Source organism: Uliginosibacterium sp. TH139, assembly GCF_002855595.1.
GTDB lineage: Bacteria > Pseudomonadota > Gammaproteobacteria > Burkholderiales > Rhodocyclaceae > Uliginosibacterium > Uliginosibacterium aquaticum.
Genome location: NZ_PKRR01000006.1, coordinates 54,958 through 111,148 on the forward strand (window position 1 = coordinate 54,958; position 56,191 = coordinate 111,148).

The 56,191-nt window shown below is 62.7% G+C and carries 50 protein-coding genes, 3 tRNA genes, 1 pseudogene and 1 riboswitch (2 of these 55 running past the window's edge); of the genes and pseudogenes, 19 read left to right on the forward strand and 35 right to left on the reverse strand.

The window, feature by feature from the left end:
- The 5 genes in view from rlmM to C0V76_RS14250 are tightly spaced (at most 22 nt apart) and all read right to left on the reverse strand, a layout consistent with a single transcriptional unit that may run on beyond the window.
- Positions 1–339: the 5' end (the start) of a 23S rRNA (cytidine(2498)-2'-O)-methyltransferase RlmM gene (rlmM, locus tag C0V76_RS14230; RefSeq protein ID WP_101943281.1), read on the reverse strand. It extends 777 nt beyond the left edge of the window; only the first 339 of its 1,116 coding nucleotides appear in the window; it begins with the start codon at positions 337–339; the stop codon falls past the left edge of the window.
- Between the two features lie 22 nt (positions 340–361).
- Positions 362–1,321 carry a LysR family transcriptional regulator gene (locus C0V76_RS14235; RefSeq protein ID WP_101943282.1) on the reverse strand — a complete coding sequence of 320 codons (960 nt, stop codon included), beginning with the start codon at positions 1,319–1,321 and terminating at the stop codon, positions 362–364.
- Positions 1,318–2,166, reverse strand: a complete 849-nt coding sequence (locus C0V76_RS14240; RefSeq protein ID WP_254048252.1) for a gamma-glutamyl-gamma-aminobutyrate hydrolase family protein — start codon at positions 2,164–2,166, stop codon at positions 1,318–1,320. Before C0V76_RS14240 ends, C0V76_RS14235 begins: the two co-directional genes overlap by 4 nt.
- Positions 2,163–3,281 carry a YbdK family carboxylate-amine ligase gene (locus C0V76_RS14245; protein ID WP_101943283.1) on the reverse strand — a complete coding sequence of 373 codons (1,119 nt, stop codon included), beginning with the start codon at positions 3,279–3,281 and terminating at the stop codon, positions 2,163–2,165. The genes C0V76_RS14240 and C0V76_RS14245 overlap by 4 nt, the downstream gene beginning before the upstream one ends.
- Positions 3,278–4,498 (reverse strand): cation:proton antiporter, encoded by a 1,221-nt coding sequence (locus C0V76_RS14250; protein ID WP_101943284.1) that lies wholly within the window; start codon positions 4,496–4,498, stop codon positions 3,278–3,280. Before C0V76_RS14250 ends, C0V76_RS14245 begins: the two co-directional genes overlap by 4 nt.
- Positions 4,499–4,784: 286 nt before the next feature.
- On the opposite strand from C0V76_RS14250, the gene lysA reads away from it, so the two are divergent.
- Entirely contained in the window at positions 4,785–6,023 is a 1,239-nt protein-coding gene (gene lysA, locus C0V76_RS14255; protein WP_101943285.1) for a diaminopimelate decarboxylase, read from the forward strand.
- Between the two features lie 115 nt (positions 6,024–6,138).
- On the opposite strand, the gene C0V76_RS14260 is transcribed toward lysA, so the two are convergent.
- From C0V76_RS14260 to C0V76_RS14275, 4 genes are read right to left on the reverse strand one after another with little or no spacing between them, the layout of a single operon-like run.
- Positions 6,139–7,098 carry a CapA family protein gene (locus tag C0V76_RS14260; RefSeq protein WP_101943286.1) on the reverse strand — a complete coding sequence of 320 codons (960 nt, stop codon included), beginning with the start codon at positions 7,096–7,098 and terminating at the stop codon, positions 6,139–6,141.
- A complete protein-coding gene (locus C0V76_RS14265; RefSeq protein WP_101943287.1) occupies positions 7,095–7,493 on the reverse strand; it encodes a hypothetical protein in 399 nt (132 codons plus the stop codon). The genes C0V76_RS14260 and C0V76_RS14265 overlap by 4 nt, the downstream gene beginning before the upstream one ends.
- Positions 7,490–7,969: a DUF1854 domain-containing protein gene (locus C0V76_RS14270; protein ID WP_101943288.1), complete on the reverse strand. Its 480-nt coding sequence runs from the start codon at positions 7,967–7,969 to the stop codon at positions 7,490–7,492. Before C0V76_RS14270 ends, C0V76_RS14265 begins: the two co-directional genes overlap by 4 nt.
- Complete coding sequence (locus C0V76_RS14275) at positions 7,966–10,218, reverse strand: ABC transporter ATP-binding protein (RefSeq protein ID WP_101943289.1); 2,253 nt, start codon at positions 10,216–10,218, stop codon at positions 7,966–7,968. The genes C0V76_RS14270 and C0V76_RS14275 overlap by 4 nt, the downstream gene beginning before the upstream one ends.
- A gap of 282 nt (positions 10,219–10,500) precedes the next feature.
- Between C0V76_RS14275 and cphA (C0V76_RS14280) the strand changes: the two genes are divergently transcribed.
- The 3 genes from cphA (C0V76_RS14280) to C0V76_RS14290 all read left to right on the forward strand — a co-directional run bounded on the left by cphA (C0V76_RS14280) (position 10,501) and on the right by C0V76_RS14290 (position 15,769).
- Positions 10,501–12,648 carry a cyanophycin synthetase gene (cphA, locus tag C0V76_RS14280; protein ID WP_101943415.1) on the forward strand — a complete coding sequence of 716 codons (2,148 nt, stop codon included), beginning with the start codon at positions 10,501–10,503 and terminating at the stop codon, positions 12,646–12,648.
- Positions 12,649–12,674: 26 nt separating this feature from the next.
- On the forward strand, positions 12,675–15,245 hold the full coding sequence (gene cphA, locus C0V76_RS14285; protein ID WP_101943290.1) for a cyanophycin synthetase: 2,571 nt from the start codon (positions 12,675–12,677) through the stop codon (positions 15,243–15,245).
- Between the two features lie 65 nt (positions 15,246–15,310).
- On the forward strand, positions 15,311–15,769 hold the full coding sequence (locus C0V76_RS14290) for a DUF2846 domain-containing protein (RefSeq protein WP_101943291.1): 459 nt from the start codon (positions 15,311–15,313) through the stop codon (positions 15,767–15,769).
- 66 nt (positions 15,770–15,835) lie between these two features.
- Here the strand turns inward: C0V76_RS14290 and C0V76_RS14295 are convergent, their stop codons facing one another.
- Positions 15,836–16,423 (reverse strand): hypothetical protein, encoded by a 588-nt coding sequence (locus C0V76_RS14295; protein ID WP_101943292.1) that lies wholly within the window; start codon positions 16,421–16,423, stop codon positions 15,836–15,838.
- A gap of 270 nt (positions 16,424–16,693) precedes the next feature.
- Between C0V76_RS14295 and C0V76_RS14300 the strand changes: the two genes are divergently transcribed.
- The 7 genes from C0V76_RS14300 (at position 16,694) to C0V76_RS14330 (ending at position 24,274) form a co-directional block, all read left to right on the forward strand.
- Positions 16,694–18,238: a phospholipase D family protein gene (locus C0V76_RS14300; protein WP_101943293.1), complete on the forward strand. Its 1,545-nt coding sequence runs from the start codon at positions 16,694–16,696 to the stop codon at positions 18,236–18,238.
- A gap of 175 nt (positions 18,239–18,413) precedes the next feature.
- Entirely contained in the window at positions 18,414–20,642 is a 2,229-nt protein-coding gene (locus tag C0V76_RS14305) for an EAL domain-containing protein (protein WP_101943294.1), read from the forward strand.
- Between the two features lie 69 nt (positions 20,643–20,711).
- A riboswitch (S-adenosyl-L-homocysteine riboswitch) is annotated at positions 20,712–20,816 on the forward strand.
- Between the two features lie 68 nt (positions 20,817–20,884).
- Entirely contained in the window at positions 20,885–22,297 is a 1,413-nt protein-coding gene (gene ahcY, locus C0V76_RS14310; RefSeq protein WP_101943295.1) for an adenosylhomocysteinase, read from the forward strand.
- A gap of 44 nt (positions 22,298–22,341) precedes the next feature.
- Positions 22,342–23,181, forward strand: coding sequence for a TlyA family RNA methyltransferase (locus C0V76_RS14315; RefSeq protein ID WP_101943296.1), 840 nt, complete (start codon positions 22,342–22,344; stop codon positions 23,179–23,181).
- Between the two features lie 9 nt (positions 23,182–23,190).
- The gene (gene metF / locus C0V76_RS14320) at positions 23,191–24,027 is read left to right on the forward strand and encodes a methylenetetrahydrofolate reductase [NAD(P)H] (protein ID WP_101943297.1); all 837 of its coding nucleotides are present in this window, start codon (positions 23,191–23,193) and stop codon (positions 24,025–24,027) included.
- Positions 24,028–24,096: 69 nt separating this feature from the next.
- Positions 24,097–24,172: transfer RNA gene (locus C0V76_RS14325), tRNA-Lys, on the forward strand.
- A gap of 26 nt (positions 24,173–24,198) precedes the next feature.
- A tRNA-Lys gene (locus tag C0V76_RS14330) sits at positions 24,199–24,274 on the forward strand.
- Between the two features lie 110 nt (positions 24,275–24,384).
- On the opposite strand, the gene zapD is transcribed toward C0V76_RS14330, so the two are convergent.
- The 9 genes from zapD to glnA all read right to left on the reverse strand — a co-directional run bounded on the left by zapD (position 24,385) and on the right by glnA (position 32,776).
- On the reverse strand, positions 24,385–25,140 hold the full coding sequence (gene zapD / locus C0V76_RS14335) for a cell division protein ZapD (RefSeq protein ID WP_101943298.1): 756 nt from the start codon (positions 25,138–25,140) through the stop codon (positions 24,385–24,387).
- A gap of 60 nt (positions 25,141–25,200) precedes the next feature.
- Positions 25,201–25,848 (reverse strand): dephospho-CoA kinase, encoded by a 648-nt coding sequence (gene coaE / locus C0V76_RS14340; protein WP_254048253.1) that lies wholly within the window; start codon positions 25,846–25,848, stop codon positions 25,201–25,203.
- Positions 25,826–26,542, reverse strand: a complete 717-nt coding sequence (locus tag C0V76_RS14345; RefSeq protein WP_101943299.1) for an SPOR domain-containing protein — start codon at positions 26,540–26,542, stop codon at positions 25,826–25,828. The genes coaE and C0V76_RS14345 overlap by 23 nt, the downstream gene beginning before the upstream one ends.
- 22 nt (positions 26,543–26,564) lie before the next feature.
- Positions 26,565–27,299, reverse strand: coding sequence for a type III pantothenate kinase (locus C0V76_RS14350; protein ID WP_101943300.1), 735 nt, complete (start codon positions 27,297–27,299; stop codon positions 26,565–26,567).
- 1 nt (position 27,300) lies between these two features.
- The gene (locus tag C0V76_RS14355) at positions 27,301–28,104 is read right to left on the reverse strand and encodes a biotin--[acetyl-CoA-carboxylase] ligase (RefSeq protein ID WP_101943301.1); all 804 of its coding nucleotides are present in this window, start codon (positions 28,102–28,104) and stop codon (positions 27,301–27,303) included.
- 52 nt (positions 28,105–28,156) lie between these two features.
- Positions 28,157–29,575 carry a nitrogen regulation protein NR(I) gene (gene ntrC, locus C0V76_RS14360; RefSeq protein WP_101943302.1) on the reverse strand — a complete coding sequence of 473 codons (1,419 nt, stop codon included), beginning with the start codon at positions 29,573–29,575 and terminating at the stop codon, positions 28,157–28,159.
- A 41-nt stretch (positions 29,576–29,616) separates the two neighbouring features.
- Entirely contained in the window at positions 29,617–30,693 is a 1,077-nt protein-coding gene (gene glnL, locus C0V76_RS14365; RefSeq protein WP_101943303.1) for a nitrogen regulation protein NR(II), read from the reverse strand.
- A 33-nt stretch (positions 30,694–30,726) separates the two neighbouring features.
- The gene (locus tag C0V76_RS14370) at positions 30,727–31,203 is read right to left on the reverse strand and encodes a DUF4124 domain-containing protein (RefSeq protein ID WP_101943304.1); all 477 of its coding nucleotides are present in this window, start codon (positions 31,201–31,203) and stop codon (positions 30,727–30,729) included.
- Positions 31,204–31,366: 163 nt separating this feature from the next.
- Positions 31,367–32,776: a type I glutamate--ammonia ligase gene (gene glnA, locus C0V76_RS14375; protein ID WP_101943305.1), complete on the reverse strand. Its 1,410-nt coding sequence runs from the start codon at positions 32,774–32,776 to the stop codon at positions 31,367–31,369.
- Between the two features lie 319 nt (positions 32,777–33,095).
- Between glnA and C0V76_RS14380 the strand changes: the two genes are divergently transcribed.
- The 4 genes from C0V76_RS14380 (at position 33,096) to clsB (ending at position 36,659) form a co-directional block, all read left to right on the forward strand.
- Entirely contained in the window at positions 33,096–33,551 is a 456-nt protein-coding gene (locus C0V76_RS14380; protein WP_101943306.1) for a rhodanese-like domain-containing protein, read from the forward strand.
- Between the two features lie 85 nt (positions 33,552–33,636).
- The gene (gene nadA, locus C0V76_RS14385) at positions 33,637–34,734 is read left to right on the forward strand and encodes a quinolinate synthase NadA (protein ID WP_101943307.1); all 1,098 of its coding nucleotides are present in this window, start codon (positions 33,637–33,639) and stop codon (positions 34,732–34,734) included.
- A gap of 18 nt (positions 34,735–34,752) precedes the next feature.
- On the forward strand, positions 34,753–35,499 hold the full coding sequence (locus C0V76_RS14390) for an endonuclease/exonuclease/phosphatase family protein (RefSeq protein ID WP_101943308.1): 747 nt from the start codon (positions 34,753–34,755) through the stop codon (positions 35,497–35,499).
- Positions 35,496–36,659 (forward strand): cardiolipin synthase ClsB, encoded by a 1,164-nt coding sequence (gene clsB, locus C0V76_RS14395; RefSeq protein ID WP_101943309.1) that lies wholly within the window; start codon positions 35,496–35,498, stop codon positions 36,657–36,659. The genes C0V76_RS14390 and clsB overlap by 4 nt, the downstream gene beginning before the upstream one ends.
- Positions 36,660–36,689: 30 nt before the next feature.
- Here the strand turns inward: clsB and gluQRS are convergent, their stop codons facing one another.
- From gluQRS to C0V76_RS14445, 10 genes are all read right to left on the reverse strand, one after another.
- Complete coding sequence (gene gluQRS / locus C0V76_RS14400) at positions 36,690–37,610, reverse strand: tRNA glutamyl-Q(34) synthetase GluQRS (protein WP_101943310.1); 921 nt, start codon at positions 37,608–37,610, stop codon at positions 36,690–36,692.
- A 35-nt stretch (positions 37,611–37,645) separates the two neighbouring features.
- A complete protein-coding gene (locus C0V76_RS14405) occupies positions 37,646–38,230 on the reverse strand; it encodes a response regulator (protein WP_158239250.1) in 585 nt (194 codons plus the stop codon).
- 155 nt (positions 38,231–38,385) lie between these two features.
- Positions 38,386–39,477 (reverse strand): redox-regulated ATPase YchF, encoded by a 1,092-nt coding sequence (gene ychF, locus C0V76_RS14410; protein WP_101943312.1) that lies wholly within the window; start codon positions 39,475–39,477, stop codon positions 38,386–38,388.
- 267 nt (positions 39,478–39,744) lie between these two features.
- A complete protein-coding gene (gene pth, locus C0V76_RS14415) occupies positions 39,745–40,335 on the reverse strand; it encodes an aminoacyl-tRNA hydrolase (protein ID WP_101943313.1) in 591 nt (196 codons plus the stop codon).
- Complete coding sequence (locus C0V76_RS14420) at positions 40,335–40,946, reverse strand: 50S ribosomal protein L25/general stress protein Ctc (RefSeq protein WP_101943314.1); 612 nt, start codon at positions 40,944–40,946, stop codon at positions 40,335–40,337. Before C0V76_RS14420 ends, pth begins: the two co-directional genes overlap by 1 nt.
- Before the next feature lie 92 nt (positions 40,947–41,038).
- A complete protein-coding gene (locus tag C0V76_RS14425) occupies positions 41,039–41,995 on the reverse strand; it encodes a ribose-phosphate pyrophosphokinase (protein ID WP_101943315.1) in 957 nt (318 codons plus the stop codon).
- Positions 41,996–42,073: 78 nt separating this feature from the next.
- Positions 42,074–42,147 (reverse strand) — tRNA-Gln (locus C0V76_RS14430).
- Positions 42,148–42,200: 53 nt separating this feature from the next.
- Entirely contained in the window at positions 42,201–43,076 is an 876-nt protein-coding gene (gene ispE, locus C0V76_RS14435; protein ID WP_101943316.1) for a 4-(cytidine 5'-diphospho)-2-C-methyl-D-erythritol kinase, read from the reverse strand.
- Positions 43,064–43,630 carry a lipoprotein insertase outer membrane protein LolB gene (gene lolB, locus C0V76_RS14440; RefSeq protein WP_101943317.1) on the reverse strand — a complete coding sequence of 189 codons (567 nt, stop codon included), beginning with the start codon at positions 43,628–43,630 and terminating at the stop codon, positions 43,064–43,066. The genes ispE and lolB overlap by 13 nt, the downstream gene beginning before the upstream one ends.
- Before the next feature lie 2 nt (positions 43,631–43,632).
- On the reverse strand, positions 43,633–45,252 hold the full coding sequence (locus C0V76_RS14445; RefSeq protein WP_101943318.1) for a tetratricopeptide repeat protein: 1,620 nt from the start codon (positions 45,250–45,252) through the stop codon (positions 43,633–43,635).
- Positions 45,253–45,356: 104 nt separating this feature from the next.
- Between C0V76_RS14445 and mutM the strand changes: the two genes are divergently transcribed.
- Complete coding sequence (mutM, locus tag C0V76_RS14450) at positions 45,357–46,190, forward strand: bifunctional DNA-formamidopyrimidine glycosylase/DNA-(apurinic or apyrimidinic site) lyase (RefSeq protein ID WP_101943319.1); 834 nt, start codon at positions 45,357–45,359, stop codon at positions 46,188–46,190.
- Between the two features lie 123 nt (positions 46,191–46,313).
- Positions 46,314–48,278 (forward strand): dynamin family protein, encoded by a 1,965-nt coding sequence (locus C0V76_RS14455; RefSeq protein WP_101943320.1) that lies wholly within the window; start codon positions 46,314–46,316, stop codon positions 48,276–48,278.
- A 61-nt stretch (positions 48,279–48,339) separates the two neighbouring features.
- Here the strand turns inward: C0V76_RS14455 and C0V76_RS14460 are convergent.
- The 5 genes and pseudogenes from C0V76_RS14460 to C0V76_RS14480 all read right to left on the reverse strand — a co-directional run.
- Positions 48,340–48,639 (reverse strand): annotated as a pseudogene (locus tag C0V76_RS14460) (YfhL family 4Fe-4S dicluster ferredoxin); the annotation flags it as partial.
- 15 nt (positions 48,640–48,654) lie between these two features.
- Positions 48,655–49,143 carry a pantetheine-phosphate adenylyltransferase gene (gene coaD / locus C0V76_RS14465; RefSeq protein WP_101943322.1) on the reverse strand — a complete coding sequence of 163 codons (489 nt, stop codon included), beginning with the start codon at positions 49,141–49,143 and terminating at the stop codon, positions 48,655–48,657.
- Positions 49,140–49,691 carry a 16S rRNA (guanine(966)-N(2))-methyltransferase RsmD gene (gene rsmD, locus C0V76_RS14470; protein ID WP_101943323.1) on the reverse strand — a complete coding sequence of 184 codons (552 nt, stop codon included), beginning with the start codon at positions 49,689–49,691 and terminating at the stop codon, positions 49,140–49,142. The genes coaD and rsmD overlap by 4 nt, the downstream gene beginning before the upstream one ends.
- A 101-nt stretch (positions 49,692–49,792) precedes the next feature.
- Positions 49,793–51,106 (reverse strand): pitrilysin family protein, encoded by a 1,314-nt coding sequence (locus C0V76_RS14475; protein ID WP_216821747.1) that lies wholly within the window; start codon positions 51,104–51,106, stop codon positions 49,793–49,795.
- Positions 51,107–51,186: 80 nt separating this feature from the next.
- A complete protein-coding gene (locus tag C0V76_RS14480; protein ID WP_101943325.1) occupies positions 51,187–52,551 on the reverse strand; it encodes a pitrilysin family protein in 1,365 nt (454 codons plus the stop codon).
- Positions 52,552–52,623: 72 nt separating this feature from the next.
- Between C0V76_RS14480 and ftsY the strand changes: the two genes are divergently transcribed.
- Both ftsY and C0V76_RS14490 read left to right on the forward strand, forming a co-directional pair.
- Positions 52,624–53,616, forward strand: coding sequence for a signal recognition particle-docking protein FtsY (ftsY, locus tag C0V76_RS14485; protein WP_101943326.1), 993 nt, complete (start codon positions 52,624–52,626; stop codon positions 53,614–53,616).
- Positions 53,617–53,644: 28 nt separating this feature from the next.
- Positions 53,645–54,802 (forward strand): dienelactone hydrolase family protein, encoded by a 1,158-nt coding sequence (locus tag C0V76_RS14490; RefSeq protein ID WP_101943327.1) that lies wholly within the window; start codon positions 53,645–53,647, stop codon positions 54,800–54,802.
- A 42-nt stretch (positions 54,803–54,844) separates the two neighbouring features.
- Here C0V76_RS14490 and C0V76_RS14495 read toward each other — a convergent pair whose 3' ends face one another.
- Positions 54,845–56,191, reverse strand: partial view of an AAA family ATPase gene (locus C0V76_RS14495; RefSeq protein WP_101943328.1) — the 3' portion only. 201 nt of this gene lie beyond the right edge of the window; the window shows 1,347 of its 1,548 coding nt (coding positions 202–1,548); its start codon lies off the right edge, out of view — the gene reads right to left on this strand; its stop codon occupies positions 54,845–54,847.

Below are 56,191 nucleotides of genomic sequence, written 5' to 3' on the forward strand. Positions count from 1 at the left end.
GTCGGCCGTTTCGACTTCCAGGCGGCCGAAACGTACGCCCTGGCCGAGGATGGTCTGCACCAGCGGGGTCACGCGGTCGTCTTCCGGCATCTCGGCGACGCGCTCGATCCACACGCTGCGCTGGCGGGTGAAGACAAGGGCGTGGAAAGGAGCCACTTCAAGGGCCTCCTTCCAGTCGATCAGTTCGTCAAACACGTAGTGCACGCTGCCTGCGTTCGGCGCGGTGCGGGCGCGTCCGCTGATACCGGCGTGCTTGGCCAGCAACTCGGCCTCGGCGGCGCATTCATTCTCGAAGCCGGGACGGCACAGCAGGATCAGGCCCTTGGCGGTGGGGGACATCGTGGTGAAACCGGAAATTTTCTCAGCCCGGATGGTAACGGAATGAGGCCGTGGCTGCAGGAGTGAGCGTGCTGGCCAGCGCCAGCTGTTGCCGGATGGCCTCTGCCTGCTGGCGCAGGGCGCTGGCGAAATCCTCGCTCAGCGGGGTCGAAGGGCGGTACTCGGGGCGCACCAGACTGACCCGGAAGGGGATCGAGATCGAGAAGGGGCGCAGGACCAACGCGGCGCTGGCGTATTCGAGGGCACTGAGCGGATTGACGATGGCCAGCCCGAGGCCTTCGCGCACCAGGGCGCAGACTGAAGCGGCGGTTTGGGTTTCGAGCTGCAGCCGGCGCTCCACGCCTAGTTCGCGGAACACGCTGTCGAGCTGGCGGCGGTAGGGGTCGCCAGGGGCGAGGCTCACGAAGGGCTGGCCGGCGAAATCCTGCGGGCTGAGCCGGGCTTTGGCGGCAAGTGGATGCGCGGCGGGCAGTACGCAGACCTCGTCGGCTTCGAGCAGCACTTCGAGGTGGGTGCCGGGCGGTGCCGTGTCCTGCTCGGTGAGGCCCAGATCAAAGCGCTGGGCGCTGAGCCATTCCTCCAGCAGCGGTGATTCCGCCGGGGTGATGGCCAGATTGACGCCCGGATGCAGGGCCAGAAAGTGGCGGCAGGCTGCAGGCAGCAAGGCCTGGGCGAAAGCCGGCACACAGACGATGGCCAGCGAGGCGGCGGAAAATTCACGCAGTCCGCTGGCGGTGGCGACGATGCGCTCGAGGCCGAGCCAGGAACGCTGCACTTCTTCGAACAGGCTCAAGGCGCGGGCGGTGGGCTGGAGGCGGCCACGCACCCGGTCGAAGAGGGCGAAGCCGAGCAATTGTTCGAAGCGGGCGAGATCGCGGCTGACGGTGGGCTGTGAGGTGAACAGGCGTGCGGCAGCGGCGGTGACGCTGCCGGCCAGCATCACGGCCCGGAAAACCTCGATATGGCGATGTTCGATATTCATGTGCGCTCCTGGTCGGCACGTTTGCGCGCAGCGCGCAAAAACTCCTGCAGCAGCGGCCCGCTGTCGAGCAGGCCCTGATCATGGGCGGGATGGAATTCCGGGTGCCACTGTACGCCGTAGACGAAGCTGCTGCCCTCCCAGCGGATGGCTTCCACTACGCCGTCCACGGCGGAGCGGGCTTCAATGTGGAGGCCGTTGCCCAAGCGGTTCACGGCCTGGTGGTGGATGCTGGAGATCCGGGCGCTGAGGGCGTTGTGTGGATAGAGACGGGCGAGCAGGGAGTTTTCGCTGAAGGCGACCGGATGGGTGTGGGCGTCGTAGGCCTCGGCATCCACATGGCGGATGGCGTCGGGCAGTTGGGTGCTGATGTCCTGATACAGGCTGCCGCCGAAGGCCACGTTGAGCAACTGGCAGCCGCGGCAGATGCCCAGCACTGGTTTGCCCTGGAAAATGCATTCCCAGATCAGATCCAGTTCGTAGAGATCGCGCACACGGTCGCCACTCCATTCCGGGCGCAGCGGGAATTCGCCGTAGCTGTTGGGGCTCACGTCCATGCCGCCCTGCAGGAGCAGGGCATCGATGGCATGCACATAGTCGCGCAACTGTATGGCCGAGCGGTGCAGGCTGCTGGCCCCTTCCACGGTCGGAATCATGAAGGCCAGCGCGCCTTCGGACAGTACCCAGTGGGCGATGTTCTGCTCCAGGTATTGCAGGGTCTTGTTGCGAAAGCCCAGCTCGGCCGGCGGCTTGTGCATCAGCCGGGCTGAAATGCCGATGCGCAGGGGCTGTTTGCGCAGCGCCGGCTTGAGGCCGGCTGCCTGGCCCGGCCTGCTTGCCGCAGTCACGGCGTGTCACGCCACTTGCGGGCCTGCTGCCAGACCAGGTCTGGCAGCGAGCCCTGGCGGGCATACACTTCGCGCATCCAGCTGGCATCGTTGCCCGTCTGCAGGGCGCTGCGCAGCGAGGCGAGCAGTTCGCTGGTGCCCAGCTCGGTTGCATGCGGGGCCAGCAGCTCGAAAGTCGCGAGAATGTCCTCGCGCAGCACCAGGCGCTGCTGGCTGACCGGATCGAGCAGGCCCCCATCGAGGCCGAAACGGGCGGCCTGGAAGCGGTTGAAGGTGTACACCGCATACAGCGCTTCGTTGATGACGAAGGGGCGCTCGACCAGCAGATAGCGGCACAGGGTCTGGGCGTAGGCCGTGAGTTCGGTGGCGCGGCGCACGGTGAGCGGGGTGTCACAGATGCGGATTTCGACGGTGCCGAATTCAGGCTTGGGCCGGATGTCCCAGTAGAAGTCCTTCATGCTTTCGACCACACCGGCGGCCTGCATGGTTTCGTAGTAGGTGACGAAATCATCCCAGCGATGCACCAGCGGTGCCCGGCCCGAGAGCGGGAAGGCCGACACGGCGGTCAGGCGCGAGCTGTCGAAGGCCGTGTCCACGCCCTGATAGTAGGGCGAGGCGGCGGACATCACGATGAAGTGCGGCAGATAGCGCGACAGGCTGTGAAGCAGGAACAGCGCTTCGTCTCCGTTCGGGCAGCCGATGTGGATGTGCTGGCCGAACACCGTGAACTGCTTGGCGAGATAGCCATACATTTCGTTGAGCTGGTGAAAGCGCGGCTTGTCGAAGATCTTGCGCTCGGCCCAGTGCTGGAAGGGGTGAGCGCCGCCGCCGCTGATCAGCAGGTTGAGGCGGTCGGCCGCCGCCAGCAGGGTCTGGCGGATGTCATCGAGTTCGGCGCCGAGTTCCGTGCAGCTGTGGTGCACCGAGGTCGATACCTCGATCATGCTCTCGGTCATCTCAGGCTTGAAGTCGCCACGATGCGGCTTGCGCTCCACCAGCCCCAGTAGTTCGCTGGCGCCGCCGGTGAGATCGCCGTCGAGGCGACTGATGATCTGCAGTTCGAGTTCGACGCCGAGGGTCAGTGGCGTGGAGGCGGGAAAATCGAGGCTACTCATGTCGGGTCTCCGGCTTCGTTGGCGCGGCGCAGGGCAAACTGCAGCGCGGGCGGGGCGAGGAATTCCATGATCAGCAAGGCTGTGAGCACCACGGCGGCCAACTGGCCGCCCAGCTCAGGCCATACCAGGGCGGTGCGTTCGGTCCACAGCAGGGCCGCGCCGGACATCGGCAGCATGCCGATCGCCAGCAGCGAAGCCTTGCGCAGCGACAGGCCGCTCGGGCGGGCAAAGGCGAACACGGCTACGCCCTTGGCCAGTGCGCGCGCCGCGAGCAGACCGATGGCCGGCAGGGCCGCGCTGGCGAAGCTGTCCGGGTTCAGCAGCGAACCGGTGGCGACGAACATTACGATCAGTGCGACCCGGCTGAGCAGGCCGAAATCCATCGGCTGCAGGCGATGTTCGCGATCCAGGCTGCGGCTCAGGATGCCTGCCATCAGCATGGCCAGCACCACCGAGAGATCGAGGGTGTGGGCCAGCGCCACACTCACCATGATCACTGCGATGGCGGCCAGGGTCTGGCTGTAATGGCCCACGCGAATCCTTGCCAGCAGGCGCAGCACGGTCCAGGCCGCAAGCGCGCCGAGCAGTGAGGAGCCGGCCACCAGATACAGGGGATGCAGCAGGATGGTGGTGAGTGGTGCGGCCGTCTCGCCATGCAGCACTCCGTAGCACACGCCGAGGATCAGGAAGCTGTAGCAGGTGGATAGCGCCGCGAGCAGGCCCAGGCGATCGGTGACCTGGCCGCGGGCTGCGCAATCCTTGCTCACGGCGAGGATCACGATCGGCCCGGTTGAGCAGGCGATGGCGCCGATCAGCACGGCTAGCATCGGTGGCTGCTGGAACAGCAGCATCAGTGCGGCCACGGCGACAAAGGCCAGTGCGGATTCGGCCAGGCTGGTGACCAGCAGCCAGGGATTGCGCCGCAGCCAGCCCAGATCGATGCGCTGACCCAGCTCGAAGAGCAGCAGCGCGAAAGCGAATTCGAAGATCTGGTGAGCGACCGGACGCAGCCCGGTGAGGCTGGGCTCATCGCGCAGCAGGCTCAGTAGCACGCCGGTGAAAATGTAGGCGCTGATGCGTGGCAAGTGCAGACGGCTGAAGAGCTCGCCCAGGGCGATGGCAAGGAATAGCAACAGGCCGAACAGGAGCAGGGGATGGGCTTCGGGCGGCCAGGCGGGAAGGAATGGCAGGGCTTGCAGGGGCTGCAGAATCTCCATGAGGTGGGTTCCCTTCGTGGATGGCGTGAGCGCGGATGATCGCCGGCGCGGGTGAAAAGCTGGCTGCGCGCGGACTGCGGTTTTATGGCAGTGCTGCCGGAGCGGCACTGGAAGTCTGACGCGGCTGAGGCCCGAGGGTTCCCTGATTGATGGTTTGTATATCAAAAACGGATTGATTGTGTATTTTTAAGTATTTTACTGAATTGAATTTGGGTGACATGCTTCGCCCCTCTTCAGCCGCTGCGGCCATTGCCCGCAACTGCGGCAACTCGACGGAGTTTTCTGCATGCAAAAGCCTTTGGACCAAGCCCGCCTGGGCCGCCTCGCCACCGAATTCGGCACCCCGCTGTGGCTTTACGATGCTGCCGTGATTCGCGCGCGCATCGCCGCGCTGCGCGCCTTCGACCATATCCGTTTCGCGCAGAAGGCCTGCTCGAACACCCACATCCTGCGCCTGATGCGCGAAGAGGGCGTGGTGGTGGATGCGGTGTCGCCGGGCGAGATCGCGCGCGCCTTGGTCGCCGGCTTCAGCTCGAAAAATGGCAAGAGCGAGATCGTGTTCACCGCCGATCTGGCTACCGAAGAGACGCTGGATCTGGTGGTGCGCGAAGAGATCCCGATGAACGCCGGCTCGATCGACATGCTGCGCCAGCTCGGCGCCAAGGCCCGCGGCCACCGCGTGTGGCTGCGCATCAATCCGGGCTTCGGCCACGGCCACAGCAACAAGACCAACACCGGCGGCGAGCACAGCAAGCACGGCATCTGGCATACCGACCTGCCGGCGGCACTCGCCGTGATTGCCGAGTTTGGCCTCAAGCTCGTCGGCCTCCACATGCACATCGGTTCCGGGGTGGATTACGGCCACCTGCAGCGAGTCTGCGGTGCGATGGTGCAGCTGGTGAAAGACGCTGGGCAGGACATCGAGGCCATCTCGGCCGGCGGCGGCCTGTCGATCCCCTATCGCGACACCGATGCGCAGATCGATACCGCTCACTACTTCGGCTTGTGGGACGCAGCGCGCAAGGAAGTCGAGGCTCACCTCGGCCATCCGGTGAAGCTGGAGATCGAGCCGGGCCGCTATCTGGTGGCCGAATCCGGTCTGCTCGTGAGTGAAGTGCGTGCCACCAAGGACGTGGGTTCAAACCACTTCGTACTGGTCGACGCAGGTTTCACCGAACTGGTGAGGCCAAGCATGTATGGCAGCTATCACGCCATCAGCGTGCTGCCGCGCGATGGTAGCGATGTGGCTAAGCGCCCGTTGCGCGAGTCCGTGGTGGCCGGCCCGCTGTGCGAATCCGGTGACGTGTTCACCCAGGCGGAAGGCGGCGTGGTCGAAACGCGCAGCCTGCTGGCCGCTGAGGTGGGCGATCTCTTGGTGCTGCACGACACCGGCGCCTATGGCGCGAGCATGTCCTCGAACTACAACAGCCGCCCGCTGATTGCCGAAGTGCTGCTGGAGGGCGAGGCTGCGAAGCTGATCCGCCGCCGCCAGACGATGGACGAGCTGCTGGCACTGGAGGCTTGATCTTGGCCTGTAGGTGCGGCTTCAGCCGCACACCGGGCTTGGCGGCGGACTGAATCAGCTCTGCATTCGAGGCTGGCTTCAGTCGCACGCCGACCCCGTGCCTGTTGCCCTTCGATCAGCGTGTGCTGCACAGGCGGGGCGTTTTATCCCCGCGCTGACCGCAAGGCGTCTTCGCTTCGGGGTTTGGGTGAGGTGTGCCGTCGTCATCCATGCGTGCTTCCACCGCATCCCAACTCACGACGCCAGCCTTGTCGAGCGTGAGGCGCAGCAGCCAGCCGGTGCGGCCGGGGGCCTCGTCAAAACCGTCAAACACGAAGTTGCCGAGGCTGTAGATGACCGGCTTGCCACGATAGATCTCGGCGCCTTGCGTGACATGCGGATGCCCGCCGACCACCGCATCGGCGCCGGCATTGATCATCAGGCGGGCGAGCTGGCGCTGGCGGGCGTCGGCTTCGCGCACGTTTTCCCAGCCCCAGTGCATGAAGGGGATCACCAGATCGGCCCCGGCCTTGCGCGCGGCGCGGATGTCAGCCACGACGCGGCTATCCTCGCTCCACGCAATGCCGGGCCAGTCGGCACCTGCTTCGAAGCTGCGCGGCTTGTACTCGTTGTAGGCGAGCACGGCGATCTTCAGACCCTTCTGTTTGATCCACAGCGGGCGATGCGCTTCGGCCAGATTGCGGCCGCCGCCGAAATAGCGGATGCCTGCTGCGTCCAGTAGCGTCATGGTTTCGACGAAGGCGGCCTGACCGTAATCGCCAGAATGGTTGTTGGCCAGCGACACCGCATCGAAACGCCCTTGCAGTGACCTCAGTACGGCCGGCGCCGAGCGGAAGGTGACAATCTTGCTGGCGTTGGCCTTGCCGCTTGTGGCGACCGGGGTTTCGAGATTGCCGATGCGGTAGTCCGCCTGCCGCAGGATGCTTTCAAAAGGCTTGAGCGGATCGCCGCCGCGCGCGATGAGGCGCCCGGGGCCGTCGTCGAGCATGAGGTCACCGGCGAAGACCAGACTCAACGTTTCCGCAGCGTGTACGGAGCCGGTAAGCAGTAGCAGACAGGCGAGCAGGCGCTTCATCGGTGAGTCTCCCGGGGGCCTTGAATCTCGCACCAGTAGACCAGCTCGCTGTCGCGGATCGGTTCATACACACGCTGTTCGCCGGTGAAGCCGAACTTGCCTTGCGAACGCGTGGCGGCCGGGTAGGCGTAGCGCGCCACATGCAGCGGCAATGGGCCATCCGGGTGGTCGGTGAGGCTGTAGAGCTTTACTTCCGTGGGCTCGAAAACCGGCCGGAACAGGAAGTAGGAGCCGATGGCGAGCGGCTTCTGCGTATAGGCCGTCTGTGCGCTGGCGAGCTGAGGCTGCCGGACGCTGCGGGTTTCGCCGCCGTAGCTGTAATGGCAGACCAGCTCGGGTGAAGCGGCTATGGTCGTCTGGCAAGCGACAGCCAGCAGCAGGGCTGCGCACCTCACAGGAAGCGATCCAGCAGCTTGCGCGAGTGGCGATCCAGATCACCCAGTTTGCGGATCATGAATTGAATGCCATGCGCATCGGCAATCAGCAGGATGCCGCCGGGCAGGCGGCGGATGTCTTCTTCGCCCTTGAGCACGAAGCTAGCCGTGCCGCGATCCGTTTCCACTTCCCAGGTGCTGGGCGTGGCGAAGCTGGAGACTGTGTTCAAGCGCTGGATCTCGGGCATGAACTCGCGCGTGCTGAGTTCTTCCTCGATCAGCGCGCGTAACTCAGCCGGCACCCAGGCGAGCAGTTCGATCCAGGCGACTTCGTGGCCTTCCGTGCTCATCAGCGCAATGCCTTCGAGTGGCGCAGAGATCGGGTTGGCGCGCACGGGCGTCACGCCTTCATGGCGTACGCCATTGGCATCGGTGAGTACGAGCTGGCCGAAGGCGTTGCGTTCAAGCTTGAAACTGACATTCAGCGGGGCGCTCATGCTTCGCCTCCTTCGAGAAGATTCTGTTCGGCATTGCGCAGCTGGGCCTGATACAGGCGCCAGTAAGCGCCCTCGGCGGCCATCAGTTCATCGTGGTTGCCGACTTCGACAATCTGGCCACGGTCCATCACCACCAGGCGATCCGCCTTGCGCAGGGTGGACAGGCGGTGGGCAATCGCGATGGTGGTGCGGCCTTGTACGAGGTTATCCAGCGCGCGCTGGATTTCCTTCTCGGTCTCGGTATCCACGGCCGAGGTGGCTTCGTCCATGATCAGGATCGCCGGGTCGATCAGCAGCGCCCGGGCAATCGACACCCGCTGGCGCTCGCCGCCGGAGAGGCCCTGGCCGCGCTCGCCGACGATGGAATCGTAGCCTTGCGGCAGCCGCAAGATGAACTCGTGAGCGTGGGCGGCGCGCGCGGCGGCGATGATTTCGGCGCGGGTGGCTTCGGGTTTGCCGTAGGCGATGTTCTCGGCGATGGTGCCGAAGAACAGGAAGGGCTCCTGCAGCACCAGACCGATATTGCGGCGAAAATCGGCGATGGCGACGCTGCGGATGTCCACGCCGTCGATCATGATCGCGCCTTCCGATACGTCGTAGAAGCGGCAGATCAGGTTGACCAGCGTGCTCTTGCCTGAGCCGGAATGGCCGACCAGACCGATCATTTCGCCAGGCTTGATGTCCAGCGAAAGGTTGCGGATCACTGAGCGGTTGCCGTAGCGGAAACCGATGTCGCGCATCTGGATGCTGCCTTGCACGCTGGGCAGCGGCACCGGTTTCGTTGGCTCGGGCACGCTGGAGACGTGATCGAGAATATCGAAGATGCGCTTGGCACCGGCGGCAGCCTTTTGCGTCACCGAGACGATGCGGCTCATCGAGTCGAGTCGGGTGTAGAAGCGCCCGATATAGGCGAGGAAGGCCACCAGCACGCCGACCGTGATGTCGTTGTGTGAGACCTGCCAGATGCCGAAGGCCCACACCACGAGCAGACCGATTTCGGTGAGCAGGGTGACGCTGGGTGAGAACAGCGACCAGGTTTTGTTGATCTTGTCATTCACCGCCAGGTTGTGGGCATTGGCTTCGCGAAAACGTTGGGTCTCGCGTTTCTCCTGCGCGAAGGCCTTCACCACGCGGATGCCGGGGATGGTGTCGGCGAGGATGTTGGTGACTTCGCCCCACACCCGGTCGATTTTTTCGAAGCCAGTGCGCAGGCGGTCGCGTACGGTGTGGATCATCCACATGATCAGCGGCAGCGGCAGCAGGGTAACGATGGCCAGCCAGTGATTGATCGAGAACAGGATTGCCGTGGTCATGGCGATCATCAGCACATCGGTGATGAAATCCAGCGCATGCAGCGAGAGGAATACGCTGATGCGGTCCGATTCCGAACCGATCCGCGCCATCAGGTCGCCGGTGCGCTTGCCGCCGAAGTATTCGAGCGACAGCTTAATCAGATGCTCGTAGGTGGTGGTGCGCAGATCGGCCGAAATGCGTTCGGACACCAGTGCCAGAATGTAGGTCTTGGCCCAGCCTAGCAGCCAGGAAAGCAGGGCAGCGCCGAAGAGGCCGGCGAGCAGCTTGATCTCGAGCGCGGTATTGATGGGTTGGCCGTTCTGGTAAGGAATCAGCACCTTGTCCATCAGCGGCATGGTCAGATAAGGCGGCACCAGCGTGGCGGCGGTGGCGCCAGTCATCAGCGCGAAACCCGAGATCAGCTGCCAGCGGTAAGGCTTGGCGAAGCGCCACAGGCGGAACAGGGTCCAGGTGGAAGGCGCTTCATGCAGCTCGCGCGCGCAGATCGGGCATTCGTCTTCGCCCGGTGGCAGTGGCGCCTTGCAGGTGGCACAGACTTCTTCTTCCGGCGTGGCCGGCGGCTGGCCGGTGAGGAGCGCTTCGATATGGCGCTCGAATTCGCTGATCAGCCTCAGTGCAGCGAGGTTCTGGCTCAAGGTGTAGCGCCAGTGGGCGAGGCGGCCACTGGCATCGACCAGTTCCAGCGAGCCGACGCCGGCATGATCCGAGTGGCGTAGGGTGAGGCTGGCTGCGAGCGGCCACTCCTGCCAGGATTGGTCCGGGCTGCAGGCCAGCAGGCGGCGGGGCGTGAGCAGCAGCAGGCCACGTGCAAACTGCAGGCGGGCGTCGAGATCCAGTTCAAGTACGGCCAGTACGGTTTCACCGGGCATCAGGCGGGCGAGGGCGTCGGCTTGCCAGATGGCAGGGAGCTTGGGCTCGGAAATCGGCAGCAGCATTGTGTTTGTCAGGTGCAGTGGTGTCAGTTTTTTGTCAGCAGCGGGCCGGATGCGGGGCGCCGGCCGGCACGGAAGTCCGGTAAACTCGCCGCTGGCAAGGCGGGATCGGCCGGGCAGAGGATGATAAACGCTGCAGGCTGGTTCAAGTTTACAGGGATCGTGGCAGGTGTCCGCCTTGTCCGGCCGGGTGTACTTCGTGCCCGTTCGTAAACCTTTCGCTGCCTGCGTCGTTTACCGGACATTGGCGGAAGCCGGCAGGCACCCGCCCACTACATGGCTGACATGAGCAAAGACATCCGCATCCTCGGCGTGCAATATTTGCGCGGCCCCAATATCTGGACCTACCGCCCGGCCGTCGAGGCCCTCGTCGATATTGGCGATCTCGAAGACTGCCCCTCCAACACGATTCCCGGTTTCTACGAGCGCCTGTCGGCCTGGCTGCCTGGGCTGATCGAGCACAAGTGCAGCTACGGCGAGCGCGGCGGCTTCCTGCGCCGCGTGCAGGAGGGCACCTGGCCGGCGCACATCCTTGAACACGTCACGCTTGAATTGCAGACCCAGGCGGGCCAGCGCACCAGCTTTGGCAAGGCGCGGAGCACTTCGCAGCGCGGCGTGTACAAAGTGGTGGTGCGCTCGCGCCAGAAGGATGTGACCATTGCCTGCCTCGAAGCGGCACGCGATCTGGTGATGGCAGCGATCGAGGACAAGCCCTTCGACGTGCCCGGAAACATCGCCCGTCTGCATGATCTGGCCGACTCCCTGTGCCTCGGCCCCTCCACGGCCTGCATTGTGGATGCAGCCACCGATGCCAGCATTCCCTCGATCCGCCTGACTGATGGCAATCTGGTCCAGCTCGGCTGGGGCTGCCGCCAGCGCCGCGTTTGGACGGCCGAAACCGACCGTACCAGCGCGATCGCCGAAAGCATTGCCAGCGACAAGGATCTGACCAAGAGCCTGCTGGTGCCTTGCGGTGTTTCGGTGCCTGAAGGCCAGATCGTGAATAGCCCTGAGGAAGCCTGGGAGGCCGCGCAGGACATCGGCCTGCCGGTGGTCGTGAAGCCTTCCGACGCCAATCATGGGCGCGGCGTATCGCTCGAGCTGATGACTGAGGACGAGGTGAAAGCCGCCTTCCCGGTGGCGGATGCCGAAGGCAGTGACGTGATCGTCGAGCGCTTCATCCGTGGCAATGAACACCGTCTGCTGGTGGTGGGCGGCAAGCTGGTGGCGGCCGGGCGTGGCGAGAATATTTTCGTGACCGGCGATGGCAAGTCGAGCGTGCGCGAGCTGATCGACAGCCAGCTCAATACCGATCCGCGGCGCGGCGAAGCCGAGGAGTTCCCGCTCGAAACCATCAAGATCGATTCCGACCGCACCATGCAGCTCCTGATCGAGCGCCAGGGCTGCACTCCCGAATCGGTGCTGGCAGCCGGGCGCAAACTCACCGTGCAACGCAACGGCAATGTGTCGATTGATTGCACCGACGAAGTTCACCCTGAAGTCGCCGCCGCCGCCTCGCTGGCCGCGCGCATCGTCGGGCTGGATATCGCAGGTATTGATCTGGTGACCGAAGATGTATCGCTGCCGCTGGAGAAAACCGGTGGTGCGATCGTTGAAGTGAATGCAGGCCCCAGCTTGCTGATGCATTTGAAGCCGGCCCAGGGGCAGCCGCGCCCGGTGGGGGAAGCCATCGTGGCCCACCTGTTCCCGGGCGAGGGTAATGATGGCCGCATTCCGGTGGTGGGGGTTGCGGGGTGCGACGACAGTACCCGCATCGCCCGTCTGCTCGGCTGGCTGCTCCATGTGGGGGGCTACCATGCCGGCCTCGCCTGCCGTGAGGGCTTGTTCCTCGATCAGCGTGCCGTCGAGCGTTGCGATAGCGCCAATTTCGCCGCAGGTCAGCGCCTGCTGATGAATCGCCAGGTCGATGCGGCAGTGTTTGAGACGCCTGCGGCCAACATCCTCAGCGAAGGTCTGCCTTACGACCGTTGTGATGTGGGGGTGCTGACCAGCATCCGCGTGCTGCCCGAGCTGGAAGCTTTCGATGTGCGTGAGCTGGAGCAGGTGCGCAATGTGCTGCGCACCCAGGTCGACGTAGTGAGCGAATCTGGCACAGCCGTGCTCAATGCCGATGACCCTGAAGTAGCCGGACTGGCCGAGCTGTGCGATGGCGAGGTGGTGTTCTACGCCAGTAGTGGTTCGGCGCCCGCACTAGCCGCGCATCTGGCCGCAGGTGGCCGCGCGGTGTATGCCGAGGCTGGTCAGCTGGTGCTGGCCAGTGGTGACAAGCGTCAGGTGCAGGCCAGCGATTTGCCGGCCGGCCGAGCGCTTGGCGCCGAACTGGCGGCAGTGGCCGCCGCTTGGGCGCTGGGTATTTCGCCGGATCTGATCAATAGCGGCATCGAGAGCTTCGAAGCCAGCCTGGCCCGCTGAGGCCGGAAACAACAGGAATACGTTCAATGGAAGTTTCCCGCATCCGTGCGCTGCGTGGCCCCAATCTGTGGAGCCGTCACACCGCCATCGAAGCCATCGTAACCTGTGAGCCCGGCGAGCGTTCGCTGGCAGACCTGCCCGGTTTTGATGCCCGCCTGCGCGAGCTGTTTCCGCAGATCGGCGAGATCCGTTCCACCGATCACGGTGAAACTCAATCCATGGCTCATGCCCTGGAGTTCGCTGCGCTTGGTTTGCAGGCTCAGGCTGGCTGTCCGGTAACCTTTAGCCGAACTACCACTACGACCGAGATCGGGGTGTACTTGGTTGTGGCGGAGTACAGCGAGGAGGCGGTCGGCAAGCGTGCGTTCGAACTGGCTCAGCAGCTCGTGCATGCCGCTGCTCATGGCGGCGAGTTCGATGTGGAAGCGGCGCTGGCCGAGTTGCGTGAGCTGGACGAAGACGAGCGCCTTGGCCCCTCTACCGGCTCCATCGTGTATGCCGCTGTGGCCCACAATATTCCCTTCCGCCGCCTCACGACCGGCAGCCTGGTGCAGTTCGGCTGGGGCAGCAAGCAGCGTCGCATCCAGGCGGCCGAGATCGATTCCACCAGTGCGATCGCGGAATCCATTGCGCAGGACAAGGATCTCACCAAGAAGCTGCTTGAAGCTGCCGGCGTGCCAGTGCCCAAGGGACGCCCGGCCACTGGCCTGGAAGACGCCTGGCTTGCAGCCAACGAGATCGGCTTCCCGGTGGTGGTAAAGCCGCAGGACGGCAATCAGGGTAAGGGTGTGGCGGTGAACATCACCACCCGCGAACAGTTCGAGATCGGCTATCGCGCGGCCAACGAAATCAGCGATGAAGTGCTGGTCGAGAAGTACCTGCCTGGCCATGATTTCCGCATGCTGGTGGTGGGCGACAAGCTGGTTGCCGCCGCGCGTCGCGAGCCGCCGCTGGTGATTGGCGATGGTACGCACACAGTGCGTCAGCTGGTTGAAGAGGTGAACAAGGATCCGCGTCGTGGCACCGGCCATGCCACCTCGCTGACCAAGATCCGTTTTGATGACATTGCACTGTCCAAGCTCGCCGACCAAGGGCTCAATGCCGAGAGCATTCCAGCCAAGGGTCAGCGGGTGATCCTGCGCAACAACGCCAATCTGTCTACCGGCGGCTCGGCTACCGATGTGACCGATGATGTACATCCGGACATGGCCGCGCGCGCGGTGGCTGCCGCGCAGATGGTTGGCCTCGATATTTGTGGTGTGGATGTGGTGTGCGATAGCGTGCTGCGGCCGCTTGAAGAGCAGTCTGGCGGTATCGTCGAAGTGAATGCCGCGCCGGGCCTGCGTATGCACCTGTCGCCCTCTTACGGCAAGGGCCGTAACGTGGGCGAGGCGGTGATCTCCACCATGTTTGCACCGGGCGATGACGGCCGCATTCCGGTGGTGGCGGTGACCGGCACCAATGGCAAGACCACCACCGTGCGCCTGATTGCTCACCTGCTGATCAAGAGTGGTCTGCGTACTGGCATGACCAATACTGATGGCGTGTATGTGCAGGGCAAGCAGATCGACAGCGGTGATTGCTCCGGTCCGCGTAGTGCGCGCAGCGTGCTGATGCATCCGGATGTGGATGCCGCCGTGTTTGAAACCGCGCGCGGTGGCTTGCTGCGCGAAGGCCTCGCTTTTGATCGTTGCAAGGTGGCCGTCGTCACCAACATCGGCATGGGCGATCACCTCGGGCTGAACTACATCACCACCCTGGATGATCTGGCCGTGCTCAAGCGCGTGATCGTGCAGAACGTGGCTGACAATGGTTACGCCGTGCTCAATGCTGCCGACCCCATCGTGGCCGGCATGGCGGCCAATTGCCCGGGCCAGATCATCTACTTCGCCGCGGATCGCAATAACCCGGTGATGGCTACCCATCGCGCTCAGGGCAAGCGCGTGGTGTATGTCGAGAACGACGCCATCGTGTGTACCGAAGGCAAGAAATCACAGCGCATCTCGCTGGCCGGCGTGCCGATCACGCGTGATGGCACGATCAGCTTCCAGGTTGAGAACGTGATGGCCTCGGTGGCAGCGGCTTGGGGCGTCGGTCTTGAGTGGGATGTGATCCGCGCGGGTCTGGCCAGTTTCGTGGCCGATAGCGATAACGCGCCAGGGCGTTTCAACGTCTTCGATTACAAGGGTGCGACCATTATTGCTGACTATGGCCATAACCCGGACGCCATGCTGGCGCTGGTCAAGGCTGTCGAGGCCATGCCGGCCAAGCGTCGCTCGGTAGTGATCTCGGGTGCTGGGGATCGCCGCGATGAAGACATTCGTCAGCAAACCGAAATCCTCGGCGCTGCGTTTGATGGTGTGATCCTGTACCAGGATGCCTGTCAGCGCGGTCGTGCCGATGGTGAAGTGATCGGCCTCTTGCGCGAAGGGCTCAAGGGGGCTGTGCGTACTGCCGTGGTCGAGGAGATCAATGGCGAGTTCATCGCGATCGACCGGGCTTTGGAACTGCTTCAGGCGGGCGATCTGTGCCTGATCCTGATCGATCAGGTCGAAGAAGCGCTGGCGCATATTCGCCAGCGTGTGGCGGCGCAGTAAGCACAAATCAAGGCGCGAGCATCAAGGGCGGCCTCGGCCGCCTTTCAGCTTTCTGGAGGGCGATCATGAAGATCAAGCATCTGAGTGCTCTGTTGGTGTCCGGGCTTTTGCTGCTTGCCTGTTCCACACCGCGGATTCCTGTTGCCGGTACCCCGCAGATGGATACACAGGCCAAAACTTTTGCAGTGCATCCGGCCCGCGCCCGCATCTATGTATATCGCAATCTCAGTAGTCTCAGCGAAGAGTTGCGGGTGAATGGTGCCGTAGTCGGCACGCTCACGGGCCGCAGTTATCTGCCGCTTGAAGTCTCCCCGGGTACTTATCGCCTGCAGGCCAAGCGTGAGCGCGAGACGATCCTGGAGTTGAATGTGCTGGCCGGGCGCAATTACTTCGTGCTGCTGGAGGCGATCGAATCGCCCATGAACTACCGCAGTTCGTTGCGAGAGGCGAGTGAGGCCGAGGCGCGCGAGGCGATCAAGAGCAGCCAACTGCTGCTTTCGCCGGTCTATCCGCTCACCCCCTGAGGGGACGGCACGTCAACGAAAAAGAGCGCCCGCGGGCGCTCTTTTCGCGTTCTGCGGCGAGGCGAATTACTTCTTGGTTTTGGGGGCTGCCTGCGCCGTGACGGTGATGGCCAGAGCCTGGCTGAACACGCCTTCGACCTGATCACCGACCTTCACTTCCGCCAGCTTGGCCGGATCTTCCACCTTGAGTTCCACGATGCGGCCAGCGGCGCCCTTTACGGTCACGAGTTTCTTGACGCTATCCACGGCAATCACATCTGCCACGAACTGCACTTCGCGTTCGAACAGGGCACCCGGCTTCTTGCCCTTGGGGGTCCGGCCGACCATAGCCCCAGCCGTGGTGTGGGCTTCGCCTTTGACTTTCTTGAGCTGCATGGCAATGGCTTCAAAGTACTCGGCACTGACCTGATCACCTGCGCGCAGGTTGTCCAGGTTACGAGCTTCCGCACCGGCGACCAGATCGAAAGTCTCGCCATCTTTGCTGCGCAGGGTCACCTTGCGGGATTTCAGGTTGACGGTGACCACTGTTGCTTCGAACTTGGCAGAAACCGCCATGCCGCCACCAGGCACGCTGGCTGCTGTCGGCTCGGCAGCGAGGATCGGCGTGGCGAAGAGGGCAACGGTGAGCAGGGAGATAGTGCAGAGAGCACGCATGTGGCGATCCTTGTAGTCAGGGTGAAAAACGGGAAGCACTGGCGCATCGTTGAATGCCTTGATGGCCAGCGTATGGCGCTACGATCCATGGGAACATAGCATGGATCAGATTCGTATTTTTTGCCCGCAGGGGCGGCTGCCTGCCGCGCCTGGCCATCGGAGAGTTCTCATGCCAGGATCTGCCCGACTCGCCTTGCGTCTGATGCTGCTGTGCTATGCAACACGGGCCGCCGCAGCCCCTTGTTCCGAGCTGAAGCCAGGTGGCGCGCAATGAAGCTCTTGCGTGGTGTGCTGCTGGCGTGCATGTTGCTCATTGGTGCATGTGCCACGCCGCGCCGCGATCCTGCGCGTAGCGAACTGCCCTTGCCGGAGCCCAACGAGCCAACCCGGCTGGAGCAATTGGCGGAACAGGAACTGGGTACGAGCCCACAACTGAATGCCTTCCGTTTGCTCCCCGAGAGTGTCGAGGCGCTGCTGGCCCGCCTGATGCTGGCCCGCACCGCCGGACGCTCGCTGGACCTGCAGTACTACATCTGGCGCGATGATCTTACGGGGCGACTGTTGACCCAGGCATTGCTCGAAGCAGCCGATCGGGGTGTAAGGGTTCGCGTGCTGCTGGATGATGTGGGGAGCAGCGCCAATGACAAACTACTGCTTGCGCTGGATGCGCATCCGCTGGTGGAAATCCGCCTGTTCAACCCCGTCAGTTCACGCTCCTTCCGTACCCTGGGCATGGTGCAGGACTTCTCGCGCATCAACCGGCGCATGCATAACAAGGCTTTCCTGGCCGATCACAAGATGGCCATCGTGGGTGGGCGCAATATTGGTGATGAGTATTTCGGGGCCTCGAACGAGATAGCCTTCGGTGATCTCGATGTGCTGACCTTTGGCCCGGTGCTGTCGGAATTACAGGACTCCTTTCAGCGGTACTGGGATTCTCCGGCGGCCATTCCGATCGAGGATCTTCTGAACGACGTGGCGGGCCCCGATGAACTCGATGCCCTGCGCCGTGACCTGACTGGCTTTCTGAGCACACAGCGCGATAGCCCCTATGCGCAGCTTGGCAGCAGCATTCTGGCGACCTGGTTTGGCGATGCACCGATCACTTTTCACCGCGGTGATGCCCGCGTCCTGCAGGATGATCCGGACAAGATCAGCCGTCCGCCGGGCAACATTGCCGGCACCCTGATCACCCAGTTTGGCTATTCGTTGGTTCAGCCTGCAGAGGAAGTCTTGCTCGTATCGCCCTACTTTGTGCCGGGCAAGGCTGGACTGGAGTGGTTTCGAGGCCTCACTGCGCGTGGCATACGGGTGACCGTACTGACCAATTCGCTGGCGGCCAGCGATGTGGCTGCGGTGCACGCCGGTTATGAGCGCTATCGCAAGGAACTGCTGGCTGCCGGCGTGCACCTGTACGAAATGCGTCCGGAGTCGGACCCGGACGGTGAGCGCAAGCATACCCACATGTATCTAGGTTCTTCACGCGCTTCGCTGCACGCCAAGACCTTCGTTTTTGATCGGAGCTCGGTGTTCATCGGTTCGCTGAATCTGGATCCGCGCTCGGTGAAACTCAATACCGAGATCGGCCTGCTGTGCGAGAGCCCGGCGATGGCCGAGGAGCTCTCAAGTGGACTGGAGGATGAACTGGACGCCGTGGCCTGGCGGCTCGAGCTGGCGGCAGACGGGAAAGGGATCGTATGGGTGGAGCGGACTCCGGCAGGTGAGGTGCGTCACACGCGTGAGCCACAGGCGAGCTCACTGCGCCGCTTCAGCGTCTGGCTGCTGGGGCTGCTACCGATTGAGTCACTGTTGTGATGCTTGTGATGACGAACCCCCTTGCTACTAAAGTGTTAATGGGTGGCTATATACTTCATGGCGTTTGGTTGGGGCTGATGCCGATTGCGCATGTCGGCTTGCGGCTTCAGAATTTACGCCATTAGTCGTAGACCCATCCTGAAGGGCGGCCAGCTGCCGCTGGAGGAGTGCTTGCGTGCAAGAAAACCAGGCAGGACTGGAAGGACCACTCCTGTTCGCTGAGGATGAGACTGCCGGGGAAGTACCCAAGCGCCTGAAAAGCTGGCGCTGCCTGATTGTGGACGACGACGAGGGCGTCCATCAGTCCCTTGCTTTCGCCATGAATAACCTGCCGGTGCTCGAAGGGCGCATCGAGTGGCTGCACGCCTATACCGCCCGCGAAGCACGTGAAATACTCGAGCGTGAGCGTGATGTGGCAGTGATCATGCTTGACGTGGTGATGGAGCATGAGCAGGCCGGCCTTGAACTTGTGCGCGTGATCCGCAACGAGCTGGGGCTGAACGACACCCGCATCATCTTGCACACAGGCCAGCCGGGCTTCGCGCCAGAAATCACCGCGATCCGCGAATACGACATCAACGATTACCGGACTAAGGCCCAGCTGACGCGCGGCCATGTGTATACCTGCCTGTCCTCGGCCATTCGTACCTATCGCCAGATTCGTGCTATTGCCCAGGGGCGCGAGCAACTGCGGCGCATTATTGAAGCCGGTGACGAGCTGATGATGCAGGTGGATGAGGCGGCCTTTGCGCGTGGCGTGCTGGCCCATTTTGCCCAATTGCTCGATACCGGCTTGTCTGGTTTTGCACTGACGGCTACCCGCCCCGACAGCCTGGGCCTGCTGCCCTTGCTGGTGGCCGAGGGGCAGCATGCCGGCCGTGCCGGGCGCTCCCTGAATGCCAGTGAGGCGGCTGAAGCCTTGGCCTGCTGCCTGCAAAGTTTGAGCGGGCATGGCGTTGCCTGGGGTGCGCGGGGTGCAGCCTTGTGCATCCGGAGCCACCCTGGCGCAGTGTTGTGCCTCTACCTGGATCTTCAAGTGCCGGACCCGGAATCGGTTGACCCCGGAGTGATCGATGTCTTTGCCGGGCATTTTGCTTCCTGCCTGGACAACCGCAGCCTGCTGCACCAACTGCAGCACGACGCTTATCACGACCGCCTCTCCGGATTGCCGAACCGGCGCGCGCTCGGCGAGGAGCTGGGGCGCTGCCTGGTCGCAGGCCAGACGTCTGGCCTCTCGCTGGCCCTGATCGATATCGATGCCTTCGGCGAGATCAACGAAACCCTCGGCCACGCTTTCGGCGATGAACTGCTGCGCGGCATTACGGCGCGCCTGCGGGCCTCCGCTACGCCCGAAGTCATGGTGGCGCGCATCTCGGCGGACATCTTTGCCGTGCTGGGGGCTGAGCGCCGCATTACACCGGAATTCGTGCTGCCCCTGTTTGCGGAGCCGTTCACTGTGGGGGGCGAGGAAAGCATGGTCTCTGTTACGGTCGGTTTTACCCGCCTGGGAGACGTAGAGGCGCAAGGGGGGGGGGAAATGCTGGAAGCCGCTTTCCAGGCCCTGCGTTATGCCAAGACCTATCAGCGTGGCCAACTCGCCTGGTATGACCCGGCACTCACCTCGCAGACCCATGAGCGGGTGCGCCTGCTCAATGGTTTGCGCCATGCGCTGCAGGGCGACGGGCTATATGTGGTGTTCCAGCCTCAGGTGTCACTGGAAGATCAGCGCCTGATCGGTCTGGAAGCCCTGATGCGTTGGCGTACAGAGGATGGCAGCGTGATTCCGCCGGATCGCTTCATCCCGGTGGCTGAGCAGTCCGGCCTGATTCGCGAGCTGGGCTTTTTCGTGCTGCGTGAAGCCTGCTCTTTGCTGGCCCGTCTGCACGCCGAAGGGCATACCGGTGTGCGCATGGCGGTCAATGTGTCGGCGGTCCAGTTCCGCAATCCGTCATTTCTCAGTGAATTGCGCCAGATCGTCGGTGCCAGCGGTATGGATGCGCATTATCTGGAACTCGAAATCACCGAATCGATTGCGATGGAGGATTCCGCCTATGTGCGAGAGGCACTGGAAGCCTTGCGTACGATGGGGGTGCAACTGGCTGTGGATGATTTCGGTACCGGTTATTCCTGTCTCGCGCAGCTCAAGCAGCTGGCATTCAATCGCCTGAAGATCGACAAGGCGTTCGTTCACGATCTCAGCGAGGAAGAGGCGGATGCGAGTATTGCCGGCGTGGTGATCCAGCTCGGCCAGCGTCTGGGCAAGGAGGTCATTGCGGAAGGCGTGGAAACCGAGGCACAAGCCCAGATCCTTGGGCGCCTGGGCTGCCGTGAGGCGCAAGGTTATCTGTATGGCCGGCCGATGCCGGTGGCAGAGCTCTATCGCTGGTTGAAGTCACGCGCCTGAGTATTGTCAGAGAATGTGGCCGCGCCATGGCTTTCTGGCGCCGGCCAAACTTCCTGCCTATAATCCGGACTCTCCGAGGAGCGCTGCGAGAGCGTTGGGTGCTTCTACCCACGATCCCAGGCTCGGAGTTTCGCCAGCGCCAAGCTCGGCAGGATTCAACTGCGCTCACCTGTTCAACCGTGCCGGGCACGGGAAGACGGTGAGCCCCTCTGTAAGCTCCCCTCCCGCTCGGCCACCTGTTCATGGAGAACATCGTGGCTCAATTCAATGATTACGTGATTGCCGATCTCAAGCTGGCCGACTGGGGCCGCAAGGAGATCCTCATTGCCGAAACCGAAATGCCGGGCCTGATGGCTATTCGCGAAGAATTCGCGAAGGCCCAGCCGCTCAAGGGCGCGCGCATCACCGGCTCGCTGCACATGACCATCCAGACCGCCGTGCTGATCGAGACGCTGACTGCGCTCGGCGCCGAAGTGCGCTGGGCCTCGTGCAACATCTTCTCGACCCAGGATCACGCCGCCGCCGCAATTGCCGCCGCGAACATCCCGGTCTTCGCCGTCAAGGGCGAAACGCTGGTCGACTACTGGGATTACACCCATCGCATCTTCGAGTGGGCCGATGGCGGCTACTCCAACATGATTCTGGATGACGGCGGCGACGCGACTCTGCTGTTGCATCTGGGCGCTCGCGCCGAGAAGGATCTGTCGGTCATCAGCAAGCCGGGTTCCGAAGAAGAAACCATCCTGTTTGCCGCGATCAAGGCCAAGCTGGCGATTGATCCGAGCTGGTATTCCGTGCGCCTGGCGGCCATCAAAGGCGTGACCGAAGAAACCACCACCGGCGTGCACCGCCTGTACCAGATGCATGCGCGTGGCGAACTGAAGTTCCCGGCGATCAACGTCAATGACTCGGTCACCAAGAGCAAGTTCGACAACCTCTACGGCTGCCGCGAGTCGCTGGTGGATGGCATCAAGCGCGCCACCGATGTGATGATTGCCGGCAAGGTTGCCGTGATCGTTGGCTACGGCGACGTGGGCAAGGGCTGCGCCCAGGCCATGCGTGCGCTGTCGGCCCAGGTGTGGGTCACCGAAATCGACCCGATCTGCGCCCTGCAGGCCGCCATGGAAGGCTATCGCGTGGTGACCATGGAATATGCCGCCGACAAGGCCGATATCTTCGTGACCACCACCGGCAACTTCCACGTCATCACCCATGACAACATGGCTGCGATGAAGAACAACGCCATCGTCTGCAACATCGGACACTTCGACAACGAAATCGATGTCGCTTCGCTGGAGAAGTACCAGTGGGAAGAGATCAAGCCGCAAGTCGATCACGTCATCTTCCCGGACGGCAAGCGCATCATCCTGCTGGCTAAGGGCCGTTTGGTGAACCTGGGCTGTGGCACGGGCCACCCGAGCTACGTGATGTCATCAAGCTTCGCCAACCAGACCATCGCGCAGATCGAACTGTTCACGCGTACCGCCGAATATCCAGTGGGCGTGTACACCCTGCCCAAGCATCTGGATGAGAAGGTCGCGCGCCTGCAACTGAAGACGCTCAACGCCCAGCTCTCCGTGCTGCGCCCCGATCAGGCTGCCTACATTGGCGTGCCGGTTGAAGGTCCGTACAAGGCTGATCACTACCGTTACTGAGCGACCTTGAACCGCGCCGGCGCAAGCCGGTGCGGGCCTGCCCCATGGACTCCTTTCACGGCCGCCATTCGCGACTCAAGACTACTCCGCTTGCTGAATCGGCAATGCCGGAGCGCATCGCACCACGCGCCGACCAGTTGCTGGTCGAGCGTGGTCTGGCAGAGTCTCGCACGACTGCGCAGCGCATGATCGGGGCCGGCCGGGTGAGCTGGCAGGATCTGGGGGGCGTGAAGATAGTACGCAAGGCATCCGAGTCAATTCCGAGCACGGCTGAAATCCTGATTGAACCCGACGAGGCGGATCGCTATGTGTCGCGAGGCGGCCTCAAGTTGGCTGGCGCGCTGAGCAGCGTCGGGCTGGATGTGACTGGCTTGCATTGCCTGGATCTCGGTCAGAGCACCGGCGGCTTTACGGATTGCTTGTTGCAGGCTGGTGCGGCCAGTGTGCTGGGCATCGAGGTCGGCCATGACCAGCTTCACCCGCGCTTGCATGGTGAGCCTCGCTGCAGCACGATCGAGGGCCTGAATGCCCGTGATCTGCACGCAGCCCAATTAGGCGAGCGCATGCCGAAAGCGGGTTTTGATCTGATCGTTTGTGATGCGAGCTTCATTTCGCTGACGCTCCTGCTGCCGCAATGGCCGTCTCTGATGGCGGAAAATGGGCGCGTGCTGGCGCTGGTCAAGCCTCAGTTCGAACTGGGGCCTCAAGCCCTTGGCAAAGGGGGCATCGTGCGCGACCCTTCGTTGTATCCGGCGGTCGAAGCGCGCATCCGCTCGGCCTGTCAGGTCGCTGAATTGGACGTGCTGATCTGGTGCGATAGCCCGATCACAGGCGGCGATGGCAATCGCGAATTTTTCGTCTTCGCTCGCAAAGCGCAGACCTGAGGAAAGAACATGAGCAAGAAACTTGAATTCAGTCTCGAATTCTTCCCGCCGGCAACGGCGGAGGGTGTGGAAAAGCTGCGTGGCGTGCGCACCGAACTGGCGGCGTTGGGCCCGGAGTTCATTTCCGTGACCTACGGTGCAGGTGGCTCCACGCGTGACCGTACCCTTGAAGTTGTGCGCGAGATCCGTGCTGCCGGCATCGACGCCGCCCCACATCTTTCCTGCATCGGCTCCACCCAGGCCAGCATCCGCGATCACCTCGCTGAATTCCGGGAAATGGGCGTGAAACGCATCGTTGCGCTGCGTGGAGATCTGCCTTCCGGTATGGCCGACCCGGGCGAGTTCCGTTACGCCAACGAACTGGTCGAATTCATCCGCAAGGAATCTGGTGAAGAGTTCTTTCTGGAAGTTGCGTCCTATCCCGAAATTCACCCCCAGGCCCGCAGCTACGAGGCTGACCTCAAGGCTTTCGTGAATAAGGTTAATGCTGGCGCCGATTCATCGATCACCCAGTATTTCTACAATGCAGATGCCTATTTCACCTTCTGCGATGCGGCGCGAGAGGCGGGGGTCCGTATTCCAATCGTACCGGGCATCATGCCGATCGCCAGCTTCAGCAAGCTCGCTCGTTTCTCCGAGAGCTGTGGTGCAGAAATCCCGCAGTGGATGCGCCGCAAGTTTGAAGGTTTTGGTGATGATGCTGAAAGCGTGCGTGCCTTCGGCCTGGATGTGGTCACCGGTCTGTGCGAGCGCCTGATTGCGGGTGGGGCACCAAGCCTGCACTTCTATACGCTGAATCAGACAGGACTGACCCGAGAGCTATGTCAGCGCCTGGGTCTCGCCTGAAACTTTGGCGTAAAAAGTGTTTGACAGGATCAGAATAGCTTTCTATAATTTTGATTCTTCGCTTTCGGCGGGTCGTTAGCTCAGTTGGTAGAGCAGCGGACTTTTAATCCGTTGGTCGCAGGTTCGAATCCCGCACGGCCTACCACTCGTAGAAGAAGCGAAACAGATTTTGGGGGTATAGCTCAGTTGGTAGAGCAGTTGACTCTTAATCAATTGGTCGTAGGTTCGAATCCTACTGCCCCTACCAAAATATGTAAAAAGCCCAGTCTTCGGACTGGGTTTTTTACATTATGGATATGTCAGTAAAAAAAGCCCGATCAATATCGGGCTTTTTTATACGCGTTGCTTTGGCCTTGCTCAGAGACTGCAGAAGGTCAGCTCGAAAGGAATGTCGGCTTCGGACTGGCGTGGACGGGAGATGACATCCGGGGCTACGAAGCGGATGTTGAACGCATATTTGTTGGCGCTGATCTCTGGGACGGCGCTGATTTCACGCGCAAGACGTACGCGAACCAGTTGGGCACTGCGGCCGGTCATCATGATCTGGTAGCTGCCGCGCTTGGCGAGCTGGCTTTCGGAGCGCCCGCTTTCACGCAGCAGGCGTAGCACGATGGTGAGGCCATCGCGAATCGGCAGCATGGGATTGAGCCAAGTTGTCAGATCGTGCCTGCGCAGTTGGAAATCCCGATTGAGCCAGAAGTGGTAGGAGGGCAGATCGAATTCACAAGCGCCTCCCGGGATGGCCGTGCGCGAGCGAATTGCCATCAGCCACTCTGACTCTCGCAGATACTGACCGATGCGGCCTGCCATGGACAGCAGCGCACTGCTGGCCTGCTCGATCTCATAGAGCGCGCCGGACAGAGCTTCTTCGGAAATCTGCGGATTGTCGCGGAAGGCGAGCAGGATCTGACGCTGACGCTCAAGCTCTTGAACCAGATCAACTTTCAGATCGGCACGACCGGCAACGTCGAGAATCTCGAATAGCGCCAGAAGGGCTGTGTGGTGTTCGTAAGGGCCGTCGGCAAGGGAGAAGTGCAGGACCTTGTCGAAGAGGTCTTCCAGCCGCAGCAGAGTGCGGATGCGTTCGCCGAGAGGGTATTCGTAGGTGATCACCGCTGGCCGCTACCGGGAAGATGTGTGCTTTGCAGGCGTTGGAGTGCCCGCATCATATCATCAAGGATTCTGATTGGGCTGAGCTGCCAGCTGCAGATAGTGTGCATGCAGCTTGGCAACCTGTGCGGGAAGCGCGGCAGGTGAGCCCGAGTTGTCGAGAACGTCATCCGCGACGGCAAGACGTGCAGCACGCGTGGCCTGGCTTGCGATGATCCGGCGCGCCTCTGCTTCCGCCAGGCCGCTGCGTGCCATGACGCGCTGAAGCTGTATATCTTCCGCACAGTCGACGAGCAGCACACGCCGGCATAGCGGCAGATAGTGGCCGGTTTCTACCAGAAGCGGGACTGCCAGCAACACGTAAGGGGCGGCGCAGGATTTCAGCTGCGCGAGGCCGGCGCTGCGGATAAGGGGGTGCAGAATGGCTTCGAGCTCGGTGCGGCGGGATGGTTCGGCAAACACCAGGGCTCGCATCGCGGCGCGGTCCAGTCCGCCATCCGGGCGCTGCATGTCCGCACCGAAGCTGGCGACGATAGCGGGCATGGCGGCCCCGCGGGGCGCTGTGAGTTGGTGGGCAATCCGGTCTGTGTCGACGAGCCCGGCGCCGTGAGCCGTGAAAAGCTCCGCTACAGTGCTTTTGCCACAGGCAATGCCGCCAGTGAGTCCGATGACGCAGGCGTGTGCTTGCTCAGCCTGGCTGGCAATCTTCACGCTGGGCTTCCTTGAGGCGGGACATGAGGTCCTCCACCAGCGGCAGAACCTTGCCGGCGCTGCCGCGCACTTCAACCCTAGCCGCAAAGTTGGTGTTGTCGCGCACGGTGATGCGCGCGGTTTTCACATTCTTCTTCTGCAGCTGTTCGATCAGGCGTTTCGCGGCCTCTTCACTGCGGAAAAGGCCCAGCGAGATGGCGAACTGGTTGGGGCCGGCTTCACGCACGATGATGTAATCAGTAATGCCTGCCTTGGCCAGGATTTCTCCGCGCCTGGCGGCGCCATCCTTGCCGCCACCAGGCGGGATATTGACCCAGTAAGAGCTTGGCTGCACGCCGCTGGCCTTGAGTTTGACGGCTTCACCGAGCGGGCTGGCGATGGTCGTGATCTGGGCAACGTCGTCTGCCCCGAGGTGCTTTAATGCCACGCATGCTGCTGCATCCGGATTGCTGGTGACGGCCGCCGGAGCGGGGGGGCTTACCGGCACGGACTGCGGCGAAGCGGAAGCAAGCGAGGCTGCGGGGCCGGTGTTGAGCAGAATGATCTTGTCGGCAGAGAGTTGGCGCTTCAGGCGCTCGGCTTCACCGCCGGTTTGCCAGGGCGCCTGGACGCCTGCCAAGCCGAGGCCGCTGAACAGGGTCAGCACGATATTGATGGCGAGCAGCAGGTAGAAGAAGGTGCGGAGGATCTGCATGGTGGGATTATCCTGCGAGGCGTTACGCTCTCCAAGCCTTGTCGTCAGTTTCCGAGCGGTCCGTTGCTATCGCTAGCAGGCCTTGCAGGACCAGATCGGACTGCAGGCGTGCGGTGGCCCCCAGGTGCGGCAGGAGGCGCGCACCGTTTCCACCGGCAACTAGAATTGGCGTGGCTGGTGGAAGTTGCATGGCGATCAGCTGGATGGCACCGGTCTGGGCCAGCAGGCAGCCGCTGGCAATGGCGTCATGGGTGTTGCGTGGCGGCATGACGTAGTTGCCCCTGCTGCGTGGCAGACCAGCCGTGTTGTGGGCCAATGCGTCAAGCATCAGCTCCAGCCCGGGCAGGATGCAGCCACCCGCAAAGTTGCCGGTGTCCTGCACGATGTCGATAGTCGTAGCGGTGCCAGCGCAGACAACTAGCGCGTTGCTGCGCAGCATATGCCAGGCGCCGATCGCGGCTGCCCAGCGGTCCGCACCGAGGCTGGCGGGGTGTTCGTAGTCGTTACGCAGGCCGCAGCGCATGGCGCTGGCCATGAGCCATTCACACGGAGCGTGGATGTCAGTGAGCAGGCGCTCCAGGTGTGCAGCGACGCCGGGGCCTGCGACGTTGGCAATCACGATGCGGGCGGGAGCGAAGCCGACGGGAAGCGTCAGTCCAGGCGCGTCGAGCGCTACCGCATGCTGGCTCAGCCACCGGCTGCCATCATGGCAGGCGTACTTGAGGCGGGTATTGCCGGCGTCGATCAGCAGATACATGTCATATTTCCGCTGCCAAGGCCAGACGTAGGCTCAGGTCGCCACTGGTAATCAGCACGCGCGCACCACAAGCGGTCAGCAATTCCAGCGCTCCCTCGGCGTTGGTGTGGCCGCAGCGCCCGGTGTGGCTACCGCTCTCGGAAGAGACTGTGACGGGCAGACCGTACAAGGCGTTGCGGGCGGCCCAGTCCTGGCGCAGGGCGGCGAAGCCCGCGCGGGCAAAGTGATCGAGACACTGCGCAAGCTGGCTCAGAATCGTGCCCAACACTTGTTCGCGGGTGAGCTCGGGAAGGGCTTCATCGAGACTGACGAATGCTTGGTCGATGCCTGCATCGCGGGCGGTATCGCGCCGCAGATTGAGGCCTATGCCGATGATGAGTCCGAGCCCGGCTTCATCTGATTCGACCTCGATCAGTACGCCGCCGAGCTTGCGTCCGAACAGCCAGATGTCATTGGGCCACTTGAGGCCCACTGCAGGGACGTTCAGGCTCTCCAGCGCTTGAGCCACGGCAAGGCCAACCGCAAGGCTGAGGCCTGCGCTTGAGCAGCCAGGGGCGAGACGCCAGAGTAGCGAAAAGGTGAGGCTGGAAGATGCGTTGCCGGAGCGCCAGCTGCGGCCCCGGCGTCCGCGCCCGGCGGTTTGCTCGTCGCACACCAAGACGCTGCCCGAGGGTGCGCCTTGGGATGCGCGCGCCAGCAAGACGCTATTGGTGGAGTCGCAGCGCTCGATATGGTCGACATCAAAGCGCGCGCGCTGATCGCCCAGCGCGACGAGGAGTGCGGTGTAATCGAAAACAGCGGGCATCCGTGAAAAGGCGGGGGCGGAAAGCCCGGAGTCTAGCCCGAAACAGCGCTGTTTACTCTTCGTTGCGACCTGCGTCGATGCCCAGCTCCTGGATCTTGCGGGTGATGGTATTGCGGCCGATGCCGAGTACCTGGGCGGCCTCCACGCGCCGTCCACCTGTGCTGGCGAGTGCTCGCAGGATCAGGCTTTTCTCGAATTCGCGGCTGAGGCGGTCGAAAACTTCGCCGGGAGCGCTGGCAATCAGCCGGTCGGCTTCGGCATTCAGGGCGGAGAGCCAGTCGCCCGCTGCGCCACCACCAGTGGTGCTGGGTACCGCATCCCGCATTTCAGCAGGTAGGTCGGCCACGTCAACGCTCTGGCCAGGAGCCATCACAGTGAGCCAGTGACAGAGGTTTTCGAGCTGACGTACGTTGCCAGGAAAGTCAAAGGCCTGTAGACGCTTGAGGGCGGCATCGGTGAGGCGCTTGGTTTCGACGCCGAGCTCCTGGCTGCTATGAGCAAGGAAGTGCTTGGCCAGCAACGGAACGTCTTCCCGACGCTCACGTAACGGCGGCAGGCGCAGACGGATTACATCGAGGCGGTGAAACAGATCTTCCCGGAACAGACCATCGCGGACGCGCTGCTCAAGATGCTGGTGGGTGGCGGCGATCACACGCACGTTAGCCTTCACCGGGGTATGGCCGCCGACCCGGTAGAAGTGGCCATCGGAGAGTACGCGCAGCAGACGCGTCTGCAGTTCCGCCGGCATGTCACCGATTTCGTCGAGGAACAGGGTGCCGCCTTCTGCCTGCTCAAAGCGGCCGCGGCGCTGGGCTGCTGCACCGGTGAAGGCTCCACGCTCATGACCGAAGAGTTCGGATTCGAGCAGGTCTTTCGGAATCGCGGCGGTGTTGATGGCGACAAACGGACCGTCCTTGCGCGGGCTGTGGCGGTGCAGGGCGCGCGCCACGAGCTCCTTGCCGGTGCCGGACTCGCCGTTGATCATCACGGTGGCTGAAGATTGCGACAGGCGGCCGATGGCGCGGAAGACCTCCTGCATCGAGGCGGCCTGGCCAAGAATTTCAGGCACTGAGCTGGCCTGTTCTTCTGCACCTTCCTGGTGCGTGCTTTCCTTTAGGGCACGTTGCAGCAGATCGAGCGCCTGATCTACGTCAAAGGGCTTGGGCAGGTATTCAAAGGCGCCGCCCTGAAAGGCGGAGACCGCACTATCCAGATCCGAGTAGGCGGTCATGATGATGACCGGCAGGTTGGGGTATTTTTCCTTGGCCCTTTGCAGCAGGACCAGGCCGGACTCACCCGGCATATGAATGTCGGAGATCAGCACCTGGGGAGGCGTGGCGCCGCTATCAAGCACCGTGAGAGCTTCGCTGGCGGAGGAGAAGCTGCGGTGTGCAATGTTTTCGCGGGCCAGGGATTTTTCCAGCACCCAGCGGATGGAGCGGTCGTCGTCAACGATCCAGACTGCGTTCATGTCGTGTATTCCGTTGTTCTGCTTGTCGGGGGCTTCGTGCCTCAGGCCTGGGTGATCGGCAGGAGGATGGTGAAGCAGGTTCGGCCGGGATCGCTCTCTAGATCGATGGTGCCCTGATGCTGTTCGACAAAACTCTGTGCGATCGACAGACCGAGGCCGGTGCCGCCTTCACGTCCCGAAACTAGTGGGTAGAAGATCTTGTCGCGGATTTCCAGCGGGATGCCCGGTCCGTTATCGATTACTTGCAATTCCAGTGCCAGCTTGTGCCGTTTCTTGGCCAGGGTGACCTGACGGGCAGCCCGCGTGCGCAGCGTAATGCAGCCTTGACCTTCCATGGCTTGGGCGGCATTGCGCGAAATATTCAGGATGGACTGGATTAGCTGTTCACGATCAGCTGTCAGCATCGGCAGGCTGACGTCATAATCGCGCCGCACCGTGACGTCCGGAAACTCGGCCTGAACGAGACGCAGGACACGCTCAAGCACATCATGCACATTCACCACCGAGGGGTGCATCATGCGGTGCGAATTGAGCAGGCGGTTCATCAGGTCCTGCAGGCGATCAGCCTCGGCAATGATGACCTGGGTATATTCGCGCCACTCCGGGTTGTCCAGTTCGCGCTCAAGTAGCTGGGCCGAACCACGGATGCCGCCGAGCGGGTTCTTGATCTCGTGAGCGAGGTTGCGGACGAGTTCGCGATTGACCTGCTGCTGCTCGGCCAGGCGTTCTTCACGGGCCACCTTGAGCTGGGCGTCGATCGGGCGAAACTCCAGCAGCAGACGTGCGGGTTGCAGATCGATGGGGGTGGCTGTGCAGTCGACATGCAGCACCAGCGTATTGGGCCGGCGGATAGCGAGATTCTGTCCGGTGTGGCTCCAGTTGTTGGCCAGCGCATTGTCCAGCGCCGCCCACAGGCCGGGGATGTCACCGAGCAGGGCCGATAGATGGTGACCGAGAATCTGCCGGCCGCTGGTTGCGAACAAGTGTTCGGCCGAGGGGTTGACGTAGCAGACCGAGCGGTCTGCGCTGATCATCACGACGGCTGAGGACAGCAGCTCAAGGCCGGCCGTGGATGCACTCAGCGTGTTTGATTGCGGGTTCAGGCTTGGAGGGCTCATAAGCGATCAACGCAAGCAAGAAGCACGCCGCGATCATTTCAGCTTGGCAATTTCCTTGTTCAGGGATTCGACATTGCGCTCATGAAGTGCGACTTTGTCCTTGTACGACTGAATGCGGTCGATGTATTTCTGGTAGTTCTTCTCGTCTCCGAGACGTACAGCTTCCTGTTCAGCCAGATCCTTCCGGGCTTGCGCCAGCAGTTTTTGCTCTGTCTCCAGTTCGGTTTCGAGGATCTTGCGGCGATCGTTGTCGCGGCCCTTCTGGGTGTCGGTATCGACTTTGGGAAAGGCGGCAGGAGAGGGTTGTGCGGAGGATTTTCGCTGTGCCGGCACGGTGGTGACGGGCTGTTCCTTGGTCATCAGGGAGCAGGCCTTGCGTTGCCCGGCTTCCGGCTTGTCATTGGTGTAAGTGGTGTGGCCAGAGTCGTCCACGCACTTGTAGATGTCGGCCAGTGCGCTGCCGGTCAGCAGACTGATACTCAGGGCAAAGACGTAATGAAGTGGGCGCATGACAGGTTCCGCAGGAGGGTTACTTGGAGTTTAAGGCGCGAGGCGCAAAACGCAAACTGCGCGCCGACCTGATGCCGAGCGGGCCGGGTGGGCGGCAAAAAAAAAGGACGGGCAAGCCCGTCCTTTTTCACGCGGGGGCCGAAGCCCCTGTACGCATCGCTGATTACAGCGAGTAGTACATGTCGAATTCCACCGGGTGGGTGGTCATGCGGGTGCGGTTCACTTCGCCCATCTTCAGCTCGATGTAGGCGTCGATGAACTCGTTGCTGAACACGCCGCCACGGGTCAGGAACTCGCGGTCAGCGTCGAGTGCAGCCAGCGCTTCTTCCAGCGAGGCGCAAACGGTCGGGATCAGCTTGTCTTCTTCCGGCGGCAGGTCGTACAGGTTCTTGTCAGCCGGTTCGCCCGGGTGGATCTTGTTCTGCACGCCATCCAGACCGGCCATCAGCAGAGCGGAGAACGCCAGGTAGGGGTTGGCCAGCGGATCCGGGAAGCGGGCTTCGACGCGGCGAGCCTTGTCCGATTGCACGTGCGGGATGCGGATCGAAGCGGAACGGTTGCGAGCCGAGTAGGCCAGCTTGACCGGAGCTTCGTAGTGCGGAACCAGACGCTTGTAGGAGTTGGTGCCCGGGTTGGTGATGGCGTTCAGTGCCTTGGCGTGCTTGATGATGCCGCCGATGTAGTACAGAGCGAAGTCGGACAGGCCGGCGTAGCCGTTGCCGGCGAACAGGTTCTTGCCATCCTTCCAGACGGACTGGTGCACGTGCATGCCGGAACCGTTGTCACCCACGATGGGCTTGGGCATGAAGGTGGCAGTCTTGCCGTACTGGTGAGCGACGTTGTGCACCACGTACTTCAGGGTCTGGGTCCAGTCAGCACGTTGCACCAGGGTGCTGAACTTGGTGCCGATTTCGTTCTGGCCTGCGGTAGCCACTTCGTGGTGGAACACTTCGACCGGGATGCCCAGTTGTTCGAGCAGCAGCACCATGGTGGCGCGGATGTCTTGGTGGCTATCAACCGGGGGAACCGGGAAGTAGCCGCCCTTGACGGTCGGACGGTGGCCGATGTTGCTGCCGTCCTGATCTTCAGCGGTGGCCCATGCGCCTTCGTCGGACTTGATCTTGACGAAGCAGCCGGAGATGTCGGCAGACCAGCTCACACCGTCGAAGATGAAGAATTCGGGTTCCGGGCCGAAGTAGGCGGTGTCGCCCAGGCCGGAGGACTTCAGATAGGCTTCAGCGCGCTTGGCGATGGAGCGCGGGTCGCGGTCATAGCCCTTGCCGTCGGACGGCTCGATCACGTCACAGGTGAGGATGACGGTGGTTTCGTCGAAGAAGGGGTCGATCTTGGCGGTGGAGGGGTCCGGAGCCAGCAGCATGTCGGAGGCTTGAATGCCCTTCCAGCCAGCGATGGAGGAGCCGTCGAAAGCGTGGCCGTGGTCGAACCACTCTTCATCCACCACATGCGACGGAACGGTCACGTGTTGTTCCTTGCCGCGGGTGTCGGTAAAGCGCAGGTCCACGAACTTGGCGTCGTTTTCCTTGATCAGCTTGAGTACGTCTTGAGGGGTCATTTAACTCTCACTCCTGGTGTGTTGAACCGAGATGGACAAACCTGTCCGCGCCAGCGGGGCTGTGCGTTAACGTCGGACAGGAAGCATGTACCATGCCATAGGGCGGGGCGGATTTCCGCGTTCGACGTATTCCGGCCAAAAGGGCACCGGCCTACAGGGAGCGGCAATTGTGCCACAAGCGCCCTGCAAGGTGATTTTCTGTGTAAGCACCAAGATGGATCATTGATTGTCTTGAATGCATCTTTGTGGTGCATTTTTGCTTTTGGGGTCTCACGGGCCATACTTCCTGGTCCCGACAAACTGAGTAAGAGTTGAAGCCATGGCTAGTCTGAGTGAGTTGCTGGGTCTGGCGCGCGAGCGTGCCGAAAAGATGAATCTGCCGTACGCCGGGGCGCTGACGCCAAGGGAAGCGTATTGCGTGCTGGAGCTCGCCGGTGGCGCGGCGCGTATTGTGGACGTACGTACGCGCGCCGAGCTCGACTGGGTCGGACGGATTCCGGGCGCTGTTGAAATCGAGTGGAACAGCTATCCCGGCAGTGTGCCCAACCCGGATTTCGAGCTGCAGCTGAAGAAACGGGTTGATAACGAGGCCTTGCTGATGTTCATCTGCCGCAGTGGCGCCCGCTCGCATAACGCGGCGATGGCTGCGGCGGTGGCTGGGCTGGCCGGGTGTTACAACGTTCTCGAAGGTTTTGAGGGGGACAAGGATGCGCATGGTCGGCGCGGCAAGATAGGCGGCTGGCGCCATGCGGGTTTGCCTTGGTCGCAATCCTGACTCGGCATTGAGGTGTAAGGAGCGCTGCGCGAGGGGTAGAATCTGTATTCCCCGGGGTTTCCCCCTTGCTTCTCCCCTCACGGCAATGCAACAGATCATTTCCTTCGACCACTTCAACGCTCTCAAGGATGCCGAGGCACATGCACGCATCCGCGCCGCCAAGGAAAAGCTTGGCAAGCGCGTCGTGTTGCTGGTGCACCATTACCAGCGGGCCGATGTGTACCAGCACCTAGATCTGACTGGCGACTCGCTCAAGCTCTCGCGCTTGGCGGGTGAGACGGATGCCGAATACATCGTGTTCTGTGGCGTGCACTTCATGGCCGAAGTGGCGGACATCCTGTCCAAGCCGAATCAGATTGCGATCCTGCCGGATCTGGCCGCAGGCTGTTCGATGGCAGACATGGCTAACCTGGCCAAGGTCGAGCGTTGCTGGCGCGAGTTGCGCGAGGTGCTGGATACGCCCGATGAGCAGGTAACTCCGGTGACCTACATCAACTCGGCGGCAGACCTGAAGGCCTTTTGCGGCGAGCATGGCGGCATCGTATGCACCTCCAGCAATGCGCCGAAGATCCTCGAATGGAGCTTCGCCCAGCGCGAGAAGATCCTGTTTTTCCCGGATCAGCATCTGGGCCGCTGGAGCGGCTACAAGATGGGCATTCCGCTGGAAGACATGGTGGTGTGGGATCCGGATCAGCCCTATGGCGGCCTGACTCACGAGCAGATCAAGAAAGCAAAGATGCTGCTGTGGAAGGGCCACTGCGCGGTACATCAGATGTTCCAGCCCTCGCACATCGCTAACTGGCGCAAGGCGAATCCGGATGGCATGGTCATTTCGCATCCGGAGTCGGCCTTCGAGGTGTGTCGGGCGTCGGATTACGTTGGCTCCACCGAGTACATCATCAAGGTGGTGAAAGAGGCTGCGCCGAATACCAAGTGGCTGGTCGGCACCGAACTGAATCTGGTTAACCGTCTTGCTGAGGAGGTGAAGCACGAGGGCAAGCTGGTGCAGTTCATGAGCCCGATGGTGTGCATGTGCTCGACCATGCAGCGAATCGATCCGCAGCATTTGGCGTGGACACTGGAGAACCTGGCTGCCGGAAAAATCGTCAACCAGATCAGCGTGCCTGCCCACGAGGCCGCGTTGGCGAAACTCTCGCTGGAGCGCATGCTGGCCGTATCCTGAGCGCCGTTCGCGGAGACCATGGCAAACAGCCTGCGCATCTGCAGTTACAACATCCACAAGGGCTTCTCGCATCTGAATCGCCGCATGGTGATTCACGAGATGCGGGAGTGCCTGCACCGGCTTGATCCGGACATCTATCTGCTGCAAGAAGTGCAGGGCTTGCACCTGAAGCATGCGGCCCGGCACCATGACTGGCCCGAACAGCCTCAGCATGAGTTCCTCGCGGCGGGCCTCCTGCATTCTGCCTACGGCAGCAATGCTGTCTATGATCATGGCCATCACGGCAATGCCGTGCTCTCGCGGCATCCCATTGTGCGCAGCCGCAACAGTGATGTGAGCCTCTATCGCCTGGAGCGACGTGGCATCCTGCATTGCGAGGTGGCCTTGCCCCACGGCCTGGTCGTGCATTGCCTGTGCGTGCATTTTTCCTTGACGGAATACCAGCGCCAGCGCCAGCTTTTGATGCTGGCTGAATATGTCGAGCGGTACGTGCAGGTGGGGGCACCACTGATTATCGCAGGCGACTTCAATGACTGGCGTGGCCGTGCGAACGACTGGCTGGCCGAGCGGCTACATGTCTGCGAAGTCTTCACTGAGCTGACGGGCACGCCGGCGCGCAGCTTTCCGAGCAGCCTGCCCATGTTGCGTCTGGACCGTGTCTACGTGCGTGGGCTGCGGCCGGATAATTGTGCGGTGTATTGGGGTAAGCCTTGGTCTGGAGTGTCGGACCACGCCTTGCTGGTAGTGGAGTTGCTCCTGCCATGAGGCAAGGCCTGCTTGCCGGCAACCGTATCGAGTTGCTGCAGTCAGGCGTCGAATATTTTCCTGCCCTGTTGCAGGCGATTCGCAGCGCACAGCGTGAGATTCTGCTGGAAACCTACATTTTCGAGCGTGATGCTACGGGTGTTGAGGTGGCGGACGCCTTGCGTGCTGCGGCTTTGCGCGGGGTGGTGGTGCGCTTGCTGGTGGATGGCTTTGGTGCGCGAGAGTTTGTGCGCAGCGGGCTTGCCGATTTGCAGAGTGATGGCGTTGAGGGTCTGGTATTCCGCCCGGAGATCCGGCAGCTGTCTTTGCGCCGCCATCGCTTGCGCCGCCTGCACCGCAAGCTTGTGGTGATTGATGGCCGTACCGCTTTCGTGGGGGGTATCAACATCATTGATGATATGGACACGCCGGGCCAGATTCCGCCGCGCTTTGATTTTGCCGTGCGGCTGCAGGGGCCGCTGGTGGCTGAGGTGCATGAGGCCATGGCGCGCCTGTGGCGCCTGGTGTTGTGGGCAGGTCTGCATCGGCGCCTTACGCCGCTGCGCTGGGTCAGGCCCGGTCACGCACGCGTGGGCAGCATGCATGCTGCTTTCGTAATCCGCGACAACCTGCGCCATCGTCGTGATATCGAGAACGCCTACCTTGGCGCCATTCGCATGGCGCGTCATGAAGTGTTGATAGCCAACGCTTATTTTTTCCCCGGCCGCGCCTTCCGTCATGCGTTGATCGAGGCGGCAGGGCGTGGTGTGGAAGTCACCCTCCTGTTGCAGGGGAGGGTGGAGTACTGGTTGCTGCACCACGCTTGCCGCGTGCTTTACCCCAATCTCATGGAGGCAGGCGTGCGCATCGTGGAGTATCGCAAGAGCTTTCTGCATGCCAAGGTCGCGGTAGTGGATACGGACTGGGCGACAGTAGGGTCCAGCAATATCGACCCTTTCAGTTTGCTGCTGGCGCGTGAGGCAAACGTGGTAGTGCGGGATAGCGGTTTTGCAGCAGATCTGCGTCATGCCCTGCGTGTGGCCATTGCAGACGGCGGTTGCGAACTAACTGCGGTTCACTGGCAGCGCCAAAGCCTTCTCCAGCGTGCACTGAGCTGGCTGGCCTATGGCTTGCTGCGCCTGCTGCTGGGGGTGGCCGGCTATGGTCGGCGGGCGTTATAGACGCATGAGATGCCTGCCAGCTTCAGCTTGTCAGGCATCGTTTGGGCTGCTTGGATCTTCCTGGGCACGCACGCGCGGTACGCGGGCAAGTTGCCAGTGTTCGGATGCCCAGGCCCACACCTCGGCTACGCTGGCCCGGCCGAGATCGACGGGCGGATTCTGGCCGAGCAAGCTCAGTGCGGTGCGCAGGGCTGGTGCTGCGTGGGCTGGCTGCAGCGCGGGAGCAAGGGTCTGCTTGGAGAGCTTTTCACCCGCGCGATTGGTGAGGACTGGCAGGTGGGCATAGGCGGGCTGAGGATGGCCCAGCAGGCGCTGGAGATGGATCTGGCGTCCGGTTGAGTCCAGCAGATCGGCGCCACGCACGACATGCGTCACCCCTTGCCAAGCGTCATCCACGACCACGGCAAGCTGATAGGCGAACTGACCATCGGCGCGTAGCAGGACAAAGTCCCCCACGCTTTCGGCAAGCCTCTCGTGCTGTTCGCCCTGGATGGCGTCGGACCAGTGCAGGTCGCTGGCGTCGCTCAGGCAGCGCCAGGCGCGGGCTGCCCGTCCGGCAGGTAGGCCTGTGCGACAGTTACCAGGGTAGCGTAGCGAGCCGTCGGGTGCGCGCAGGGCCGAGTCGGCGATTTCCCGGCGCGAGCAGGCGCAAGGATAGGCGTACTTGTGCTGGATGAGTTGATCGAGTGCGCAGCGATAGGCGTCGAGCCGCTGGCTTTGCCATAGCACCGGGCCGTCCCATTCAAAACCGCAGGCTTCGAGCTGACGCAGGATGGTGTCGGCCGCTCCGGGGTGGGTGCGCGGCGCGTCGACGTCTTCCATGCGCACCAGCCATTGGCCTTTGCGTGCTCGGGCGTCAAGGCAGGAGGCGAGGGCAGCGATGAGCGAGCCCTGGTGCAGGGGCCCGCTGGGTGAAGGGGCAAAACGGCCGATGCAGGTGCCGGGAGTCATGCCCGGATTGTAAGCGTGCAGCAGCGTGACCGGGCTCAGTTGGCTGTGTCGAGGTGCTCGTCTGCACCGAGCAGAATCTTGCTGATGACATCCATCATCAGGCCGAAGGTCTGCTGGGTTTTCTGCATATAGCCTTCGACAGCATAGCGCTGCTCGATGCTGCCTTCGTGCTCGGCGCCGGGTTGGCCCGAACGGATCAGAATTTTCAGATCCTGGCGACCGAGCGGTCCACGCAACTCGCGCACCAGACGCAGGCCGGCATCGCGGGTCTCCATCATCACGTCGAGCAGCACCAGATCAATATGCGGCTCAGCCAGAATTACTTCGCGGGCTTCCGCAGCGGAATGGGCGTGCAGAAAGCGGAATGGGCGATCGCCAATACGTCCCCGGCGCAAGGTCAGGGTGGTGGCTTCATGGACCTGCTGTTCGTCGTCCACGATCAGCAGCACCCAAGGGGCTTCGGTTTGCGTTGGCGGGCGCTCTTGTGCGTCTTCTTCCATGAAGGAGAAGAGATCGTCTTCAGCGTCGCCCGCGCCGGGTTCGGTCGAGTCCGCCTGCAGGCGTAGCTTGCACGCAGCCCAATCGAGGCGAATGGGATCGGAGGCGGAGGTGTTGCTCAAGGGCATCGGGACTCCCGGGAACGCAGGAACGAGACGGTCAGGGCCGGCGCAGCGATTGCGGCAGCGCGGAAAGCGCAAGCATACCTATAACTTTCGTCTAGTGCAGCTGTTGCGCTCCACGCCGTTTCGATGCGTGCCTGCAGTCAATATTTAGTTCACACGTTGAACAGGAAGTTCAGCACGTCGCCATCTTTAACGATGTACTCCTTACCTTCGGAGCGCATCTTGCCGGCCTCCTTGGCACCTTGCTCTCCCTTGTATTGGATGAAGTCGTCAAAGGCGATGGTCTGGGCGCGGATGAAGCCCTTCTCAAAGTCGGTGTGGATCACGCCGGCGGCTTGCGGGGCGGTGTCGCCCTTGTGGATGGTCCAGGCGCGCACTTCCTTCACCCCGGCGGTGAAGTAGGTCTGCAGGCCGAGCAGGTCGTAACCGGCGCGGATCAGGCGGTTCAGCCCAGGCTCTTCGAGGCCGATGTCGGCGAGGAAGGCGAGCTTGTCTTCGTCATCCAGGTCGGCCAGTTCGGCTTCAATCTGGGCGCACAGGGCCACCACCGGCGCGCCTTCCTTGGCGGCGTGCTCACGCAGGCGATCGAGGTGAGGATTGTTCTCGAAGCCGTCTTCGAGCACGTTGCCAACATACATCGCCGGCTTCAGGGTCATCAGGCACAGTGGCTTGAGCTGCACCAGATCGTCTTCGTTTAGCTTGAAGGTGCGGGCTGGCTGGCCTTCGTTCAGATGCGGCAGCATGCTTTCGAGCAGGGCCACGAACTTCTGTGCATCTTTGTCGCCTGCGCGGGCCTTCTTCTGTTCGCGCTGAATGGCCTTTTCCACGGCCGTCATGTCGGCCAGCGCCAGTTCGGTGAGGATGGTCTCGATGTCGGCAATCGGGTCGACGCGGCCAGAGACGTGCACCACGTTTTCGTCATCGAAGCAACGCACCACGTTCACGATCGCGTCAGTTTCACGGATGTTGGCTAGGAACTGGTTGCCCAAGCCTTCACCCTTGGAGGCGCCGGCGACCAGACCAGCGATGTCGACAAACTCGACGATAGCCGGCTGCATGCGCTGCGGTTTGACGATCTCGGCGAGCTGGGCCATGCGCGCATCCGGCACCTCGACAATGCCGACGTTCGGCTCGATGGTGCAGAAGGGGTAGTTCGCTGCTTCGATGCCGGCCTTGGTGAGGGCGTTGAAGAGGGTGGATTTGCCGACGTTGGGCAGGCCGACGATGCCGCACTTGAGACTCATGTTGTTTCCTGGGGTCAGTTAGCAGTTATTTGCCGGTCGCGCGTGCGTTCAATTGAGTGTGGAACAAGGCGCAGCAACGAAGGTAGGGTGGCTCCCTGTCTAGGCGCTGCAACGTAGTGCCACGATCAATTGAGCGCAAGCCCTCCGGGTTGAATCTTATGGCTCATGGATACTGCGTTGCACTCCTTGTGTGGGGCACCTCCCCACACTGCGTCACGCGCCTTGTCCCATAAGCCATAAGACTCAACACGATCCGGCAAATAACTACTAACTTACCCCCGGCGCAGCAGGGCGCGCGTTGATGTGTTGGGTGGCGGCATTCCACTCGCCGCTGGCAATTTTGGACCAGGCTGCGAGGGCGCGATCGATCGCCGTGTCGATTTCGCTTTGTTCTTCGCGACGCGGGCGGTTCAGGACGAAATTGGCGACTTCGTTCTTGTCGCCGGGGTGGCCGATGCCGATGCGCAGGCGCCAGTAGTCCTGCGTCGACAGGCGCGAAGAAATGTCCTTGAGACCGTTGTGTCCGCCAAGACCCCCACCGAATTTGAGCCGCAGCTGGCCGGGCGGGATGTCGAGTTCATCATGCACGACGAGTATTTCATTCGGCAGGATGCGGTAAAAATGCGCCAAGGCCAGGACTGATTGGCCAGAGCGATTCATGAAAGTCTGCGGCAGAAGGAGCCAGGTGTTGCCGGCCTTGCCGACGAAGCCATGAAAACGGCTTTCATGATTGAAGCGGGCGCCCAGGTCCTGTGCCAGGCGCTCACAAAACCAAAACCCGGCGTTATGCCGGGTCTCGGTGTATTCGGCCCCGGGGTTCCCGAGGCCGACAATCAGCTTGGGAGCCGATTGGCTCATCAGGCCTTGGCTTCGCCTTCAGCGGCGGCCGCGTCAGCAACTGCGCCGCGCACGGTGACGATGGATGCGAGCACCTTGTCGCCATCAGCGGCGTGGGCCAGCTCAACGCCAGCCGGCAGCTTCAGGTCACGAACGTGCAGGGCTGCACCGTTGTCCAGATCCTTGCAGTCAACTTCCAGGAATTCCGGCAGGCTGCCCGGCAGACCCTTGACGTCAAGTTCGTTCACGCCGTGCGACAGCATGCCGCCATGCAGCTTCACGCCAGGGCATGCATCCGCATTGACGAAGTGGACCGGCACCTTGATGTGGATGGCGTGGGTGGCGTCGACGCGCTGGAAATCGATGTGCAGCACGATCTGGCGGAACGGGTGCCATTGCACGTCACGCAGCACGGCGGTCTCGGTCTTGCCTTCGACGTCGATGCTCAGCACGGAACTGTGGAAGGCTTCCTTGCGCAGGGCGTGGAACAGATCGTTGTGATCCAGATTGATCTGGACGGCAGGCTGACCGGCACCGTAGATGATGCCTGGGGTGACGCCGGCATGACGCTGGCGGCGGCTCGCACCCTTACCCTTGACGTCACGCTTGGTGGCTTTGACATTGAATTGCATGTTGAACTTCTCCAGTAAATGGCGAGAACCGCGACCAGATCCCACCAGGGCAAAAAGGCGGAGCTTGGTGGCTCCGCCCGAAACTTGTACGACTATTCGTCCATGAACAGCGAGGACACCGACTCTTCATTGCTGATGCGCAGCATGGTGTCTGCCAGCAGGGAGCCGATCGAAATCTGCTTGATCTTGGGGCAGGCGCGGGCGTCTTCGCGCAGGGCAATGGTGTCGGTCACGACCAGCTCGTCCAGCTCTGATTCGGTGATGCGGGCAATAGCGGAGCCGGACAGCACGGGGTGGGTGATGTAGCTCACCACGCGCTTGGCGCCGTGTTCCTTGAGTGCCTGGGCCGCCTTGCACAGGGTTCCCGCGGTGTCGACGATGTCGTCGACGATCACGCAGGTGCGGCCCGACACGTCGCCGATGATGTTCATCACTTCGGAGACATTGGCTTTCGGGCGGCGCTTGTCGATGATGGCCAGCTCGGTTTCGAGCTGCTTGGCCACAGCGCGGGCGCGCACCACGCCGCCGACGTCCGGCGACACGACCATCAGGTCGCTGGAGTGCTCAGCCTTGCGCAGATGCGAGAGCAGCAGTGGGGTGGCGTAGATGTTGTCGACCGGGATGTCGAAGAAGCCCTGGATCTGGTCGGCGTGTAGATCAACCGTCAGCACGCGCTGCACGCCCACGGCCTGCAGCATGTTGGCCACTACCTTGGCGGTGATCGGCACACGGGCTGAACGCGGACGGCGATCCTGGCGGGCGTAGCCGAGGTAGGGGATGGCGGCGGTGATGCGACCGGCCGAGGCGCGCTTGAGCGCGTCGACCATGATCATCAACTCCATGAGGTTGTCGTTGGTCGGGGTGGATGTCGGCTGAAGCACGAAAACGTCTTTACCGCGGACGTTCTCAAGCAGTTCGACATTCACTTCGCCGTCGGAGAAGCGACCGACCGTGGCGGAGCCAACGGCGATGCCCAAGCGTTTGACGACGTCGGCAGCCAGTTTGGGATTGGCGTTGCCAGTGAAGACCATCAGGCTGCGGTACGCCATGACTACCTCGTGTATGCGTTGGCAGAAACAATTCGGGCAGGCCGACAGCCTCGGCTGTGACCTGCCCGTTCATTGGGGCTGGGGAAGAAGGATTCGAACCTTCGAATACCGGAATCAAAATCCGGTGCCTTGACCAACTTGGCGACTCCCCAACAAAACCTGTGCTGTGCGATGGAAGCAACGCTTGAATCCATCGTACAAAAATTCAATCTCTTGCCCAAGCATGCAATGGATGCTTGTCCAGTGAAGGGGCGCACCACACGCGCCATTTGTCCCGCACTGCTTCAACAACTTTTTTTGCCTCGGCTTCGAGTTGGCAGGAAAGGAACACACAGGCTCCAGATCCACTCATTCGCGCAGTGCCGAAAGGAGTCAGCGCATCAAGCGCTTGCTGCACTTCCGGATACAGCCGGCAGGCCACTGCTTGCATGTCGTTGCGTCCCTGTTGCTCCAGAAACGCTTGTGTTTGCTCAGCAGCGAAGCCCGGCATTATCAGGATCGAAGAGTCCCTTGTCAATTCTTTTGCACGAAAAATTTCAATAGTAGGGACGGCAACCGGGGGTTCGATCACCACATACCATGCTGGCAGCAATTCGAGCGGCTGCAGTGCTTCGCCAACGCCCTCGGCCCAAGCCGTCTGTCCGAAGAGGAAAAACGGCACGTCGGCGCCTAACTCCAGCCCCCAGGCTTGCAGTTCTGCTCGGTTGCAGCCGAGTTGCCACAGATGGTTCAGCGCCAGCAAGGTGGTGGCGGCGTCCGAGCTGCCGCCACCGAGTCCGCCACCCATGGGGAGTTGTTTGTCGATGCGGATCTCCGCACCCAGCCGACAGCCCGTGCGGGCTTGCAGCAGGCGTGCAGCACGGACGACGAGGTCCGCTTCCTCGGCTACGCCGGGCACCTCGCTCAGGCGCCGGATGGCGCCGTCCTCGCGGACGCGAAACCCCAGCGTGTCACCGTGATCGAGCATGCGGAATGCGGTCTGCAGCAGATGGTAACCATCGGCACGGCGGCCGGTGACATGCAGGAACAGATTGATCTTGGCGGGCGCCGGGCAGTACAGAAAGCCGTCTAGATGAACCATTCTTCGATCACGAGCTTGAGGCGCAGCCCCGGTTGTTCAACTTCCAGCGTGCGTGGCAGGGCGTTGGCCTGTTCGCTTTCATAGCCGGTGATGCGAACTGCCCAGCCCTGATCGAGGGCGTCGAGTAGGCGGCCTTGTGCATCGCGGCGGATTTCGCTGGCCTGGGCGCTGAGGCGGCCGAGTACCCATTGGCTGAGTGCGTCGAGGGGTACCGGGGTGTCGGTGAAGCGGGTCATCAGGCGATCTGCCGTACGGGCTTCGTAGAGTTCGCCGTCGGCACTGATCCAGCGTGCGCCTTTGGGGCTGCTCTGCAGCTCCGCCAACATGTTACCCAGCGGCGAGGCAAAGCCGAGCGAGTCACTGTCGCGGTTGTGCTCCCACATGATGCGCACGTTGTTGGCGCTCTTCCCCTGGTCGATGGCGACTCGTCCGCTGAGGGCGAATTTCTGCACGCTGTCGCGTACCGGCCGGGGCGGAATCTCCTGCGGAGCGGGCGGAGTGTTGGCACAGGCTGTCAGCAGCAGGGTGATGAGTGCAAGCAGAAAGCGCTTCATGGTCAGAGTCCCAGGCGTTTGCCGAGGCGGGTCAGGAGTTCGTTGGCCGGGTTGCGGGTTGTGTTTTCCTGCCAGAGCAGGCGCGCGTCGTCACGCTTGCCGGCAGACCACAACACTTCGATCAGATGGCTGGCCACCTCTGGATCCGGAAAGAGTGCGTAAGCCTGACGCAGGAGAGGTTCGGCCAGATCGAAGCGTTTCTGGCGGAAGCGCAGCCAGCCCATGCTGTCGAGGATCGCTGCGTCCTGTGGGGCGAGCTGGAGGGCCTGGGTGAGCAGTTGCTCGGCTTCGTCAAGGTGTTGGTTCCGATCCGCGAAGGAGTAGCCCAGGGCGTTGAGGGCGTGGGCATGGTCCGGCTTGAGGTTCAGGATGCGCCGCAGGCGCTGCTCCATCAGCGCCGGTTTGCCAAGCTGTTCGGCGAGGAGGGCGGCGTCATACAGCACGTCGACATGATCGGGTTGGAGCTTCAGCTCTTCTTCCAATACGGCCAGTGCTCCGCGCTGATCTCCCTGTTCGCGCAGCAACTGGGCTTCCTGCAAGCCGATGGCGGCACGTTCTTCCGGCATGGCGCGGCGGGCGGCAGCCAGCCCGGCGCGGGCTTCTGGCAGTTGCTGGTTGCGAGCCAGCAGACGAGCCTTGTTGGCTTGAGCATTCACGTAGTGCGGGCCAGGGGCGACACCGTCGAAAGTCTGGATGGCTTTGGCGGTGTTGCCGCGTTCGGCTTCGATCTGGCCGAGGATCAGTTGCAGGCGGTCAGCTTCCCCCCAGTTCTGCTCGAGCAGCTTTTCGAGGAGACTTTCGGCGGTGGCCAGGTCATTGAATTCGAGGGCTACGCCGGCCAGTGCAAAGGCGACCTCGGGGCGTTCGGGCGGCGTCTGTATCAGGCGGAGATAGGTTTCACGTGCCTCGGCCTTTTGCTGGCCCTGAAGCATCAGGCGGATCTGAGCAATTCCTAGGTCGTGGGCGCGCGGATTCCGTTGCAGGTAGGTGGCCAATAGTGCGCTGACTTCCTCGCGCTGGGCGTCGCCCGCTAGATCGGCGAGCAGCAGTAAGGGCGGCTCCCAGTCCGGCTTGAGGCGATGCGCGCGTAGGGCTGCCGCGTAGCTGGCCGATGGGTCCTTGATGTCACGTTGGACAAGGGCTTCGCTGAAGTGCGCTTCGGCCATGCTCTGATAGGGCTGGAGCAGTTTCTGTACGGTGCGCAGGACGTAGGCCTTGTCACTATTGCGACCATAAAGACCGGGCAGCTGGAGGATCAGGCGCTCGCGCCCCGCCGGTTGTTCGGCCAGCAGTTTGCGCAGCGTTTCTTCTGCGTCGTCCGGATTCTGCTGCATGAGCAGCAGGAGGCGGGCGAGATCGATTTCATTGGCGCGCAGCTGGATGCGCGGGTCGCCCGAGCGGCGTGCCAGGTCGTTGTAGCCGAAGGCGGCATCGTCGATCAGCCCGCGTGCCAGCGCGATTTCGCTCAGCAGCATCTGGGCCAGCAACTGGGCGCTGTTGAGCGGCACAGCGCTGTTTTTGCCCTGCGCTGGCTTGGTTTGGCGTGGTGCTTCGGCATGGAGGTTGCCGGCAAAGAGCAGGCCGAGGGCCAGCAGGCAGGGCTTCAGACGGGGAGAGGGCATGAAGTATTCCGGCAATCAGGGGTGGCAGCGCCCGGCTCGGGCTTGAAGCCGATCTTAGCAGCAGTGTACTGTTTTGATCTTTGCCGCAGCCAGAAGGACAGCGCATGCCGGAGTTGCCGGAAGTTGAAGTAACCCGTCTGGGGATTGAGCCGCATCTGCTCGGGCAGGTCGTGAGTGGCGTGTCCATCCGCCAGCCGCGCTTGCGTTACCCGGTGCCGGACGATCTGGCCGGACGGCTGAGTGGGTTGCGGGTGGAGGCGGTGCGGCGGCGGGCCAAGTACCTGCTGATCGATTTTGCGGCCGGCAGCCTGCTGATCCATCTAGGGATGTCTGGCAGCTTGCGCATTCTTGCGGCGGATTCGCCAGCGGAAAAGCATGATCACTTTGACTTGGTGCTCGGCGCGACGATCCTGCGCCTGCGGGATCCGCGGCGTTTTGGCGCCGTGCTGTGGCTGCCGCATCCGGCCGAGGCGCATCCCTTGCTTGCCGGACTGGGCCTGGAGCCGCTAGGGGCCGGCTTTGACGGGGCGGCCTTGCAGAGCATGTGCGCTGGCCGCAAGACGCCGATCAAGCTGCTCATCATGGACGGTCATCTGCTGGTCGGGGTCGGCAATATTTACGCTTCCGAAAGCCTGTTCCGGGCGCGGATCCACCCGGCTACGCCGGCCGGACGCCTGTCGCGTGCGCGTTGCGATCGGCTGGCGCAGTGCATTCGCGAGACCTTGCAGGACGCGCTGGCTGCTGGCGGCAGCACTTTGCGCGACTTCCTGCACAGCGATGGTTCGGCTGGTTATTTCCAGCAGCAATATTTTGCCTACGGGCGGGCGGGTGAGGCTTGTCGGGTGTGCGGCGGCAGGATCCACAAGCGTGTGATGGGGCAGCGTGCCACGTTCTTCTGCCCCCGCTGCCAGCGCCTGCCGTCGGGCGGGAAAGTCTGAGCGGGTCGCCGATAAATTGTCCAAACCCTTGATTAAAAGGGGGGTAAGGGCGCTATCCTACGCACAACTTGAGCGCCGCGATTCGTCCGCTGCGTACCGGATTTCAGACCTTGGAGCCTTGCAATGGCCCTGATTGACAGCTTTTCCGCCTATACCCGCTGGCGTGCCGATGTCGGCAACGCCGTGCAGCATCTGCGCTCCTGGCTGGCGCACAACGAGATCGGTGATGCCCAGACCGAGCTGCGCCTGAATTGCGTGCTGGATCGCCTGAAGGAAGACAAGCTCGTTGTGGCATTTGTCGCCGAGTTCTCGCGTGGCAAGTCCGAGCTGATCAATGCCATCTTCTTCTCGCACTATGGCAGCCGCATCCTGCCTTCCAGCGCTGGCCGCACCACCATGTGTCCGACCGAGCTGCAATGGGAGCCGGGGCAGACGCCAGGCGTACGTCTGTTGCCGATCGAGACGCGTAATCGCCAGGAAAGCGTGGCTGATCTGCGCCGCATCCCCTCGGAATGGGTGCTGGAGCCGATCGATCTGAACGATGCCGAGAGTCTGCAGCGTGCTTTTGCCCGCGTTGGCGAGACGCGCCTGGTGCCGCGTGACACCGCAGAGCAGCTGGGCTTTGCGGTGGACGACAGCGGCGTGGAAGGTACCCGGCCGAATGCGGAAGGCATGGTCGAGATTGCCTGCTGGCGCCACGCCATCGTGCAGTTCCCGCACCCCTTGCTGGAGCAGGGGCTGGTCATCGTCGACACCCCGGGGCTGAACGCCATCGGTTCGGAACCCGAGCTGACGCTTTCGCTGCTGCCCTCGGCGCATGCTGTGCTGTTCATCCTGGCGGCAGATACCGGCGTCACGCATAGCGACCTGCAGGTCTGGCAGAAGCATGTGAACGTTGGGCATACCCAGCGCCATGGCCGCATGGTGGTGCTCAACAAGATCGATGGTCTGTGGGATGGCCTGCGCTCCGAAGCCGAGATCGATGCCGAGATCGCCAAGCAACTGCGCACGGCTGCGGCCACTCTGGATGTGCCGGAGTCGCTGGTGTTCCCCGTGTCTGCCCAGAAGGCCTTGCTGGCCAAGGTGAGCCAGGATGGTGCGTTGCTCGAGCGCTCGCGTATTTCGGCGCTGGAAAGCGCGCTGTCGACCGAGCTGTTGCCGGCTCGGCAGGACATCATCCGTGAGAATGCCCTGCTCGAATGTGGCGAAATCATCCGCCGCGCGGGCGAGCTCTTGCATACGCGGCTGGTTGGCCTGCGTGAGCAGCTCAAGGAGATGGCGGATCTGCGCGGCAAGAATCAGAGCGTGATCGAGTACATGATGCGCAAGGTGCGCGCCGAGAAGGATGAATTCGATCAGGGCCTGCAGAAGTATCACGCGGTGCGCAGCGTGTTCACCAACCTGTCCAACAAGGTGTACTCGCACATCGGCATGGACGCGGTGCGTACCGAGACCCGCCGCACCCGTGAAGCCATGGGCACGGCTACTTTCTCGCGCGATCTGCGTCAGGCCATGCTGGAGTTTTTCGATGCACTGCGGGCCAAGCTGCGTGACTCCTCGGGCGAGATCAACGAGATCACCACCATGCTTGATGCGATGTACAAGCGCCTGGCCGTGGAGCATGGCCTCAAGCTCGCCTCGCCGAACACCTTCTCGACCCTGCGCTATGAGCGCGACATTGTGCGCCTGGAGCGTGCCTTCAACGAGGAGCTGAATACCCTGGCCTCAATGGTGACTCACACCAAGAGCACGCTGACCCAGCGTTTCTTCGAAACGGTTGCGCTGGAGGCTCGCAAGACCTTCGAAATGGCCAATCGCGATGTGGAGCAGTGGCTGCGCGTGGTGATGTCGCCGCTCGAAACCCAGGTGCGCGAGTATCAGCTGCAGTTGAAGCGGCGCCTGGAAAGCGTCAAGCGCGTGCATGAGGCGACCGGTACGCTTGAGGAACGCATCCGCGAACTGATGCAGGCCGAAGGTTCCTTGCTGCGTCAGATGAAGGAAATCGACGCGATGCGTTACGTGATCGAGAAGGCGCTGGGCGCCTCGATCGATTCGGTGCCGCGGCGCGAGGATGATCTGGCTGCCTGAGCGGGCCAATGCACAAAAAGAAACCGGGCCTTGGCCCGGTTTCTTTTTGTGCTGAGGAGGCTTACTTCTGGGTCAGCTTGATGAACTTGGCCATCAGTTGGTCCGGATTCTCGACCCGGTCCGGGTCGTGCGGGATGCAGTCGACCGGACAGACCTGCTGGCACTGCGGCTCATCGTAGTGGCCCACGCATTCGGTGCACTTGTCCGGATTGATCTCGTAGATTTCCTCGCCTTGCGAGATGGCGCCGTTGGGGCATTCAGGTTCGCAGACGTCGCAGTTGATGCAGTCGTCGGTGATGATCAGGGCCATTCGGGTCTTTCCTTTCGGTGTTGCAGTGGCTGCCCGGCGGACCGGGCTGGCTGGGTTATTCCGGGTTCAGCGGGCGGCGAGCTTGGCGCGGATGCGCGTGGTGACCGTGGGGTGCACGAACGTGCTGACGTCACCGCCAAGCAGGCCGATCTCTCGCACCATGGTTGCCGAGAGGAACATGTTTTCCTCGCCGGGGGTCAGGAATAGGGTTTCGACATCCGGATGCAGGCGGCGGTTCATGCCCGCCATCTGGAACTCGTATTCGAAGTCGGAGACGGCACGCAGGCCGCGCACGATTACGCCAGCGCGTTTCTCGCGCACAAAATCAATCAGCAGACCCGAAAAGCCCAACACTTCGATGTTGGGCAAGTCACCCAATACCTCCTGGGCGATTTCCACCCGCTCGGCCAGCGAGAAGAGCGGATTCTTGCCACTGCTGGCAGCGACGCCGAGGATGATGTGATCAAAGATACGGGCACTGCGGCGCAGCAGATCTTCGTGGCCGCGGGTGAGCGGATCGAAGGTGCCGGGGTAGACGGCGATGCGCGGATTCATGCGGATTCTCCTGCCGGGGGAAGGGCGAACAGTCGGTAGTGTACCTGACCCGCTTTGCCGGATTTGCGCAGTGCGAGGCCGGCGTAGGCGTCCACCGCCTCCTCGGCTTCAAGATAGACCCGCGCGCCGGGGGTAAGCACCTTGGCCAGGTGGGGCTCCAGGCGCTCCAGCCAGCCTTGGCGATAGGGCGGATCGAGGAACACCAGATCGAAGCGCTCCGGTGTGCTCTGCAGGTATTTCAGCGCATCCCCCGTGACCAGCTTCAGGTTGCCGAACGCCAGCTTGGCCTGATTTTCACGCAGATGGCTGGCGACCTTCGGCGCGAGTTCCAGCAGCGTGACGCTGGCGGCTTCTCGCGAAGCTGCCTCGAAGCCCAGCGCTCCGCTACCAGCAAACAGGTCCAGGCAGTGGAGGCCGTCCAGCTCTTGCCCGAGCCAGTTGAAGAGGGTTTCACGCACGCGATCCGGCGTCGGCCGCAGGCCGATCGAGTCGGGCACTTCAATGAGGCGGGAGCGGTGGGTGCCGCCAATGATGCGAACCTTGCTCACGGGAGTTCGGGCGAATGGAAAGGCGGGCATTTTCGCATGGCTTGGGCTACACCGGCAGTCGGTGGCGATGTGCTACAGCCCCGCCGCCGGTTTGCAGGGGCTTATCTGCTTGGCGCGGGTTTGCCGCCCACGATCACGGTGACCAGATGTTCCGGTTTCACATGGCGCGCGAAAGCGGCGCGTACATCTTCCAGGGTGACGGCTTCGACGCGGGCGGCGTAGGTATCCAGCGCGTCGAGTGGGCGGCGGTAGAAGCCAAGGTCGGCGACCTGACCGAGCAGCTTGGCATTGCTGTCGAGGCGCAGCGCGAAACTGTTGATCAGGTTGGCTTTGGCGGCGGCCAGCTCTGCCGCGCTGGGGCCTTCGGCGAGGAATTTGGCCAGCGTGTCCTGCGCGACCTTGACGGCTTCTTCAGCCTGCTCTGCCTTGGTTTCGAGGCCGATGCGGAACAGGCCTTCGGCGGCCATCGGAGCGAAGTAGCTGTAGGCGCCGTAGGCGAGGCCGCGCGCGTCGCGGATTTCTTTCATCAGGCGGGCATTGAAGCCACCTCCGCCGAGCGTGTAGTTGCCAACGGTGAGGGCCATCAGGTCAGGATCGGCGCGCTTCAGGGCGGGCATGCCGATGGCGATGTGGGCTTGCACGGAGGGGTGCGGGATACGCTCGAGGCCGCCCTTGGGGAGACTGACGGCGGGGAGGGGCGGAGCTTCGTTGCCGGTCGGCAACCCTGCGACCAAGGCGTTGGCGATGGCTTCGGCCTGGGCGCGGCTGAGATTGCCGACCAGCGAGATCTGGGCATTGCGAGTGACATAGAAGCGGCGGTGGAAGTCGATCAGGTCCTGGCGTGTCAGGCGCTTCAGATCCGCCTCGCTGAGGATCTTGCCGTAGGGGTGGTCGCCGTAGTTGAGCTGGCCGAAACGACGGTTGAGGACTGCGGCAGGCTGGGTCATGCCCTCTCTCAAGCCGGCAATGGCACGGGCGCGCTCGCGCTCCAGCACCGCAGGCGGAAAACTCGGTTCGGTGAGGATCTGGCGCAGCAGACCCAGTGCGGCCTCGCGCTCGCTGACGCTGCTGAGCACGCGCAGATGCAGGCTGGCACGGTCGGCATCGATGCCGCCGCCAAGTTGGGCACCGACATCGGCGAGGCGGTCGGCAATCGCGTTGTCATCCAGCGCACGCTTGCCCTGGCCAATGCCGGCGTCGAGCAGGCCCTGGGTCAGGGCGGCCGTGCCAGGCCGGGCGGGCGGATCAAAGGCCGAGCCGGCCGCGAAATCGATCTGCACGTCGAGCATGGGCAGGTTGTTGTTTTCGACGAAGAGCACCCGTGCCCCGTTCGCTGTGTTCCAGCTTTCGATGGCGACGCCAGCGTGCGCAAGGCCGCTGAGCAGGGTGAGCAAGCTGGTGAGGATCAGTTTCATTGCAGGCATCCAGTTCTGTAGGGAGGGCTCGGGTCCGCCATCGGTGCTGATGCGCGGCTCAAGCCATCCCTAAGGGGGCGTCATTGCGGCGTGTGATTCGGCTTGGTGGGCAGGGGGATAAGCTCGGCAACGGTGAGCGTGTCGTCCCCCAGTAGCGTTTGTGCGGCGGCCTGAACTTCGGCGGGAGTGACGCTGCGCACGGCGTCGAGCAGGCGGTCTTCGTCACGCCAGGAAAAACCGCTCATTTCGAGGCCGGCGATCTGCATCGCCTGGCCCATGTTGGAATCCTGCGAAAAGACCTTGCCGGCGAGCAGTTGGGCCTTGATGCGGGTGAGTTCTGATTCCTTGACGCCCTCTTTGGCGATCCGGCTGATCTCGCCGCGCAATGCGGTTTCGAGCTGGGGCATGCTGACGCCCTTGCTGGGCACCCCTTCAAGGATGAACAGGCTCTGGCGGCCGCGCGAGATTGCATCGTAGCCGGCGCCGGCCGACACGGCCAGCTTGTGCTCGCGGACCAGACTGCGGTTGAGGCGTGCGCCGTCATAGCCATCCAGCACGGCGGCCAGCACCTGCAGGCTCAGTGCCGTGCGGGTGGTGGCCGCCTGCGTGTCGAGCGAAGTCAGGCTCGGCGCGCGCCAGGCCAGCATCAGGTAGGGCAGTTCGGCCGGGGCTTTCACTGCGATGCGGCGTGTGCCGTTCTGGGCCGGTTCGCTCAGTGCCTTGCGGGTAGGCAGGGGGCGTGCGGCGAGTGGGCCATAGATCTCCTGCGCCTGCTTGAAAACGGCCTCGTGATCCACGTCACCCACCACGATCAGCGTGGCGTTGTTCGGCCCATACCAGCGCGCATACCAGTCACGCACATCCTGTGCCGTCATGCTGTCCAGCTCCGGCATCCAGCCGATCACCGGGCGACCATAGGGGTGAGCCTGATACACCGCGGCCATCAGCGCCTCCTGGGCTTTCGAGCGCGGCTGGTCGTCGGTGCGCAGGCGGCGCTCCTCCTTGATGACTTCGATTTCCTTGGCGAAGAGTTCATCCTGAACGATCAGGTTGGCCATCCGGTCCGCCTCAAGCGCCATCATGGCGGCGAGGCGCTCTTTCGGGATGAGCTGGAAATAGGCGGTGTAGTCCTGCGAGGTGAAGGCGTTGTCGCGCCCACCGACGGCGGCTACGAGCTTGTTGAACTCGCCCGGGCCGTGTTGCCGGGTGCCCTTGAACATCATGTGTTCCAGCGCGTGGGCCACGCCGGTAGTGCCGGTGATTTCGTCCATGGCGCCAACGCGGTACCAGACCATGTGGGTGACGGTCGGCGCGCGGCGGTCCTCCTTGACGATCACCTTCATGCCGTTGGCCAGCGTGGTTTCGAAGGGATTGGCGCTGGCCGCCAGACTGGTCGTCAGGACCAGGGCGAGCAGGGCAGGCTTGAGCAGGCGAAGCAGGGGCATCTGTTAGACTTCCTCATCGTTTTCATTGGCTGGCGCGCCCGCGCCGAGCCGGCATCGTAGACCAAAGATTCCATGTTCAGTTTCTTCAAGAAATCCGAAACCCCTGCAGAGACCGTGGCGACGCCTGCCGAAGCGCCCAAGGCTTCGTGGCTGTCGCGCCTGAAGGCAGGGCTCGCGCGCACCAGCTCTTCGCTTGGTAGCGTGTTCTCGCTGCGCAAGATCGACGAGGAACTCCTCGAAGATCTGGAAGCTACCCTGTTGATGGCTGATTGCGGCGTCGAGGCCACCCAGACCCTGCTGGCCGAGTTGCGTCGCCGCTGGAAACACGACAAGCTCGAAACCGGCGATCAGCTGCGTGCCGCGTTGGCCGAGCACCTGGTGAAGCTGCTGACGCCCTTGCAGCAGCCACTGGTGATCGACGGACACCAGCCCTACATCATCATGCTCTCCGGCGTGAACGGGGCGGGCAAAACCACCTCCATCGGCAAGTTGGCACGCCACTTCCAGAGCCAGGGCAAGAGCGTGCTGCTGGCGGCGGGGGACACCTTCCGCGCCGCGGCACGTGAGCAGCTCGTCGAATGGGGCAATCGCAATAACGTCTCGGTGATCGCGCAGGACGGTGGCGATCCGGCCGCCGTGGCCTTTGATGCGATCAGCGCGGCCAAGGCGCGCGGGATCGATGTGGTGATGGTCGACACCGCCGGCCGCCTGCCCACCCAGCTGCACCTGATGGAAGAAATCGCCAAGGTGCGCCGGGTGATCCAGAAGGCCGAGCCGAGTGGCCCGCACGAGGTGCTGCTGGTGCTCGATGGCAATGTGGGCCAGAACGCGCTGGCCCAGCTCAAGGCTTTCGACAAGGCGGTGGGCATTACCGGGCTGATCATCACCAAGCTCGATGGCACCGCCAAAGGTGGCGTGATCGCAGCCATCGCCCGTACCCATCCCAAGCCCTTGCGCTTTATTGGCGTGGGCGAAGGCATCGAGGATTTGCAGCCCTTCATGGCAACGGAGTATGTTGACGCACTTTTGGCGACCGGTAACACGGGCGCTGCCGAGGCAGTCTGAGCATACTGACAATCATGAAGGAGACATCATGGGTGCATGCAGCAAGGTGGTGGCCGGAATCATGGCGATGAGCGCAATGGGCGCTGGCCTCGCCGCTGATCTGGAGTTCCAGAAAAGCGGCGTCACCAAGGACAACCTGCCGGTGATGACCGCGCAGATCAAGTCGCGCCTGACATTCCCGCTGGCGTGGACGCCGCAGGTCAAGGATCTCACAGCCTGGCAGAAGGCCGGCCGCGCCAAACTGTGGGAAATGACCCTGCATGCACCGGACAAGACGCCTTTCGACATGCAGGTGCTCGATGAAGTCGATCGCGGCAGCTACGTGGCGCGCAAGGTGGTCTTCAATCTCACCGCCGACAGCCGCGTGATGGGCCTCCTGCTGGTGCCCAAGGGCAAGGGCCCGTTCCCGGCCGCGATCATGTACCACGACCACGGCTCCAAGTTCGACATTGGCAAGGAAAAGTGGATTGCCACCTGGAATGACGAGGCCCGTCTGGAGTCCTCCAAGGGCTGGTCCAAGCGTTTCTTCACCGATCGTTTCCCTGGTGACGAACTCGCCAAGCGTGGCTATGTGGTGTTTGCCCACGACGCGCTGGGCTGGGGCGACCGCGGCATGCTGACCTACGACATGCAGCAGGCGCTGGCGGCGAACTTTGCCAACATGGGCTCCTCGCTGGCGGGCCTGATGGCGCAGGAAGATGCGCGTGGCGCCGAGTTTCTGGCCAGCCTGCCGGAGGTGAACAAAAAGCAGGTGGCGGCTGTCGGTTTCTCGATGGGCGCCTTCCGCGCCTGGCAGGCCGCCGCGCTGACTGATGCGGTGACAGCCACGGTGGCGGTCAACTGGATGGGTACGGCCGAGGGCCTGATGGTGCCTGGCAACAACCAGCTGCGTGGCGGCTCGGCCTGGCAGATGACCCACCCGGGCCTGATGCGCTATCTCGATTATCCGGATGTGGCCAGCCTCGCCGCGCCCAAACCGATGCTGATCTATGCCGGCGAGAAGGACACGCTGTTCCCGCTCGATTCGGTGAATGCGGCCTTTGGCAAGATGAGCAAGGTGTGGGGCGCCTGGAAGGCGGCTGACAAGTTCGAATCCAAGGTTTGGGCTGGCGGTCATGTGTTCGAAGCCGAGCAGCAGGACTATGCCTATAACTGGCTCGATCGCCAGTTCGGAATCCGGCGCTGAGCAGTGTCCTGAATCTTGAAGGGCGCCCGCGGGCGCTCTTTTTCATGCCTGCACGGTGCGGGTCTGGGCCCAGCTGCGCAGCTCGCTCATGGACTCAGCCATTAACACCGAGAGGGGCCGGGTACGCGCCATCTCCGCCACGAGATGCGGCGTGGCCAATGTCTGGCGTGCGGCATGTGCCTCGAAGCTGGCGGCGATCACTGCCTGCTCGATCTCGGCGCCGGTGAAGCCTTCGCTGGCGCGTGCCAGCTGGTCGAGTTCAAAGCGTTCGGGCATGTGCTGGCGCCGGGTGAGGTGAATGCCCAGAATTTCGCGCCGTGTGGCCAGATCCGGCAGGTCGACAAAGAAGATCTCGTCGAAGCGCCCCTTGCGCATTAGTTCCGGTGGCAGGCTGCGGATTTCGTTGGCCGTGGCGGCAATGAAGACCCGTGAATCATGTTCGGCCATCCAGGTCAGCAGGCTGCCCAGCACGCGCCGGCCCACGCCGCCGTCACTGTCCGCCGAGCCTTGGGCGAGGGCCTTTTCGATCTCGTCGATCCACAGCACGCAGGGGGCGAGGGCCTCGGCGGCCGCCAAAGCCTTGCGCAGCTTGCGCTCGGTTTCGCCGTGGAATTTGTCGAACAGACTGCCCATATCCAGGCGGGCCAGCGGCACTTTCCAGGCACCGGCGATGGTGCGGACGGCGAGACTCTTGCCGGCGCCCTGAACCCCCAACAGCAGGATGCCGCGCGGCCATGGCAGATCTGCCGCCTGACCCGCGAAGGCGGCCTGGCGCAGCGCCAGCCAGCGTTTGAGATTGGGCATGCCGCCGACCCGGGCGAGGTCCGTGACGGCGAACTCGATTTCCAGCGCAGAGTCTGCACACATTTCGCGTTTCACCTGCACGACCCGTGCCACGTCAGCATGGGTGATCGCCGCGTCATCGCGGATCGCCAGGCGCAGCAGGCGGCGTACGTCTTCTTCGCAGAGTCCCAGCAGATGCTGGACCAGCAGATCCGCTGCGGCCTGCTCGCCCTGCACCTTGCGCCCTTCGCGCGAGCGCGCGAACAGCTCGATCTCTTCGGCAAAGATGGCCTTGATCCGTGCGACATCCGGCAGGCTCAGGCTGTGGAACAGGGCGTGGCGGGCGATTTCGGGGGGCAGGCTGATGTCCGGCCCGATCAGTACCAGGGTGCGGGCACAGTCGGCATGAGTGAAGGCGATTTCGCGCAACAGACGTTGCACGGCGGCTTGTTCAAGAAAGGGATGCACGTCACAGAGCAGGTAAAGGCCGGCCTTGCCCGCCTTGTCGATGTGATGCAGTGCCGCTTGCAGTTCCTGCGTGTTCTCGACGGCGCGTTGCTGTCCTTCCTGATCGTCGCGCTCAGGTTGCCAGCCCTCCACCGTCTG

Coding starts and splice junctions, on each gene's coding strand:
- C0V76_RS14420 (WP_101943314.1), bottom strand. CDS start 40,946: ATGCAATTCAATGTCAAAGCCACCAAGCGTGACGTCAAGGGTAAGGGT.
- C0V76_RS14475 (WP_216821747.1), bottom strand. CDS start 51,106: ATGAAACTGATCCTCACCAGCTTGCTCACCCTGCTCAGCGGCCTTGCG.
- glnL (WP_101943303.1), bottom strand. CDS start 30,693: ATGAGCCCTCCAAGCCTGAACCCGCAATCAAACACGCTGAGTGCATCC.
- ispE (WP_101943316.1), bottom strand. CDS start 43,076: ATGGTTCATCTAGACGGCTTTCTGTACTGCCCGGCGCCCGCCAAGATC.
- C0V76_RS14260 (WP_101943286.1), bottom strand. CDS start 7,098: ATGAAGCGCCTGCTCGCCTGTCTGCTACTGCTTACCGGCTCCGTACAC.
- lysA (WP_101943285.1), top strand. CDS start 4,785: ATGCAAAAGCCTTTGGACCAAGCCCGCCTGGGCCGCCTCGCCACCGAA.
- C0V76_RS14270 (WP_101943288.1), bottom strand. CDS start 7,969: ATGAGCGCCCCGCTGAATGTCAGTTTCAAGCTTGAACGCAACGCCTTC.
- mutM (WP_101943319.1), top strand. CDS start 45,357: ATGCCGGAGTTGCCGGAAGTTGAAGTAACCCGTCTGGGGATTGAGCCG.
- C0V76_RS14490 (WP_101943327.1), top strand. CDS start 53,645: ATGGGTGCATGCAGCAAGGTGGTGGCCGGAATCATGGCGATGAGCGCA.
- C0V76_RS14295 (WP_101943292.1), bottom strand. CDS start 16,423: ATGCGTGCTCTCTGCACTATCTCCCTGCTCACCGTTGCCCTCTTCGCC.
- cphA (WP_101943290.1), top strand. CDS start 12,675: ATGGAAGTTTCCCGCATCCGTGCGCTGCGTGGCCCCAATCTGTGGAGC.
- ntrC (WP_101943302.1), bottom strand. CDS start 29,575: ATGAACGCAGTCTGGATCGTTGACGACGACCGCTCCATCCGCTGGGTG.
- C0V76_RS14370 (WP_101943304.1), bottom strand. CDS start 31,203: ATGCGCCCACTTCATTACGTCTTTGCCCTGAGTATCAGTCTGCTGACC.
- glnA (WP_101943305.1), bottom strand. CDS start 32,776: ATGACCCCTCAAGACGTACTCAAGCTGATCAAGGAAAACGACGCCAAG.
- gluQRS (WP_101943310.1), bottom strand. CDS start 37,610: ATGACTCCCGGCACCTGCATCGGCCGTTTTGCCCCTTCACCCAGCGGG.
- metF (WP_101943297.1), top strand. CDS start 23,191: ATGAGCAAGAAACTTGAATTCAGTCTCGAATTCTTCCCGCCGGCAACG.
- lolB (WP_101943317.1), bottom strand. CDS start 43,630: ATGAAGCGCTTTCTGCTTGCACTCATCACCCTGCTGCTGACAGCCTGT.
- coaD (WP_101943322.1), bottom strand. CDS start 49,143: ATGAATCCGCGCATCGCCGTCTACCCCGGCACCTTCGATCCGCTCACC.
- C0V76_RS14315 (WP_101943296.1), top strand. CDS start 22,342: ATGGACTCCTTTCACGGCCGCCATTCGCGACTCAAGACTACTCCGCTT.
- C0V76_RS14445 (WP_101943318.1), bottom strand. CDS start 45,252: ATGCCCTCTCCCCGTCTGAAGCCCTGCCTGCTGGCCCTCGGCCTGCTC.
- C0V76_RS14480 (WP_101943325.1), bottom strand. CDS start 52,551: ATGCCCCTGCTTCGCCTGCTCAAGCCTGCCCTGCTCGCCCTGGTCCTG.
- C0V76_RS14345 (WP_101943299.1), bottom strand. CDS start 26,542: ATGCAGATCCTCCGCACCTTCTTCTACCTGCTGCTCGCCATCAATATC.
- C0V76_RS14350 (WP_101943300.1), bottom strand. CDS start 27,299: ATGTATCTGCTGATCGACGCCGGCAATACCCGCCTCAAGTACGCCTGC.
- clsB (WP_101943309.1), top strand. CDS start 35,496: ATGAGGCAAGGCCTGCTTGCCGGCAACCGTATCGAGTTGCTGCAGTCA.
- nadA (WP_101943307.1), top strand. CDS start 33,637: ATGCAACAGATCATTTCCTTCGACCACTTCAACGCTCTCAAGGATGCC.
- ychF (WP_101943312.1), bottom strand. CDS start 39,477: ATGAGTCTCAAGTGCGGCATCGTCGGCCTGCCCAACGTCGGCAAATCC.
- ahcY (WP_101943295.1), top strand. CDS start 20,885: ATGGAGAACATCGTGGCTCAATTCAATGATTACGTGATTGCCGATCTC.
- cphA (WP_101943415.1), top strand. CDS start 10,501: ATGAGCAAAGACATCCGCATCCTCGGCGTGCAATATTTGCGCGGCCCC.
- C0V76_RS14250 (WP_101943284.1), bottom strand. CDS start 4,498: ATGGAGATTCTGCAGCCCCTGCAAGCCCTGCCATTCCTTCCCGCCTGG.
- C0V76_RS14380 (WP_101943306.1), top strand. CDS start 33,096: ATGGCTAGTCTGAGTGAGTTGCTGGGTCTGGCGCGCGAGCGTGCCGAA.
- C0V76_RS14390 (WP_101943308.1), top strand. CDS start 34,753: ATGGCAAACAGCCTGCGCATCTGCAGTTACAACATCCACAAGGGCTTC.
- C0V76_RS14455 (WP_101943320.1), top strand. CDS start 46,314: ATGGCCCTGATTGACAGCTTTTCCGCCTATACCCGCTGGCGTGCCGAT.
- C0V76_RS14275 (WP_101943289.1), bottom strand. CDS start 10,218: ATGCTGCTGCCGATTTCCGAGCCCAAGCTCCCTGCCATCTGGCAAGCC.
- C0V76_RS14245 (WP_101943283.1), bottom strand. CDS start 3,281: ATGAGTAGCCTCGATTTTCCCGCCTCCACGCCACTGACCCTCGGCGTC.
- ftsY (WP_101943326.1), top strand. CDS start 52,624: ATGTTCAGTTTCTTCAAGAAATCCGAAACCCCTGCAGAGACCGTGGCG.
- C0V76_RS14355 (WP_101943301.1), bottom strand. CDS start 28,104: ATGCCCGCTGTTTTCGATTACACCGCACTCCTCGTCGCGCTGGGCGAT.
- C0V76_RS14235 (WP_101943282.1), bottom strand. CDS start 1,321: ATGAATATCGAACATCGCCATATCGAGGTTTTCCGGGCCGTGATGCTG.
- C0V76_RS14300 (WP_101943293.1), top strand. CDS start 16,694: ATGAAGCTCTTGCGTGGTGTGCTGCTGGCGTGCATGTTGCTCATTGGT.
- C0V76_RS14425 (WP_101943315.1), bottom strand. CDS start 41,995: ATGGCGTACCGCAGCCTGATGGTCTTCACTGGCAACGCCAATCCCAAA.
- C0V76_RS14290 (WP_101943291.1), top strand. CDS start 15,311: ATGAAGATCAAGCATCTGAGTGCTCTGTTGGTGTCCGGGCTTTTGCTG.
- pth (WP_101943313.1), bottom strand. CDS start 40,335: ATGAGCCAATCGGCTCCCAAGCTGATTGTCGGCCTCGGGAACCCCGGG.